The organism is Herpetosiphon sp. (assembly GCF_003512625.1).
GTDB lineage: Bacteria > Chloroflexota > Chloroflexia > Chloroflexales > Herpetosiphonaceae > Herpetosiphon > Herpetosiphon aurantiacus.
The window spans coordinates 115,343-161,652 of the sequence record NZ_DOPT01000094.1; the positions used below are offsets into that span (position 1 = coordinate 115,343).

Annotated in this window: 44 protein-coding genes, 1 tRNA gene, 1 pseudogene and 1 riboswitch (1 of these 47 cut by a window edge); of the genes and pseudogenes, 14 read left to right on the forward strand and 32 right to left on the reverse strand. The window is 50.5% G+C overall.

The window, feature by feature from the left end; genetic code table 11:
* From DEF47_RS20750 to galE, 19 genes are all read right to left on the reverse strand, one after another.
* Window positions 1-401, reverse strand: partial view of a hypothetical protein gene (locus DEF47_RS20750; RefSeq protein WP_012189337.1) — the 5' portion only. It extends 145 nt beyond the left edge of the window; 401 of the gene's 546 nt are visible here — the first part of the coding sequence; its start codon is at window positions 399-401; its stop codon lies off the left edge, out of view.
* Window positions 398-589, reverse strand: a complete 192-nt coding sequence (locus DEF47_RS20755; protein ID WP_012189336.1) for a hypothetical protein — start codon at window positions 587-589, stop codon at window positions 398-400. The genes DEF47_RS20750 and DEF47_RS20755 overlap by 4 nt, the downstream gene beginning before the upstream one ends.
* A gap of 9 nt (window positions 590-598) precedes the next feature.
* Entirely contained in the window at window positions 599-1,783 is a 1,185-nt protein-coding gene (locus DEF47_RS20760; protein WP_012189335.1) for an H-type lectin domain-containing protein, read from the reverse strand.
* 15 nt (window positions 1,784-1,798) lie between these two features.
* Window positions 1,799-2,272: a hypothetical protein gene (locus DEF47_RS20765; RefSeq protein WP_012189334.1), complete on the reverse strand. Its 474-nt coding sequence runs from the start codon at window positions 2,270-2,272 to the stop codon at window positions 1,799-1,801.
* Between the two features lie 12 nt (window positions 2,273-2,284).
* Window positions 2,285-4,366 (reverse strand): hypothetical protein, encoded by a 2,082-nt coding sequence (locus DEF47_RS20770; protein ID WP_012189333.1) that lies wholly within the window; start codon window positions 4,364-4,366, stop codon window positions 2,285-2,287.
* A 2-nt stretch (window positions 4,367-4,368) separates the two neighbouring features.
* Window positions 4,369-6,438, reverse strand: a complete 2,070-nt coding sequence (locus DEF47_RS20775) for a baseplate J/gp47 family protein (protein WP_012189332.1) — start codon at window positions 6,436-6,438, stop codon at window positions 4,369-4,371.
* 1 nt (window position 6,439) lies between these two features.
* Window positions 6,440-6,883, reverse strand: a complete 444-nt coding sequence (locus DEF47_RS20780) for a GPW/gp25 family protein (protein WP_012189331.1) — start codon at window positions 6,881-6,883, stop codon at window positions 6,440-6,442.
* Between the two features lie 12 nt (window positions 6,884-6,895).
* Window positions 6,896-7,291: a PAAR domain-containing protein gene (locus tag DEF47_RS20785; RefSeq protein ID WP_012189330.1), complete on the reverse strand. Its 396-nt coding sequence runs from the start codon at window positions 7,289-7,291 to the stop codon at window positions 6,896-6,898.
* A 9-nt stretch (window positions 7,292-7,300) separates the two neighbouring features.
* A complete protein-coding gene (locus tag DEF47_RS20790; protein ID WP_012189329.1) occupies window positions 7,301-7,969 on the reverse strand; it encodes a phage baseplate assembly protein V in 669 nt (222 codons plus the stop codon).
* On the reverse strand, window positions 7,969-8,937 hold the full coding sequence (locus DEF47_RS20795) for a contractile injection system protein, VgrG/Pvc8 family (RefSeq protein WP_012189328.1): 969 nt from the start codon (window positions 8,935-8,937) through the stop codon (window positions 7,969-7,971). Before DEF47_RS20795 ends, DEF47_RS20790 begins: the two co-directional genes overlap by 1 nt.
* A 4-nt stretch (window positions 8,938-8,941) precedes the next feature.
* A complete protein-coding gene (locus tag DEF47_RS20800) occupies window positions 8,942-12,592 on the reverse strand; it encodes a coiled-coil domain-containing protein (protein WP_012189327.1) in 3,651 nt (1,216 codons plus the stop codon).
* 18 nt (window positions 12,593-12,610) lie between these two features.
* Complete coding sequence (locus DEF47_RS20805) at window positions 12,611-13,186, reverse strand: hypothetical protein (RefSeq protein ID WP_012189326.1); 576 nt, start codon at window positions 13,184-13,186, stop codon at window positions 12,611-12,613.
* Between the two features lie 14 nt (window positions 13,187-13,200).
* Window positions 13,201-14,493, reverse strand: a complete 1,293-nt coding sequence (locus DEF47_RS20810; RefSeq protein WP_012189325.1) for a hypothetical protein — start codon at window positions 14,491-14,493, stop codon at window positions 13,201-13,203.
* On the reverse strand, window positions 14,486-14,626 hold the full coding sequence (locus tag DEF47_RS20815; protein WP_012189324.1) for a hypothetical protein: 141 nt from the start codon (window positions 14,624-14,626) through the stop codon (window positions 14,486-14,488). The genes DEF47_RS20810 and DEF47_RS20815 overlap by 8 nt, the downstream gene beginning before the upstream one ends.
* Before the next feature lie 5 nt (window positions 14,627-14,631).
* Window positions 14,632-14,970: a hypothetical protein gene (locus DEF47_RS20820; RefSeq protein ID WP_012189323.1), complete on the reverse strand. Its 339-nt coding sequence runs from the start codon at window positions 14,968-14,970 to the stop codon at window positions 14,632-14,634.
* 14 nt (window positions 14,971-14,984) lie between these two features.
* Window positions 14,985-15,494 carry a hypothetical protein gene (locus tag DEF47_RS20825; protein WP_012189322.1) on the reverse strand — a complete coding sequence of 170 codons (510 nt, stop codon included), beginning with the start codon at window positions 15,492-15,494 and terminating at the stop codon, window positions 14,985-14,987.
* A 10-nt stretch (window positions 15,495-15,504) separates the two neighbouring features.
* The gene (locus DEF47_RS20830; protein WP_012189321.1) at window positions 15,505-16,587 is read right to left on the reverse strand and encodes a phage tail sheath C-terminal domain-containing protein; all 1,083 of its coding nucleotides are present in this window, start codon (window positions 16,585-16,587) and stop codon (window positions 15,505-15,507) included.
* A 377-nt stretch (window positions 16,588-16,964) separates the two neighbouring features.
* Window positions 16,965-17,441, reverse strand: a complete 477-nt coding sequence (locus tag DEF47_RS20835; protein ID WP_012189320.1) for a PaaI family thioesterase — start codon at window positions 17,439-17,441, stop codon at window positions 16,965-16,967.
* 24 nt (window positions 17,442-17,465) lie between these two features.
* On the reverse strand, window positions 17,466-18,452 hold the full coding sequence (gene galE / locus DEF47_RS20840) for a UDP-glucose 4-epimerase GalE (RefSeq protein WP_012189319.1): 987 nt from the start codon (window positions 18,450-18,452) through the stop codon (window positions 17,466-17,468).
* Window positions 18,453-18,669: 217 nt separating this feature from the next.
* On the opposite strand from galE, the gene DEF47_RS20845 reads away from it, so the two are divergent.
* Both DEF47_RS20845 and DEF47_RS20850 read left to right on the forward strand, forming a co-directional pair.
* A complete protein-coding gene (locus DEF47_RS20845; RefSeq protein ID WP_012189318.1) occupies window positions 18,670-19,071 on the forward strand; it encodes a VOC family protein in 402 nt (133 codons plus the stop codon).
* Between the two features lie 295 nt (window positions 19,072-19,366).
* Window positions 19,367-20,386, forward strand: a complete 1,020-nt coding sequence (locus tag DEF47_RS20850; RefSeq protein WP_012189317.1) for a LacI family DNA-binding transcriptional regulator — start codon at window positions 19,367-19,369, stop codon at window positions 20,384-20,386.
* A gap of 68 nt (window positions 20,387-20,454) precedes the next feature.
* Here DEF47_RS20850 and DEF47_RS20855 read toward each other — a convergent pair whose 3' ends face one another.
* On the reverse strand, window positions 20,455-20,721 hold the full coding sequence (locus DEF47_RS20855; protein ID WP_012189316.1) for a hypothetical protein: 267 nt from the start codon (window positions 20,719-20,721) through the stop codon (window positions 20,455-20,457).
* Window positions 20,722-20,862: 141 nt separating this feature from the next.
* Between DEF47_RS20855 and DEF47_RS20860 the strand changes: the two genes are divergently transcribed.
* Together DEF47_RS20860 and DEF47_RS20865 are read left to right on the forward strand one after the other, a co-directional pair.
* Window positions 20,863-21,117 (forward strand): hypothetical protein, encoded by a 255-nt coding sequence (locus tag DEF47_RS20860; RefSeq protein WP_012189315.1) that lies wholly within the window; start codon window positions 20,863-20,865, stop codon window positions 21,115-21,117.
* A gap of 110 nt (window positions 21,118-21,227) precedes the next feature.
* Window positions 21,228-24,395 carry a DEAD/DEAH box helicase gene (locus tag DEF47_RS20865; protein ID WP_012189314.1) on the forward strand — a complete coding sequence of 1,056 codons (3,168 nt, stop codon included), beginning with the start codon at window positions 21,228-21,230 and terminating at the stop codon, window positions 24,393-24,395.
* A gap of 337 nt (window positions 24,396-24,732) precedes the next feature.
* Here DEF47_RS20865 and DEF47_RS20870 read toward each other — a convergent pair whose 3' ends face one another.
* Window positions 24,733-25,362: an NADPH-dependent F420 reductase gene (locus DEF47_RS20870; protein ID WP_012189313.1), complete on the reverse strand. Its 630-nt coding sequence runs from the start codon at window positions 25,360-25,362 to the stop codon at window positions 24,733-24,735.
* Between the two features lie 363 nt (window positions 25,363-25,725).
* Here DEF47_RS20870 and DEF47_RS20875 point away from each other — a divergent pair, with 363 nt between their 5' ends.
* Window positions 25,726-26,190, forward strand: coding sequence for a hypothetical protein (locus tag DEF47_RS20875; RefSeq protein WP_012189312.1), 465 nt, complete (start codon window positions 25,726-25,728; stop codon window positions 26,188-26,190).
* 48 nt (window positions 26,191-26,238) lie between these two features.
* Here the strand turns inward: DEF47_RS20875 and xylB are convergent, their stop codons facing one another.
* Together xylB and xylA are read right to left on the reverse strand one after the other, a co-directional pair.
* Window positions 26,239-27,738: a xylulokinase gene (gene xylB / locus DEF47_RS20880; protein WP_012189311.1), complete on the reverse strand. Its 1,500-nt coding sequence runs from the start codon at window positions 27,736-27,738 to the stop codon at window positions 26,239-26,241.
* A gap of 80 nt (window positions 27,739-27,818) precedes the next feature.
* Window positions 27,819-28,979: a xylose isomerase gene (gene xylA, locus DEF47_RS20885; RefSeq protein WP_012189310.1), complete on the reverse strand. Its 1,161-nt coding sequence runs from the start codon at window positions 28,977-28,979 to the stop codon at window positions 27,819-27,821.
* A gap of 396 nt (window positions 28,980-29,375) precedes the next feature.
* Here xylA and DEF47_RS20890 point away from each other — a divergent pair, with 396 nt between their 5' ends.
* The 3 genes from DEF47_RS20890 to DEF47_RS20900 are packed head-to-tail and all read left to right on the forward strand — an operon-like array spanning window position 29,376 to window position 33,252.
* Window positions 29,376-30,548 carry a glycosyltransferase family 4 protein gene (locus DEF47_RS20890; RefSeq protein WP_012189309.1) on the forward strand — a complete coding sequence of 391 codons (1,173 nt, stop codon included), beginning with the start codon at window positions 29,376-29,378 and terminating at the stop codon, window positions 30,546-30,548.
* Entirely contained in the window at window positions 30,545-31,831 is a 1,287-nt protein-coding gene (locus tag DEF47_RS20895; protein ID WP_012189308.1) for a glycosyltransferase family 4 protein, read from the forward strand. Before DEF47_RS20890 ends, DEF47_RS20895 begins: the two co-directional genes overlap by 4 nt.
* A gap of 29 nt (window positions 31,832-31,860) precedes the next feature.
* The gene (locus DEF47_RS20900) at window positions 31,861-33,252 is read left to right on the forward strand and encodes a TolB family protein (protein ID WP_012189307.1); all 1,392 of its coding nucleotides are present in this window, start codon (window positions 31,861-31,863) and stop codon (window positions 33,250-33,252) included.
* A gap of 155 nt (window positions 33,253-33,407) precedes the next feature.
* Here DEF47_RS20900 and DEF47_RS20905 read toward each other — a convergent pair whose 3' ends face one another.
* Both DEF47_RS20905 and DEF47_RS20910 read right to left on the reverse strand, forming a co-directional pair.
* Window positions 33,408-34,013 (reverse strand): glycerol-3-phosphate acyltransferase, encoded by a 606-nt coding sequence (locus DEF47_RS20905; protein WP_012189306.1) that lies wholly within the window; start codon window positions 34,011-34,013, stop codon window positions 33,408-33,410.
* Window positions 34,014-34,023: 10 nt separating this feature from the next.
* Complete coding sequence (locus tag DEF47_RS20910; protein WP_012189305.1) at window positions 34,024-34,911, reverse strand: diacylglycerol/lipid kinase family protein; 888 nt, start codon at window positions 34,909-34,911, stop codon at window positions 34,024-34,026.
* A 149-nt stretch (window positions 34,912-35,060) separates the two neighbouring features.
* Between DEF47_RS20910 and DEF47_RS20915 the strand changes: the two genes are divergently transcribed.
* Both DEF47_RS20915 and DEF47_RS20920 read left to right on the forward strand, forming a co-directional pair.
* Window positions 35,061-35,612, forward strand: a complete 552-nt coding sequence (locus DEF47_RS20915) for a sigma-70 family RNA polymerase sigma factor (RefSeq protein ID WP_287045325.1) — start codon at window positions 35,061-35,063, stop codon at window positions 35,610-35,612.
* Window positions 35,609-36,421 carry a hypothetical protein gene (locus tag DEF47_RS20920; protein ID WP_012189303.1) on the forward strand — a complete coding sequence of 271 codons (813 nt, stop codon included), beginning with the start codon at window positions 35,609-35,611 and terminating at the stop codon, window positions 36,419-36,421. The genes DEF47_RS20915 and DEF47_RS20920 overlap by 4 nt, the downstream gene beginning before the upstream one ends.
* Here the strand turns inward: DEF47_RS20920 and DEF47_RS20925 are convergent.
* The 7 genes and pseudogenes from DEF47_RS20925 to msrA all read right to left on the reverse strand — a co-directional run bounded on the left by DEF47_RS20925 (window position 36,418) and on the right by msrA (window position 41,424).
* A complete protein-coding gene (locus tag DEF47_RS20925) occupies window positions 36,418-37,239 on the reverse strand; it encodes a nucleotidyltransferase domain-containing protein (RefSeq protein WP_012189302.1) in 822 nt (273 codons plus the stop codon). The genes DEF47_RS20920 and DEF47_RS20925 overlap by 4 nt on opposite strands.
* A 120-nt stretch (window positions 37,240-37,359) precedes the next feature.
* Window positions 37,360-37,436: transfer RNA gene (locus DEF47_RS20930), tRNA-Arg, on the reverse strand.
* 72 nt (window positions 37,437-37,508) lie between these two features.
* Window positions 37,509-38,660, reverse strand: coding sequence for an SAVED domain-containing protein (locus DEF47_RS20935; RefSeq protein ID WP_012189301.1), 1,152 nt, complete (start codon window positions 38,658-38,660; stop codon window positions 37,509-37,511).
* Between the two features lie 8 nt (window positions 38,661-38,668).
* Window positions 38,669-39,088 carry a hypothetical protein gene (locus tag DEF47_RS25220; RefSeq protein ID WP_353845107.1) on the reverse strand — a complete coding sequence of 140 codons (420 nt, stop codon included), beginning with the start codon at window positions 39,086-39,088 and terminating at the stop codon, window positions 38,669-38,671.
* Window positions 39,068-40,066: pseudogene (locus tag DEF47_RS20940) on the reverse strand (hypothetical protein); the annotation flags it as partial. The gene DEF47_RS25220 and the pseudogene DEF47_RS20940, both read right to left, overlap by 21 nt.
* A gap of 79 nt (window positions 40,067-40,145) precedes the next feature.
* On the reverse strand, window positions 40,146-40,694 hold the full coding sequence (locus DEF47_RS20945) for a TetR/AcrR family transcriptional regulator (protein WP_012189299.1): 549 nt from the start codon (window positions 40,692-40,694) through the stop codon (window positions 40,146-40,148).
* Between the two features lie 187 nt (window positions 40,695-40,881).
* Complete coding sequence (gene msrA, locus DEF47_RS20950; protein ID WP_012189298.1) at window positions 40,882-41,424, reverse strand: peptide-methionine (S)-S-oxide reductase MsrA; 543 nt, start codon at window positions 41,422-41,424, stop codon at window positions 40,882-40,884.
* Window positions 41,425-41,628: 204 nt separating this feature from the next.
* A riboswitch (SAM riboswitch) is annotated at window positions 41,629-41,741 on the forward strand.
* A 67-nt stretch (window positions 41,742-41,808) separates the two neighbouring features.
* Here msrA and DEF47_RS20955 point away from each other — a divergent pair.
* The 4 genes from DEF47_RS20955 to DEF47_RS20970 all read left to right on the forward strand — a co-directional run bounded on the left by DEF47_RS20955 (window position 41,809) and on the right by DEF47_RS20970 (window position 46,154).
* Window positions 41,809-42,513, forward strand: a complete 705-nt coding sequence (locus tag DEF47_RS20955) for a phosphoadenylyl-sulfate reductase (RefSeq protein WP_012189297.1) — start codon at window positions 41,809-41,811, stop codon at window positions 42,511-42,513.
* Window positions 42,514-42,611: 98 nt separating this feature from the next.
* The gene (sat, locus tag DEF47_RS20960) at window positions 42,612-43,763 is read left to right on the forward strand and encodes a sulfate adenylyltransferase (RefSeq protein ID WP_012189296.1); all 1,152 of its coding nucleotides are present in this window, start codon (window positions 42,612-42,614) and stop codon (window positions 43,761-43,763) included.
* Window positions 43,764-43,941: 178 nt separating this feature from the next.
* A complete protein-coding gene (gene cysC / locus DEF47_RS20965) occupies window positions 43,942-44,496 on the forward strand; it encodes an adenylyl-sulfate kinase (protein WP_012189295.1) in 555 nt (184 codons plus the stop codon).
* Entirely contained in the window at window positions 44,493-46,154 is a 1,662-nt protein-coding gene (locus DEF47_RS20970; protein ID WP_012189294.1) for a nitrite/sulfite reductase, read from the forward strand. Before cysC ends, DEF47_RS20970 begins: the two co-directional genes overlap by 4 nt.
* Window positions 46,155-46,310: the final 156 nt, after the last annotated feature.

The following is a 46,310-nucleotide window of genomic DNA, read 5'->3' on the forward strand; positions in this document are numbered from 1 at the left end:
TGTGGCTCAGCTCCAAGCAGTTGAATTGAATAAATTTGATGCAGCGATTCGACTACGCTACTTCGATAGCGCACAGGATTTTGCTGATTATAATGGTGCAAAAGCTCAGTTTGGCTGAGCAATACCGCGCCAATGCTCAACGAGAGCCAACGTTCAGCCTGCGCTGGTTCTTTGGTATAAATCGCGATGGTGCAGCTCTGACTAAATTCACGCCAAGCCTGATCATCCTGCTGTTTCATGCCAAAACTGGTCGGCGTGCTATAAATCGCCACACTTGGCAATTTGGCTGGCGGATTGGTGGCTGGTATGCCAATCAGCACTTGAGCTTTGGCAGCGGGATCGTTATCGAACAAATGGTAGTGCAACAACGCCCCAACCGATTCGAGCAGTTGCTGAATCATGCCGCCTCGATTGCCAATTGGTCTGCCTCACGTGCCAATTCTTCCTCTAATACCTGAATCGCCCCACTAATCCGCAGTAAAGTAGCATTCAGATTTTCGCGCTTGGTTTCAAGCTCAGCCAGCATGGTTTGGCCAGCCTGAAATTCTTCCTTCAATGTCGCTAAACGTTGTTCAAGTTGTTGACGCATGATTAACTCCTAACGCCCAATCGCAATCCAAGAAACCCACGAACCATAGATAATGGTATCAGCCCATGTCTGAGCGACAATCGTACAACCTGTACGGGTCACCGATTCAGCAAAGCCATGAAAACGTAAGTTATTGCCACGCTCTGAATCAATCGCCACAATACTTACAATAACCGAAGGAGCTTCGGTAAATCCTGCATAACTAATGGCTCGACGAACTTGGCTTACTTGATTATTACCGCGAAAAGCGCCAATATCAACATAGCCACCTTGTACCCGTACCGCCGTGCTTTGGGTCGTACCATCACCAAAACGCAGACTACTAGCCACAAGTCCGGTCAAACCATCGCTATTAATATCACCATCTTTGAAATGGAAGCCATCACTACGGCCCTCAATCCGTCGCCAATAGCGATTGCCATGATGAAAGCGAATACTTGGATATACCTCGCCTAGCGCTGCCGCATATTCTTGAAACAATTCTAAGAAGACAAATTTACCATCTTCACGGGCGGCAGCCGAACGACGAACTTGCAAAATTGGCACATTGCGGGTTGCTGCGTCAAGTTGAACAGTTAAGCTGCCACTGACTTCAACCTGTTGATCAGACCGAACCTGCAAAACTGGTTTGATCACATTTGCGCCATCTCTGGTATGTCCAAGCGTTACCCCACTGAAACCACCAATCTCCACCCGATCAGACGTTTCTTGCCAACGTACCAGATGAAATTGATCAGCTGGGCCTTTGCGCAAATACAGGCTATTGCCATTCAGGTGCAGGTTGCCTTCAACTTGTAATTTATTCTGCGGGTTGGTCGTGCCAATCCCCACGTTGCCGCCACTTTCGGCATTCAACGTCAGGGGGTCGGTACCACGCGCGGCAATCGCTAGCGGTTGGTTGGGGTTCGAGCCAGTGGCCAAAATGCTTGCATAACCAATGCTCACGCCTTGGGTTTGGTTGCTATGGCGAAATTCAGCCAACGGAGCCTTCGGGCCATTGGTGGTCGCCGAAACTTTGAGCGAAGCTTGAGCTGCATCGGCTCCAGCAGTTACGTTGAGCGGCCCTTTAATCGTATCACCGCCAGCTCGGTTAACTTTCGCCTCATCCAAACGCGCAACTTCGCGGCTCATTTCGTTCCAGTCAGCGGCACGAATAAGCTGCCCACTTTGTTTATCTTGATGATTATAGGCCATTGCTGCTGACTCCCGCTAAAAGGTAATTTCCCAAATTAATGTCAATTTGAATTGCTCGGATTTGGTGATCGTGTCGAAAATCACGCGGTTGTACATCACGCCATCTTCGGTAAATAAGCCAGCTTCACGCAACTCGCCGTTACAATCGCGCTCGCCCAACTCACCAGTGAGCCGCAGCATAATTCGCGGCTTGTTGCTGCTATCGGTTACGTCAAGTTGTTCAATGCGGGCAATTTTGGTTGTGCCAATTGGCTGCACCAGAGCAGTATGGGACGGATTGAAGGCGGCTTTTGATCCACCAAGCTGAATCGTCGAAACCCGCTGAATCACGTCGCCTTGCTTTTCGTGATTGAACAACCGCGCTACCAGCGTGCGGCCAGCCACGGTAATATCGTTGTGGGCGCTAATTTGCTCGACCAACTCACCAGCGCTGGTGAATTGCTGAATCGTCAAGCGTCCGGCAATATGCAAATGCTCACTCCTGAACATACACTCATCCTTCTATGCAAATGTATTGAGGCTATCAAATCGGGTGTAATCAAATTGGCCTGCTAGCACTAAGCTATCGCTGACATCATGCTGCTCATTGCTACGTTGCTGACTCTCAAGGTCAAAGCTATCGCTCACGTCGTGTTGTTGATTGAGCAAACGGCCTTGCATTCGTAAATCAAGCCGATCAAGTTGGTCGTGATCTTCTTGGAAGACTTGTTTATAGGCGACCAAGGCTTGCACACCCGCCGCCTTCACGCGATTAACCAAATTCAGAATTTGCTGACGTGGGTGATCGCCACCTTCATCAAATTTATCGGTAAAACCCGCAATATGCCAAGGAATTGTGACTGTGAACACGCCATAGGTCAGGGCATACGACGAAACTTCGACCCGCACAATTGGCTCATCGGGCACAAAGAGGGTTTGATCAAAAGCTTGTTTATCAAAAGCTCCAGCTGGATAAACCTTGCCATCAGCCCCAATAATGTCGGCATTCAAGCGCCAACGGGCCACGCCAGGTTTTAATTGAGGAATCGTACCGATCAAGCCTTCGGGCGGCACGATCCCATTGCGCAGCACTTGCTTACCTTCCAAGGTCAAACGATCGCCAATTTGCAAACGCCCAGGAAAGCGCACCCGCTGGCCACTTTTGATATCGATCAGCTCAATATTGGTCAGCTCGCGAAACGGCCCATTCAGCATCGTAATCCAAATATGCGGTGTTTCAGGGCTACGATTGATGTTATCGACTTCAAATTCTTGGTAGAACTTGAGATTATCGGCAAAAAAGAGCGCTCGTTTGGGCAGAAATTCTTCAATATCAATCAGGGCTTTGGCTGCCGCCACCGCTGGATCATTGCCAACAATGCCTAAATTGGCCGCCACAATATCCAAAATGCCTTGGCGAGTCGAGGCTCCGCGCTTGAGTACGGCAATCAGGCCTTGCAAGCGCTCACGATAGGGGGCATGGCTTGGCTCAAGCGCATAATCCCAGGTCGTTTCCAAGGCATAACGATTCAAACGAATCAGATCATCAGCATAGGTGGTTTGCAATATGGGTAAATCTTCAGCCAAATCGGGAAAGCGCTCAGCATTGACTAAATGTGGGTCATCAAGCAATTGATTGAGCAACATCATTAAGGCTTGGCGCACCTCTTGCAGGCTCGAAATTCGCCGCACGCTCAAGCCCCAAGGCCGCAACCGCGCATCATAGCCCAACGCTGCATCAACAATCATTCGATTCAAACGTGCTACATCATCGCTCAAGGGGTTGGGGCTCGATTCACTTTGATCAAGCACATTCAGCAGTTGGCTGCGCCGATCAGGATTCGGCTCCTGTTCATAGATTGGCCGCAAGAACTCACGATACAAGCTATAAATCAGGCTCCAAGCATGGGCGGGCAAGCTCAAATTGCTCAGCACAGCATAATGGCGCGTAAAAAATTGGGTATCAGCCAAAATCGCTTGATTCAAGGCTCGGGCAACTGCCAAGGCCAATTCGCGGCTAATGCTGCTGGCCCCGTTATAGCGTTGAATCTGCTGATATTCCTGTGGGCTGCGTTCGGCAATTTGTTGGGCAATGATCGCGCTGATCGGCGTGCGCTGCACCAATAATTCTAAAACTAAGCCCGCCTGAACCTCAGACCCCAAAACATAGGCATAGTCCACGGTATAGCGCCGCAGTAATTTCCAGGTCGTTGGATCAATCAGTTGATCGAGATAGGCTGGGAGTGGGCTTTGTTCAGTCAGAATTATTTGGCTCAAACGGTAGGCATCAAATGAACGCTGGGTAAAACGGGGGTTCATTTTGATCAGCTGCGATGTACCACCCAAAGCCTCAAGGTAGAGCGCAAAAATCTTATCGAGATCGCCGCGCTGCTCGATTGGCGCAATATAGCCCTGTGAACCTTGGTTGGTCGCCGTCTCGACATGATGCGAACGCAGCACATGGTATAGATCAAGCTCAGCTCGTTCAAGCCTGCGCCCAAACATCTCGGCGAACAGCAACAGCAACTCACCCGCCTCGGCTGGGGCATAAAAATGAGCCAAGCGTTGCAATAGGGCGATCGTTTTGCCAGTTAATCGTTGCATAATTAAGCCTGTATCACAAAGCGCAGCGCCGGATCGCTGGCACTATCGCTGGCAAGAAAAACCTTCTCGAAGCTGGCGATTTTGACGACTTTGCCGTTATTGCGCTCAGCCAGCACACCAACTGGATTGGTCGAGACATTGTAGAGCTGGCAGTGTTTAGGGTTGAAAGCAACTTGCAATACTTGAAGCTGGGCTTTGGCAAGCGCTTCGATTTGGGCTAGCTCTAAATCCTGCTCTGGAGCCAAATCATCGAGATAGGCCATAATTGCCCGTCGCACTTCATAGCAAATTTGGCGGCGTTGGCTATCGCTGGTCGTGGGCGCAACCGTCAACTCAAGTTTGCCAGTTAATTCGACGCGCTCGCTATAGATCAGCAGGTTAGCCAACACAGGCCGTTCAATAATACTGACCTGAATCGCACTATCTTCGGGGCGTTCGTTGCTTTGAAAGGGCTTTGCCAACATGCGCAAGCTAAAATCTTTGCGATGATAGAGCCGAATTTTCTTCTCGATTTCGCTAGCTTGGATGGCTGAGCCAAGCGTCAAACCAGCAATATATTCTTGAATTGCGCCTTCGATTTTGCGACGTTTCTCGTCGCGCTCCAAGCCTGGCTCAACTAATTTAATAAAGATTAAAATTGGCAAATCCTTTGGCTCAGCCGCTACTCGAATGCTAGCAGCGTTGAAAAGCTCGGAAATGGCGCTTTCCAAACGCTTATCTTGGGGCGTGTGTTTGGTGCGTTGCAATAAAATTGGCTGGGGATTGCTAATCGTCAATTTAGTTTGGTTGATCACCAATTCTTCCCACAAGGCGGCACTGGTTGCTAGTTCGCCGCTGCGTCCAGCCAACATCGCCTGCACTTGAAGCTCAATCATCGCTTGGTTGGGAGCAAAACTTGCAGGATTGGTTGCCAAAAAGCGTTGATTATCTAGCGTGCGCAATTCACATGGCAACTCGATCAATAAGGTTTGGCTCAAATTAGTGCTACGAGTCAACTGCACAAGGCCTTGGGCTTTGCTTTCGGCCTCACGATAAAGCTGCAATTCCAAATTAATCAGATCGTTTACGCCTTTGACTTGCAAAATTTCGCTGGTAATTTGCGAGAAAAGCAAGGGCTGGCCCATACCCAAACGGCCAAAGTAGGCCTCAACTGCTTCGCGCACTTGGGTTTCAAGCAGGCCTTTTTCAGCATTCGCAATCTGCTCGTTCGCTGCAATATGAATCACTGCATCAACATTAATCGGTGCTGCTGGCTTAAGCACCACATAAATCCCGGCGGCCCGCACCTCATCCAAACGTTGACGCAATTGGCGCTCGTTATGCTCGTTCATGCCATCAACAAAGACTTCGATCGAGCCTGGGCGGCCTTCAGGATTATTATGAAAATCTTCGTGAATCCGCACTTCGCGGACTTCGGGCAAACTCAACAAGGCATTTTCAATCGATAAACTTGAGGCGCGGCCTGAAGCCAGCAAGGTTTGTTTGGCACGCTCACGCAATTCTTGATCGGTTTCGCGCTCACGCCCACGAAAGCCAATTGCTTTAGGATTGGTCACCGATTTGATGCCAGGCAATGGGCGGGGCATCACGATCACCGTTTGCTCAGCGGTAGTCATGTGTTTGCCGCGCTCTTCGGCCCGTACATGCACCTCAACCGTGGCTGTACCTGGGGCAATTCGCCCCTCTTCAGTTGTGATATAGGCCTTTTTGGAGGGCGTTTGTTTGGGATCTTCCTTGGTGGTAATCAGCGTGCCAATTGGAATCAAGGTTTCTTCGCTGGTGCTATCGCGTTGAAAGGTAACACTACCTGTTGCAAAATCTGGCTCGTTGCGCTTGATGCCTAAAATCGCCACCACCCGATCAAGTTGTGCCCCCTCAGCGGTATCGATAAAGCCAGCCTGATAAACCAGATCCATCTGCTCATACAGCACGGCTAGCTCATAGGCAAACGATTCAAACAGCGAACGAACTACGCTGCCTTCTTCAAAATCGGAGAGCCGTGGCAAGCGCTGGCGCGAATCGGCAACCATGCTGGCATAAATATCATTAAATTGTTTTTTATGAATCGTCACGCTAGCCCTCCAAGGCTACTGCTATATTCACCACCAACGGCTCCGATTGATCGATTGGCCGCACCACGACCTGCAATTCGAGGGTTGAGCGTTGATCCGAGCGCGGCATAATTGGCGCGATTGTGACCGAAACAACCTCACTAATGCGGCGTTCGAAGCCCAAACTTTCGCGCACATAAAACTCAGCCCGCAGATGAGTGCGGCGGCTTTGTGGCTCGCCAACCAGCAAATACAAGCGTGAGCCATAATCGGGATGCCCAAGCAAGCTCAATTCGCCTTGGCGGGTCAAGAGCCGATTAACAATTGCCTGCGCCAAATTAGCCCGACCGCTAACCAAGGCCAAATCGCTGCGCTCAGCCATCAAATCAACTGCAATTCGATCAGACGATTGCATACCAAGGCTGCGCCAGGTTAGTTGTAAATCAGTTTCAAGAGATTCGGCCATTGCACACCTCGCTTAATCGCCAATCATGACAGTTCCAACCGCCACCACCACACCTTTAACCTTGGCTTCGTCGCAGGTCGTCGCTTGATCGCCTGCGCGAATCGCTGACTTGCCATTGATTTTGACGGTTTGGCTGCCACCTTCCAAGGTTGCTTGATTGTTCGGTGAATTGATAAAACTCAGGTTGGGCGGCGTTGGGATGTGGGCTGGCGTATTCATTGCCTTCGAGCCAGCCACCGCCGCAGGCTGCCCGCCAATCTTGACATCGCTGCTTAGTTGATCGTTGATCATGCCGACAAATGGATGCGGCACTTGAACTGGTGGCGGCGGCGGCCCACCTGGCGGTTGCACAGTATGCATACAACTTCCAGTCACTTGATCGCCTTTTTTGGCAGCTGGCTTGCCCATACCATCTCCTTAGTTCAAATCGATCGTGCTACCTTTGATCTTAATCGCGCCGCTAGCCTGTAGATCCAAGGTTGAATCGGATTTAAGTTCAATTGCATTGGCTTGGACGGTTAGTTTGCCAGTTTCAGCAATTAAACTGAGATCTTTGTTGGAGCTAAGGCTAATTTTCTCACCCGCAAGATCAATCACCAAGCTAAATTTCTCGTTGCTGATGGCGATTTTCTCATCTTCAAGCGTAATCGTGTTCTCGCCATTTTTGCTGGTCAAGATAATTTTGCCTTCGCTATCCAGCAGCAAACTGCCACCTTCGGCGATGCTATGTTGCAGCAAAAACTCCTTGGGATTATTGGCCGGCGGACGATCTTCATCGTTATAGACCCGCCCCATAATGATTGGCGCATTAATATCGCCGCCAATAAACGAGAGCACCACCAAATCGCCAACATTGGGAATACAGGCTAAACCAAGGTAGGGCGTGGCAACTGGCACTTTGCGTAATTCAAACGGGCTGCCATCGGGCAAACTATAATTGCGTAATTGCACCGAGCATTGATAATTATCGTTATCGCCCTCGTCGGCATGGGAAAAAACTGCCGTTACAACCCCCAACTCGCTGGTATGGATACGCTGAGTGCTGCGTTCGGCAACCCGCTGAATAATCTGCAATAGCTCTTCCATTAACGCTGCTCCCAGCTAATTTCGCTGACAAAGCCTTGATAGCGATTGAGTTTATGGCTGACGCTCAGAATTTTGGCGCTCAGATTATGGCTAGCATCAGGCATTTGCTGAAACTGAATCGCATCGCCCAAAGCCAGCTCGGCCATCCCCAGCACTTGGGCTTTGCCAGCCAGGGTAGCGGCGTAGGCTTGAAAACGATGCTCGGCAATTTGACGCGCTTGATCTTGGCTCCGCGCAGTAGCATCGCTAATCCGCCAAACATTGCCTGAGCTTTTTCCAGCGCTGCCTTTGACCACTTTCTTGGTTAGCCATGAACTGGCCTCGTCACTTTGGCCTTGGCCAGCTGGACTAGTGCCATGAATTTCGAGGCCATCGATGCTTGCTTGAACTGGGCTGGCTGAAAATTGCAAAAGCTGCTGGGCATACTGTGCTTGATGGGTGGTTTTAGCGGCGTAGGCTTTGAAATGCACAGCATCTTCAACATCGCTATACCAATCGACTCCACAGCGTTGCGCCAAAGCGTGGAGATGTTGCCACAGGCTTTGATTGACTGAACATAAATAGCTGCTGAAGGTCAAGCCATCGTCAACTGTGCCAAGCTTGAGTTTGGCTCGACCAAGCAAATCTTTGGCGATTGCTCCGCCTGAACGCTGCTCGTAGAGCGCGTTGAGATGCATCTTGGTCAGCAATTGAGCGCTACTATAAGCCTCGACCGTGATCGTGTGCAGATTAGCTTGGCAGCTTGCAACGCAGCCCGTAAAGACTCGTTGCAAGCTGTCAGCATCGCCTAAATCAACGCTCACAGGATCGCCAAGTTTGGCATTCAGGCCGCTTTTGCTCGCAAAAACCAGGCTACAGCGGTTGATTGGCGAGCGCAACGAGCCATAACTCGCACAACTCACCAACCAATCGGCTTGATCGGCGCTAAAACTGCTAGAACCAATTGTGATCCGATACTTCACCAACACAGCGCTACCCTGCTAAACGCTCATCAAGCGTGTTCAACAATTGACCATAGGCATCGCTCAAACGATCAAGGCCTTTTTCCAAATCGCCATCAAGCCCAGCCAATTTGATATCGATGACGTTGAATAAGCCTTCGATATCAAAGGTTTTATGCAATAGTTGCTTGATTTTATTGAATTCATCGTCCAAGGGGCGACGAATCAATTGATCAGGCAGGCCTTTGATTTTATCGATGATGATTTTGTAGATCACATCAAGCCGCTTGACGGTTTCTTCGGGATAGAGATGGGCAATTTCTTCGACAATAAATGGATGCAGCGATTGCAAACTCATGCCCAGATCGCTGGGATACGAGGCTTCAAACAACACCCGATTGAGCCGAATCAGGCGATTTTGGTTGGTTGGGGTGCGCGAAAGCTCATACCATGCCCGCCCAAGTTGGCCCTTCAAAGCCAAGTAGCGGTAGAGTTGTTGCATTTCGCTGGCGCTACGGGTTTCGGCTGGCTTGGCTTCGATCAGGCCAATCGCGCTGCTCAATTGCTGCGTCACCAGATCAACTGTGGCTTGGGTGCTAATCGTCGCATCGCGCAGGGTATCGTTGATCGCCTGCAATACGTTGGTGGCATTGACTTCGCTCAAACTACCAGCCGCTTGGTTTTGCAATAATTCCAAGGCTGCGGCGGTAAGTTTGGTTTGTACCAAAGCCGCCAAGCGATCGCCGCTGGGATTCCGAATGCGCAATGCCAGCGTCATTAAACCTTGGCCTGCAAAATCGCTGGCACTAACCGAGTTGAGTAGCCACATTGGGCTAAATGCTTCAACACTGCGCTTAACCGTTTCATAGGTGGTTTTGATCACGCTAATCAGCGAGGTGCGAATCGTTTCAATCAAGGCCAGAATATCGGTAATCACCTGTTTGATACTGAGACCTAGCGTATCCAACACATTCGCTACTGCTGCATCGATCTGAGCTGGCAGCTTGGTAACTGTGGTTAAAATCTTTTGGATCGCAGTAATCGCATCTTTGAAAGGTTGCAACTGAACTTTGACATCAGTGACGAATTTGCGCACTGGGTCGCCAAATTGGCGCTTGAACATGGCCGCAACCACATTTTGCAACACACTTTCGTTGAGCGCGATAATCCGGCTTTCTTCGGCTTTGATCACTGGCTTGTAAACCCCAATACAGCTATTCAAGGCTGTTTTGGTCGAGCCAGTCACTTGGCCAAGCGTCGTGCTCAAGGCAGTCAACGGCGCTAAATCCAAATCGCGCAGCATCAAGCCTGTGCCTGTTGAAAGATCGTAGGTTTGCATCAAGGTACGGCGACGAACTTGCAAACCTTCAATTTCAGCGGCAGCAGCGGCAATCGTTTGACTCAAGGTCGTTGCGGCAGCATCCAAATTGGTCGAGGTTACCCCAAGCTCAAGTTGAAAAGCCTCACGGGTTTTGGCTATTTCATCGGCGACACTTGGGAAGGTCAAGGTTGCAGCATTCGCCCGCAACGACACTTCGATTGAATCCATCGCCGCTGAAACTTCATCGAGATAATCGCCGCCCAGCACTTTTTTGAGCATTGTCCAAAATTCAGCATCAGCCAAATCTTGCAAGCCGGTTTTGGCGAGCAGTTTCTCCAGCGATACCGCCGATTTTATCGTGCTGAGCAACGAATCAATTTCGTAATCGCGAATATTGGTTAATTCTTTGGAGGCTGCATTGATCGCTTTGTTGATCAGTTGGTTGAGTGACTCAGGCGAAAGCGTCTCGACCAAGCTATACAATTGATCATACAAGCGCTGCAGTTCATTCAAAATAATCTCAGGATCAAGTTTGGCGACCAGTTTAGCCAGCTCGGCATTAGCATCCTTGAGCGGAGCCAACAATTCCGAAGGCTTGAACTCTTCCAAGGTTTTGATCACCAGTTGATAGGGCGCTGAGTTGAGAATCGCATCGGTGGCGATTGTGCCAGGATTAAACTCATCGATCATGCGCTCAATCACTAATACCTGATTTTTGAGCAAATTGACCAACTCTTGCAAAGGTTCGCGAATTTGGCGGAACGCATCGAGCAATTCAGGCTTGACGATCTCATCAACTTTAACGGCTTCGATCACTTTTGCGCCAACTTTGAGCGCAGTTTTTTGCGGCGTGCCCATACTAGCAACATCAATCGCCCGTACATTGCCCTCTAATTTGGTGGTTTGCTCGATCACCAAATCAAAGACTGGCTTGAGCGAGGCATCGCCGATTTTGGTTTTGAAATCTTCGATGCCTTGACGAGCTTTGTTTAGGGCATCTTGCACATCAGGTCGATTGAGCACTTCGCTGATTTTGCCCAGCAATTGGCGAATTTGCTGCTCCAAGGTGTTGAAGGTTTGGGTCAATTTGGCATCAACGTTATCTTGCACATTTTTGACCGCAGCATCGAGTTTGAGTTTCAATTCCTCGATGCGTACAAAAAATTGTTCGATCACGCTGCTGATGCGGTTACAGCCATCTTTAATTTGGCGCACCACTGGCCCAACATCAACCTGGCTGAGAAAGGCTTCGATCTCAGCGGTAACATTGGTAATTTGGGTTTGCAGGCCATTCAACACACCGCTGACGCTTTGAATGTTGGTTTCAATTGCGGTTGAAACATTGCGGGCAGCCTCTTCGGCCTTTTTCGCGGCGGCCTCAAGATATTTGACAATATCGTTGGCCATATCGGTTAATTCTTTAATTGGGCTGGTGATTGCGCCCAAAACCTGACCAGTTCGCGCCGTGAGTTGGTCGAAATAGGCTTGCAAAAACACATCGTCGGCAGCGCCAAAATCGAGCACTTGAGTCAAGGCCTGTTGCAATTGCGCCACATCTTTGGCCAGCATGCGTTGCAACGTTTTGTCGGATTGCTGAATCTGGCTCAAGCCCGAAAGCAAGGTGCTGCGCCCCAACTTTTGAAAAGCATCGATATCTTGGCTTTTTTCGAGCGCATCGAGCGCTTGTTGATACGATTTAAGGTAGCCACTGCTGAGCAAGCTGTTGGTTGCGGTCAGGCTATGCAAGGGCAAATTATGCCGTAGCGTGCGCAGTTGCACCACGTAAATTTCAGCCAAGGCCTCGGTGGTCAGCTCAGTCATTTTGGCCGGATCAGTCAAGGTATTCTTGAATGATTCGACAATTTTCAAGAGCATGCCCAAAATTCGCATGGGCGTTGAAGCACCAGCATCGGCCAATTTGCGCAACGGTGCGGTAAAGCTATCGACATCTAGCCAAGGCAGATCGGGTGTAGTAGTTGGCGTATCAACCTGCACCGGAATCACTGCATTGGTGATTTTGCCCATTGTGCCGTTGACATCGAAGGTTGGCGCAGGCAAGTTAATCGGCAGCGGCTTGCTGGTCACATCGCCAATCAAGGCATTGCGATTAACCCCGCCAAGTTGATCAAGCGGGGCATTGATGCGGCCAGTAAAGCCTTCTTTGGTCAAGCCTTGGGGCATGACTGGTAAACTGACGGCAGGGCTAGTGCCATCAGGCGTGGCCGCCGCCAGATCATCTTTAATTGCTCCAGCGTTGATCTCGCGCATGCCATCGGCACCAACGGCGCTGGGGGTAAATTTCCCATCGAGCAGGCTGGTTAATTGGCCTTTGCCCGGTAATTCATTCAACAACGATTGCATACATCTCCCCGTAACACACTAGCCCAACAGGCTGCGCAGCGCTCCCAGCGAATCGCTCAGACTGCTGGCGGCTTCACGCACCGGATCTAGCGCGGTTTTCAATGGTTCAACTGGATTGGTGATTTCTGGCAGCGAGCCAAATGCTAAGGCATCGGGCAGGCTGGCAAGTGTGGTCAATTGGACAGCTTGGGTTTTGATGCTGGCGTTCACTTGGGCCGCCGCGACCTTACTTTTACTTGACGCTGCATATTCGACAATCTGCAACCGATAGCTATATTGATCAGGCTCGTAGGCTTGTTGGGTCACTTGAAATTGATCAAGCGTGACTTTGGCAACATAGCCTTGGCCAACAATATCGGCGATAAACTCGACTGGCTCTTGTTTCAGATAAATGCCGCGCAATTGCTCCAACATGGTTTGGGCTTCGGCTCCATAACAGATGCCTTCAATTTGCAAACAAACCGAGTGTCGTCCAAGCTGTTGGCTCACATCACCAGCCATACCTGGCACATGGTGATAGACCGCCGCCCGTTGTTCGAGCGTTTGGATGCGATGCACCCGTTGTAAGGCAATCCCTGCTAGCTCAAGCGCCATGGCTCCGCTCCTGATTAATCGCTATAAAAACGCAAATATTCGCGTTGCAAGGCTTGGGTCAAGGCTGCCAAAACGTCGTCCACCAGTTGCTCACGCTGAATTTCAGTAGCTTGATTGGGAGTTTGCGAAGCAACCGCTTGCTGGATCGCTTCAATCGGCGGTGGTTGGTCGCTTGGCGTTTGGGTCGGATTGGCAATTGTCAGCTGGTTTGGTGGCGAGGCTGGAGTAGCTGGCAATTCCAAGGCTGGCTTAGTTGGATGAATGTTTGGCGCTGGAATGTTGTAGTGGGTTGCGCTGGCCGCTGCTTGGTTGCCAAGCGCTGGCGTAATCCATGTCCTCTGAGCGTTGGCGATTTCAGCCAGATTAAAGTTTCTAAGCGTCGCCTCAGGTTGGTCAGCAGCCTGATTTGGGCTATTTGGTTGATTGAAGCTTTGAGTTGTTGCCGCCTGCTGCCAAGCTGAGGCCGTACTGTTACTTGTAGCTTGCCCACCTGATTGGCTTGGCAACGACGGCTGAACTGGCTCGACGCTTTGGTTAGCTACAGCTTGTGGCAGCGCTTGACTAGGCAAAGCTGGCTCAAACGCCTGAGGTTGAGCAACCTCAGCCAACCAGGCCGTTTCAGCGTGGTCCGCGCCCTGCCACAACTGGGCAAAATCGGCTAGCCCTTTGATTGGGCTGGTTTGGATTGGCAATGTTTGGTTGGTGATCGGCGCAAGCGCTGGGCTTGATGGTTGGGTGGCTGCTTGCTGTACTACTAGGTTTGGCGCAACATCCAAGTTGGTACTGCTAGGTACAACCTCAGGCAAACCACGATCGAGTTGGTTGGTTGCAGCGTGATCGGCCAGCCCTGCTTGCAACGGCACAACTTTGCGCAATGGCGCGGCAGCCAACACCTGCCGAGTGCCATGCAGCTCAGGCCGAACCACAACTTTTGTGGCTTGGGTTTGGCTGGACATGGCTGAAACTGGCGGCTGAAACAGATCGGATGACGGCCTAGCAGGCATATTATTTTCAACCAACGCAGGTTGCCAAGCAGCCAGATTGGTTGGTTCAGGCTCAGCAACCTGGGTCTGGTTGCGCGGTTGACCAACAATTAATTGCGGAACCAGACCGCTGCTCAAACCATCAGCCCAAGCACTGAGTTGTTGCAATTGGGCCGCCAAGGCCAGCTCAGTTTGCCAATCGTCAGCCAAAATGCTGGCAGGTTGCTCGCTTGGCAACCAGCTCGTTAAGCCATCCAGCCAAGCGCTAAAATCGGCCTGAATCGCCGTGCCAAGAGTTATTAAGCTTGATTCGGGCTTATTCACTGCCAACATCCTCGGCTAATAATTGCAAATACAGCGTAATTTGAGCCATAGTCAAGGCCTGCACTTCCTGCGGTGTCCAGCCAAAGGCCTTAGCAAGCCGATAGCTAGCCTGCAATAATGGTGCTTGCTGCAACTCAATTAATGGCTTTTTTTTTCAGTCATACCGCTAATTTCGCGAATATGCGCGATCAAAAAATCGACCATGCCCAAGTGCATGCGCTTGACTTGCTCCAAACTCAGGCTTGGCTCAACCAAGGCCTCTTTGATCAGCAGCAGCGGAATCAGGCTGGAATCCTGTTTGGCGGCTCGCATAATCAATTGAAATGTGCCAATCGTGATTGGTTGGAGTTGCACCACCAATTCACGAGCGGTTGCAGTGGCCTGACCAGGCTGAACAATTTCGGCTGGAATCGTCACGGCATAGCGTGCTTGAGCGCCAGCAAGCAATTCATCGGCGGTTAGGTGGTTGTCGCTCATGCAAGCTCATTCCTCTAGGCGCTGGTTTCGGCGCTGCTCATACGCAAGGCTTTGAAGGTCACCGTTTCCATCACGAAATCGTCTTCGGGCAAGCGAAAACTCCATGTATCAAACTTGACCCCAAAGATCGTGAGCGTGCTGCTATTGTCGGGCGAAGCCGGATTGACCAAATTGATCACGATATTAAAGGATGGTTGGGCAATGGCTCCGGTTGGCGGGGGACTTTTCGAGCCATCGCCAAGCAACAAGCGAATCAGTGCCCCATTGATATGCGCCCGTTCAGCAGTGCCCGCAATAGTGATATTGCCCGGACGCAGCTCAGTGGCAAAACGCCGACCAATCTCGTGGTAAGGCCGAATATCGTTTTGCACCACAATTTGCACATTTTGCAACCGCCCGACCACGCTTGAGAGCGCATATTCGCCAATCAAGGCATCGGCCAAACCACCTTCGGCAGTGCTGCTATCATCAACCGCCAGCACCAACGACGCATCTGAGCCACGAAAAACATTGACATTTGGCATGAGTTTGCTCCTAACCCAAATACATCGTTACTAAGATGAAATCGATACTGAAGGTTGGTTGCAACGTGAGCGACACTTGCACTTCGCCAGCAATTTGCTGAGCGCGAGTGGCTGAAACATCCAACGAATAGCCAACCAAGGCCTCATCTTCGACCATACGGGTCAAAAAGGCATCAAGCGTCGCTTTCATTGCGCCGCGTACTCGGTCGTTATTCAGTTTGCCGATGTAGGGATTACAAGCTGAGCGCACGCCATAAATTGCATAATCAACGATACGGCGGGTGGTAATTTGATGCCAAGCCGAGTTGGTGGCGGTGGTAATGCCTTTGACCACCCGCCAGCCTTCGCGTTTTTCGACCACGAGCACCCGTTTTTGCACCAATTGTTCAAGTTGCGAGGCGCTAAAGTTGGTGGTCAAACCTTCAATTGCCACAGTTTTGTTGGTTGGGCTGGATTGCACTGGTAAGGCGGCGATCAAGCCAGCCACCGCAGCGGCCAAATAACTACCAGGCAAGGAAACTTGACTGACGGTTTGGGTCGCTGGATCGCTGACTGAGCTTTTGATCCCAGGTGCGACGAAAATTAAGCGATCGCTGGCATAGCTATGACCAGAGATTTTAGCGATATCATCGCCAAGCGCACTACCGATCAAGCCGATGCGTTCGCGTTTGATGCCTGCGGTGGTGGTGAGGTGCGCGATTAAAGCATTGGCCATGCCCACATTTGAGCTATCTTGACCAGCCAATAACACCAAATTAACGATTTCATTTTCCAATTCAGCGAGGGCAGTTTTATAATTATCAACTGTTACGCCTTCGCTGCGCACTGCATAGACCGTTTTGCCGCCGTTGTTATAAATCTGTTCCAAGGCCCGAATGAGGGTTAACTCGTTTTTTGTGCCGCCTTGCCAAGCATCGCTGACTCCGAAAATCGCCTTCGCTTCGCTGAAACTGCCCAAAATTTGCACTTGATTGATTGGACCACTTGCTGCCGTGCCAACAATGCCAATATAGCCCGAGGCGATGCGCCCTGCGCTAATCAGCCCCTCATCACGCACCGTGATGTAGGTGCCTGGCAAAATCACTTCAGCCATAATACCTCCCTAAACAATACGCACACCAAAGAAGCATTTACAGCATTACGTTGCCATAAACGAATTTGAACTCTTTTGAGCGATCGGGTGGAAAGTAGGAGTAGGTTGTGGAATTGCTGCTACTATAGCATAGGCCAAAAGTCAGCGTCAACGGATTTTTCGGGTGATTTTGGCTTTAACAATTCCAATTGCTCACACACATTGCACAAAGAGCATGCAAATCATGGCTTCTGACAGATGCAGGGTTTAGTCAAAACACGAATGAGGGTAGTAGAACGCGGGTTGAGTATTTGATCCACGAAGAGCACGAAGGACACGAAGGACACGATATCCAAATCTCAGCTTCGTGCTCTTCGTGTCCTTCGTGGATCAACCTATTAAGACCGCATCCATTCGCTGGGAACGCGCACGGCCAAGACCGTACCAGTTGCACACAGCTGATCGGCGGCGTTAAGCGTGCAGGTTACCAAGGTTTTGCGCTCGTTTTGCACCTCGAAGCGGGCACGCAACTCCAAGCTTGGGCCAAGCGGTGTTGGTTTGTGGTAGGCAATTTCAAGCTTACCAGTCACATACCAAATTGGAGTGGGGCTGCTTAGCGCAACCCCAGCCTGTTGAGCCGCCAAGGCCATGGCGCTAATAATCGCGTGGCAATCGATTAATGCGCCGATGATGCCGCCATTAACCACATGGGTTGGCGAGGCACAATGCCATGGCTGTGGTTGCCAATGACAAATCGCCTCAGCCCCATCCCAATAGCTTTTGATTTGCAAGCCATGAGGATTATCCTTGCCACAGCCCCAACAATGATTGCCCTGCAATTGATCTTGAAAGGCTGGTTGCGTCGTTGAAACCATCAATGCTGCTCCTTGAAGCAAATTTTATTTGCTATAGCCGTGAGGATGTTGTTGATGCCAAGCCCAAGCACTTTCGATGATACTCTCAATTGTGGCATAGCGTGGCTCCCAGCCCAACTCGCGGCGAATCGTTTCCGATGAAGCAACCAAGGTCGCCGGATCGCCAGCGCGGCGCGGCGCAACCACCGCTGGAATCGCATGGCCAGTCACATTGCGCACTGCTTGGATAACTTCTTTGACGCTGAAACCACCACCATTGCCTAAATTGTAGCGACGGCTGGCTCCGCCATTGAGCAAGGCTTGCAAGGTCAGAATATGCGCCGAGGCCAAATCGCTCACATGCACATAGTCGCGCACACACGAGCCATCGGGGGTTGGATAATCGTCGCCGAAGATCGCAATCGATTCGCGCTGGCCCAAGGCAACTTGCAAAACCAACGGAATCAAGTGGGTTTCAGGGTCGTGATGTTCGCCAATCGTCGGCGTACAACCACAGGCATTGAAATAGCGCAGCGCACCATAGCGAATGCCATGCACGCGTTCATACCAATAGAGCGCCCGCTCCATCCACGATTTCATCTCACCATAAGGCGAGCCTGGCACAATTCGCTCGTTTTCGTCGATTGGCATTTTAGCGGGGTCGTCGAAGAGGTTGGCGGTTGATGAGAGAATAAAAGCCTTCACGCCATGTTCAGCGGCAACCGTCAGCAAATTAATCCCCGCCACCACGCTATCGCGCAGATAATATTCAGGGTGCTGCATCGACTCGCCAACCAAGGTATGCGAAGCAAAATTTAAAATCCCATCGAAAGGGCCATGAGCTTCAAAAGCACTGCGAATTTCAGCAATATTATTCAGATCGCCCAAGACAAAGGTCGCAGCGGCGGGAACCGCTTGGCGATGGCCTTGGCGCAAATTATCAAAGATTACAACGTCGTAGCCAGCATCTAGCAATGCGGCACTGGTTACGCTGCCAATATAGCCAGCGCCACCGGAGACCAAAATACGCATACAAACTCCTTTTTACACGGCAAGATCGTCGTGTAGCATCGAATTCGCTGGCTATTGTAGCCGAATCAGCTTAATTGTGGGTGAGAAGTCTGATCACGTGAGAACACAAAAGCCAACATCGCGAAACACCGATCCATAACAATCATATCGTTTAAAAATACTTTATAAATCAGCAAATATGTTCTATACTAGACACGTTCGTATTAAGGAGGATTGAATGAATCAAGCAACACAATGGACAGACGGGGCCATCAGCGCAATCACCCTATTTGTGCCTGATAGCACGATGCAGCAAACCAGCCAGTTTTATCAACAGGTTTTTGGCTTGCCAATGGTATTTAGCGACGAGCATTCGATGGTTTTTCAATTTGGCTCAACGTTAATCAACCTACTCACTGAGAGCGCGGCGGTTGAATTGTTAGCCCCGATGGCCGTACCCAAAAACGATTCACGAGCGTTGTATACGATCACGGTTGCCAATACCGATCAAATATATGCTGAACTCCGTAGCCGTGGGGTAGAATTCCTGAATGGGCCGATCGATCGGGCATGGGGTGTGCGCACCGCCAGTTTTGCCGACCCCGCTGGCCACCTCTGGGAAATTGCTCAGCAGTTGTAAGCAACAAAAGCAACCAGTTATGCTTCTGAGCAACTGGTTGCTTTATGATTAAGCCCTCGCGTTCCAATCAACCTTGGCAGCAATCATACGCCAAGAATGATAAACCATCACGCACCAATCAGCTGGTATAATTCCACTATTAACTAAGTTGTCAGGGTTGCGGTGGGTGCAATCAGCACGCTGGTTATTGGTCATCCCTCAGGCCAATTAATTGACATTTAGCACCAACCTGTTATCATGATATCGTTTCCGGTATCGTTTCCAGAGATTTTCCTTTAAATATTGAGGTATTGCTGTGCGTTCAAAACAATCGACAGTCACGATTCACGATGTAGCCAAAGCGGCAGGCGTTTCGGTAAGCACAGCCTCGCGAGTGCTTAATAATAAAGATGATGTATCGCCTGAAACCTATAAAAAAGTTCGGCAGGTGATCGACGACTTGAATTACACTGCTAGCTTGGCCGCCAAAAGTATGCGCAGCCGTACTACCAACGTCATTGGCTTATTGGTTCCTGAATTGATCGAAGTCTATTATCATGAAGTGATCAAAGGTGTTGGTGCAGCAATTGAAAATTCGGGCTACGATTTATTGATTTATACCAGCGGCAGCCCGACCCGCAACAAACGAGCCTCGTGGGAGCGTGAGCATGTGGCCTTATTGAGCAGTGGCTTAACCGATGGCTGTATTATCGTCTCGCCCTCAGCCCCAACCTTCCAAGAAAACGCCAAAATCGTGGTGATCGACCCGCATGGAGCAGGAGCCGAAGTGCCTTCCGTCGTGGCCACCAACCATGAAGGGGCCATTCAAGCCGTCGATTATTTGGTGAGCCTTGGCCATCGCCGAATTGGCTTTGTGCAAGGCCATCCCTCGGCGTGGAGTGCGCTGCAACGCTTCGAAGGCTACAAAGATGGTTTGGCAAAGGCCGGCATTAGCTTCGAAGCAGCCTTGGTGTGTGAAGGTGATTTTACCTCGGCCTGCGGCAAAAACGCTACCTATCGCCTGATGAACCAGCCCAATCCACCAACCGCAATCTTTGCCGCCAACGATCGCACAGCGATTGGCGTGCTTGAAGCAGCCAAGGAACTCAGCCTCAATGTGCCGCAAGATCTCTCGGTGATTGGCTTCGATAATATTCCTGAAACCATGCAAACCACGCCCCGTCTAACCACGATCGATCAATCGATTCGTGAAATGGGATCATTGGGAGTCCAGCTATTAATTGATATGTTACAAAATCGTGAATCAAGCCAATTATTGCACACCGTGCCAACCCGCTTGGTCATTCGCGATTCCTGTTGGATGCTTAAACAATAACAAGCGAGGCCGAATAGGCTTCGATCTCGCTTAAATGCGCTGCGATACAAACCTCCGCTTTACAGCATCTAGGCCAAATTTAGCCCACGACGGCGCAGTTGTTCGACCACCGCTGCTAGCAATTTCAGCGGTTGCAGCCCGCCAACAAACAATATTTCATCATCAAATAACGCTAGCGGGTAAGGCCATGCTTCCTCAGCAAAGTAGGTAATTCGCTCGGCATGCTGGTGCAGCACTACAGGATCATCGAGATCATAATAGATCACCTGAACTTGATCACCGACCAAGCGAGCTAATGAGAGTGCCACCGTATTTGCGACCTTCAACGAAGGCATGCGCGGGCCTCAGCCATAGCCACAGGTGGCATCACTTGAGCGCCCAAAAATTTCTAGCCGATACTTCATTCCGGTATGTTACACTCCTACAACAGAGCTTAAAGCATAGCATAAACCGATAATTAGCGCTTGGAGTGTAGTATGGAAGATCGTTCAGTCGAGTTGAGTGCCGCTGATTTAATTGATGAACTTTTTCATGTGCTGCGTGATGTTGCCACCGCATCACAGGGAATGCATTACGTCCTTTATTGTTCTTTGAATACCAATCCACTATCGCCGGATCAAGAGGCGATATTCAGCTTACTCAACTCGTATGACCGGAAATTAGCAGCCTATGCCGCATTCGTTGATCAATGGCGAAGGGCGCAAATAGCGGCTAAGAATAAGCTTGATTAAGCACCTTTTCCGTGAGAACAAAGCATCAAAATCAATCAGCAAGCACTACCATCAGCTCAATATGCTATGATTATCGGCAACCATTAGGTGGTATTGGTGGAGAATTCAGAATGTTGGCCGCCGATTTACTGAATATTTCAGCGCTCCGAGCTGAGGCCGGCCAGCGAGTAGTACAAGCGGGCGAGGCGTATTATCGAGCAGGTCAGGTTGAAATGCTTGACCTTGATCACGATCAGGCACTCTTTGCTGTCCATGGTAGCCAAGAAAACCCGTACACCGTCACAATTATCAGTGATCAACATTGGTTAATTTCTGATTGCACATGCCCTTATGCAGCCAAAGGCGTGATTTGTAAGCATGTCGTTGCAGCCGCGCTCTACCTCTATGATCAGCTTGTAGCGCATCCACCTAGTATTTGGCGCTCGATTTTTGCCAATATTCAACCGCCTACCCGCCGCCGTCAAAACAGCATGCTGTTGATATTTAGCTTGATAGAGCGCGGGGCTAGTTGGACACTCGTACCCTATACGTTCGCTGAGCGTGTGATTCCACAGCCAGTGATGCATGATCCTGTTGCGCTACACAAGCACTTAAATACCTCAGCTATGCTCAAACATGCCAAAATTCCCCATACCCAACTTCAGCCTCAGCAATTTCCCCATAGCCCAGAAGCAGCGTTAACCTTGGCAAACATGATCGTAGCTTTTTCGCAAAACTATTTCTATGGCATAACCCTTCAGTTGCCAATAATACTCAACGCCTTAGTTCAACTTTTGCCCGATGCCGCTATCTTTTGCGGCGATGATCTGCACCCATTTCAACGAACACTGCAAGTAGCCGTAAATCGTGGGCAAATTCAACTCCATGGCACTGCCACAACCGATGGAATGACGCTCACGCCAATGCTGCGCTTCGGCGAAACAAGCACCAACCTCGATACAGACGAGGTGAGGATTCTACTCTTTAATGCTGAATGGGCTATCTATCGCGATTGGCTCGTGCGCTATGATGATCCTGGTAATATACTTAGCTTATTTCGCCGCCATAACCATCTCAATATTCCGGCGGCTGACCACACTGAATTTATCGAGCAGTATCTCGTGCCGCTAGCGGAGCACACCGCACTTAGTGGCGATCTACCGCACCAAGAATTGGTTGTGGCAGATCCTCAGCCACGCTTGTATTTGAGCGACCATGAATCGACCTTGCGAGCTGAGTTACGTTTTGGCTATGCTGACCATGAATTGGTCTATGACCTCCAGTTGCCAGCAGAAACCATCCGCTATAGTCACGAGCATGCGACAATTCTGCGCATCCAGCGGCAACCAAGCATCGAGGAGCAATGCTGGGGTGAGTTGATGCGTCATGGGCTTAAACGTGGACAGCAACCAAGCGTTGCAACTTTGCGCAGTGGAACAACGAGCGCTACATTTTTGCTCAACCATGTGCCCAAACTAGCGGCCATGAATTTCACAATTTATGGAGAGGAATCATTGCTTGGTGCGCGAGTTAACCGTCACACGCCCAGCATCACCTTGCGGGTTTCATCGGGAATCGATTGGTTTGACCTTGAGGCCGTTGTCCGTTTTGGCGAAACCGAGCTTGAGCTGGCTGAGCTACGGCGGGCAATTCGCAAGCGTAAACGCTATGTAAAGTTGGCTGATGGAACACTTGGGGCAATTCCTGAGCTATGGCTAGAGCGCTATCGTCATCTCTTTACGCTTGGTGAAATGCATGCAGAAACGCTACGGTTTGCTCCGACACAAATTACCTTGTTGGATGGACTGCTACATAACACTGATCAGGTTGATCCGACCTTCAAACAGCGCCTCCAAGGCCTAAAAACTATCAATGGAATCGCACCACAGCCACTTCCCTCAGGCTTCGCTGGAGTGTTGCGTTCTTATCAAAAAGCGGGCTACGATTGGCTTCACTTCCTCTATAAGTATGGATTTGGCGGGTGCTTGGCCGATGATATGGGCACTGGCAAAACAATTCAGACACTCGCCTTTCTCCAGTCGTTGAAAGCTCGTGGTCAAGCGTCTGCTAGCAGTCTAATCGTCATGCCACGCTCATTAATCTTCAACTGGCAACGTGAAATCGCCCGCTGGACTCCCGATTTGCAAGTGCTGGTTCATACCGATCAAGGCCGACCTGACACCGTCGCAGCCTTTAGCGATTACGATCTCGTGCTTACAACCTATGGAACGCTGTTGCGCGATATCGATCTATTTGCTACCTATCAGTTTCACTGTCTTGTGCTCGATGAGGCCCAAGCGATTAAAAACCCATCCTCGCAAACTGCGCGAGCCGCCCGCGCCCTGCATGCCGACCATCGCCTTACGTTAACAGGTACGCCCGTTGAAAACTCAATCTTAGAGTTATGGTCACAGTTTGCCTTTCTCAACCCAAGCATGCTTGGCAGCCTTGAGCATTTTCGTAGCGAATTTGCCACCCCAATCGAGCGCGACGGCGATCAGCAAACGGCGCAGTTGCTCCGCCGAATGGTCAATCCCTTTATCCTGCGGCGCACCAAAGACCAAGTTGCCCCTGAATTGCCGCCCCGCAATGAACGGCTCATGTATTGTGATATGGAGCCAGCTCAACAAAAGCTCTATCAGCGTTATCGCGACCAATATCGCGCCATGTTGCTATCATTGATCGATGATCAAGGGATCAATGATAGTCGGATTAAAGTTCTGGAGGGTTTACTCCGACTCCGCCAGATTTGCAACCACCCACAACTAGTTGAAGCAACATTTCGAGGGCACTCCGCCAAATTTGATCAGTTACTGGAAACCCTTGAGGTTCTTCATGCCGAAGGTCACAAAGCCCTGATTTTCTCGCAATTCGTTCAGATGTTGACGCTGCTGTGGAAAGAACTTGATCGACGAAACCTGAGCTATGCCTATCTTGATGGTAAAACAAACAATCGAGCTGCGGTCGTGGATCGTTTCCAAACCGACCCACAAATTCATTTCTTCCTGATCAGCCTTAAAGCTGGCGGAGTTGGCCTGAATCTCACCGCAGCCGACTATGTAATTCACATCGACCCATGGTGGAACCCTGCCGTCGAACAGCAAGCAACGGATCGCACCCATCGGATCGGTCAAGATAAGCCTGTTTTTATCTATAAATTAATCGTGCGCAATAGTGTTGAAGAAAAGATTTTGCAACTGCAAGAACGGAAACGCGCCTTGGCAAACAATATCATTACCAGCGAACAAGGAATCGTCAAATCACTGACCCGCGAAGATGTGGTAGATCTCTTCTCCTAAATCACATACAGGTCTCAATCAGCATTCTTAGATCATTGGTCTATGAGTTCATTCGTTCCATAACTAAAGAATCCTTACAAGGGATTAAAACCGCCGTCGATACCATGTCACCAGCTCCTCTTCGGGTTCCATAACTAAAGAATCCTTACAAGGGATTAAAACGGGGTTATCAACGTAGTTGGGGTTGCTGAAGGGTTGGTTCCATAGATAAAGAATCTCTACAGCGGGCTTTCGCACGATGGCGGTGGTAGTGGAATGTGACTAGCGCTAGTATGGTTGTCCATCCTCTGGCTTTTGGTTCTCAACAAACCTAGTTATGAGGATGGACAAACCCTAATTAGGCTGTTTGAGCTAAAATCGCCTGTGCTTCAGCCACAGTCAATACTCGCCCATGGCCAGCTAATGGCCCGATTCCGGTCGAGAATAAACGCCCGCCATCGATCAAATTACCTAAATCCATGGCGGTTGCCCCCAATGCTTCAATCAATCCAATCACAACGCGCTTAGCCGCTTGATCGTTGCCCGCCACAAATAAGGCTTTGGGGGTTGGCGGCTCACTCAAATGGGCCAAATCAGCAAATGGCTGATGATTGAAGGCTTTAACGAAACGAGCTTGCGGCAATAATTCAGCCACAATTTCACTTGAGCCACGTCCATCTAAATCGTAAAAATCGCTTGGATTCGGTCCAAAACGGTTATTGATTACGTCAATAACAATCCCATTGTAATCAGCCAATGGCTCTAAGGCAGTGGGAATATGCTGCCAACGCACGACCAAGATGATCAGTTCGGTCTGTTGCAACGCGGCTGGTTCAACCGCCATAACCTGCGGGCCAAGTTGCTCAACCAGCATTTGCAGCGAGGCTGGGCCACGCGAGTTGGCTAGCAATACTTGATGCCCACGCTCAACCAACAATTCGCAAAACATTTGGCCAACCCGCCCAGCCCCTAAAACACCAATTAACATTGTTGCCTCCAGCCAAACACAATTACTGCAACAACTATAGCGTGGCCTGTAACACAATCGATCACCACATAGATGGAGTATGAGCCTGTCCATTGGCACAGGTTTGGTTTCAATAAGGAGTGGTCAGGGGGCTAGGGGACTAGGGATCAGAAGGCCATGCAGCGCAATACCTACAACCAAATCGCTCATTCCGCTAACCAAATATGCAACTTCGTGCGCTTCGTGGTTAAAACACGTTATTCGTATTCTTTACTGAAACTATTGTCCCAAAAAATATAGAGCTTAAAATCAACACTAACTGGGATTAATCTACCAATTCAAACATGCTATATTGAGCCATTCAACGATTTGAGGAGAAATTTAATGAGTAACCAACCCAATTACCAATCGCCAACGCCACCCAATAATCAACCAAATTATGCTCAGCCATACGACCCAAATCTCTATCAAGGCCAATATCCACCACAAACACTTTATGGCCAAAATCCCTATCAAGCTCAATATCAGCCGATCAATTATCCTTATCAGGTGCCCAATTCGATCCAAGCTAATGCAAAAATAGATCGACAGCGCTCCAATATTGCATTCGTTGTATGCATCGTGACGTTTATACTTGGAGGGGTTTTCTACAGTCGTAATCCACAGAACAGCGATGCAATCTTGTCTGGTTTTTTTTGGCTCTTTAGTAGCATTGCATGGGTCACTGCATGGTGTTTTTCAACCAAAAGCAAGGGCTATTCTGTATGGCTCGGTCTATTATCACTATTAGGATTATTAGGGATGTTGATATTAATGGTTATTCCAAATCGTAACAAGCTAAAATATTAAACCGTTGCGCTGCCTGAGTTTCAAGCAGCGCACTCATTTTCGTTAAATTTAGGCCTCTGCCGCAGCCAAGGCTGGATACAGTGGTTGCAAGGCGGGATAAATCGCGCGATAGGTTGCATACAACTCGGCATAGCGGGCTTGATCAGCACTCGGCTCAGTGGGATCACTCAAGCGCACGGTTGCCGCAACCGCTTGATCGACATCGCGATACCAGCCAGCCCCAACCGCTGCCAGCAATGCTGCGCCATAGGCCGCACCCTCGGTCGTACTCACGCCAACCAATGGCGCTCCTAGCACATCAGCCAAAATTTGCCGCCACAAGCGGTTGCGTGTGCCACCACCCGAAGCCCGAATCGCGCCAATGGTACCGATTCCAGCTTGGCTCATTAGTTCAAGGCTATCACGTAAACCAAAGGCCACGCCTTCGAGCACCGAGCGCGTAAGATGGGCCTGCGTATGCCGCACGGTTAGGCCAATAAAGCCACCGCGAGCTAAGGGATCAGGGTGCGGCGTGCGTTCGCCAGTCAGATAAGGCGCAAAAAATAAGCCAGCACTGCCAACTGCCACAGCTTCGGCAGGCTCCAGCAATTGGTCATAGCTCAGTTGTGGGGCGAAGGTATCGTGATACCAGCGCAAGCTGCCCGCCGCACTCAACATCACGCCCATCAAATGCCAACGCCCAGGCACAGCATGGCAAAAAGCATGCAAGCGGCCTTGTGGCTCGATAATTGGGCTAGCCGTCGCCCCAAAAACCACGCCCGATGTACCAAGGCTCAGGGCAATGCTACCAGCCGCAACCACACCTGTGCCAACCGCATTGGCCGCTTGATCACCGCCACCGCCAACCACTGGAATGCCCGCTACCAAGCCCAAAGCCGCTGCGGCCTCAGCATGCAATTGGCCTGTGATGGCTGGGCCTTCAAATAATTGCGGTAGCCATGCCAGATCGATCTCAAGGGCTTGAGCTACTTCCGCCGACCATTGACGACTGCGTACATCCAGCAAGAGCGTGCCAGCACTATCAGAGACATCGCTGGCAAATTCGCCAGTCAGACAATAGCGCACATAATCTTTGGGCAGCAGAATATGGGCAATTTGGGCATAAATTTCTGGCTCGTGCTGTTGAACCCACAAAATTTTCGGCGCAGTAAAGCCGGTTAATGCCCGATTACCCGTTAATTCGATCAGGCGTTGTTCACCTAGTCGCGCGGTAATTTGCTCGCACTGTTCAGCAGTCCGCTGATCGTTCCAAAGCAAGGCTGGACGCAACACCTCGCCCGCTTGATCAAGCAAAACTAAGCCATGCATCTGGCCAGCCAAGCCAATTGCCATAATCTCGTTGGCGGCCACACCTGCTTTTGCCAACACTTCTTGGGTACTTTCGCGGCAAGCCTGCCACCATAAATGCGGCGATTGCTCGCTCCATAATGGATGTGGCGTAGCATAATCGTAGCTCGCCTGGCCAATCGCCACCACCGTTCCTTGCTGATCGATCAACAGTGCCTTGGTTGCCGTCGTCGAAATATCATAACCAAGTACATATGCCATGATGGTGCTCCAATAAAATAAACCACGAAGAAACCAACCGAGGCAACTTCGTGGCCTTCGTGTTCTTCGTGGTTAAAAGCTTAACGAACACCCATCAATAATTCAAATGTCAATTGATCAAGCTTTTCGTAGCCCAAACCGCGTGCACCCAGCCCCGTCCGATCAAATTCATGCGCCTTGAGCGCGGCAACTCGTTCTGGCGAATAGCTACCAGCCAACGCCGCCACTGCTGGCTCAACTGTTTTCAATTCGGCCAACAAACCTTGAATTTCAGCATCAGCGTTGAAGCGGCGGGCTTTTTCGGCCAAAATCAGATAGCTGCGAATACAGCCACGGGCAAAATCTTTGACCCCTTGCAAATCTTCTGAGCGGTAGGCATGGGCATCGAAGTGGCGTGGGCCATCATAGCCAACATCTTCGAGCAACTTGACCAAGAAGAAATTTTGCTTGTAGTTATGCGCTGCAAAGCGGAAATCTTGATCATAGCGACCACTGGCTTGATCGTTGAGGTCGATGTGGAAAAGTTTGCCAGCATCAAGCGCTTGGGCCACAGCATGGGCAAAATTTAAGCCCGCCATGGTTTCGTGGGCTACTTCAGGGTTAACCCCAACCATTGCTGAATGATCGAGGGTTTCGATAAAGCCCAACATGGCTCCGGTGGTGGGCAAAAAGATGTCGCCGCGTGGTTCGTTGGGCTTCGCTTCCAAGGCAAAGCGATAGTTATAGCCTTGGGCCAAGCTATATTCACACAAAAAGTTGAGCGCCTCGCGAAACCACTTCAAGCCTTCAAGCGGATTTTTGGCGGCATCGCTTTCGCTGCCTTCGCGACCACCCCAAAATACATAGGTCGTGGCCCCAAATTCGGCTCCCAAATCCATCGCGGCCATGGTTTTTTGCAGCGCATAGGCGCGTACTGCTGGATCATTGCTGGTAAACGCGCCATCTTTAAAAGCTGGATGACTGAATAAGTTGGTAGTTGCCATTGGCACAACGAGACCGGTTTCAGCTAAAGCGCCACGAAAGGCCTTGATAATTGAGTCGCGTTCGCTGGGAGTTGCATCAATTGGAATTAAATCGTTATCGTGGAAGTTTACGCCCCAAGCGCCAACTTCTGCCAGTAAATGGACAATCTCAGGAGGACTCAGCGGCTTACGAACTGGCTCGCCAAAGGGATCACGGCCAACATTGCCGACCGTCCAAAGGCCAAACGTAAATTTGTGGGCAGGCTGTGCGTCGTACATAAATGGTACCTCCTTGTACTATGGAGTTGATCGTTCACTGATCAGATTTTCTGTAAGCGCTTGCAGAAAATTTACCAATATTTTCACATTTTTGGCGCTGATTTAGCCCAAAACGCTGGATTGAGGTTGTAATTCTGAGCAAAAATTGTGTAAACGCTTACAAAGCATAATCTAGATCAAGCAGTCTGGTTTGTCAAGTAAAACGACCAGAGTTCCCTCACCCCTAGCCCTCTCCCACTGCGGCGGGCGAGGGGAGTTCCAATGCTCATGATGGGATGGCTCCCCCACGCCTGCTGGGCATGCCAATCGGTAGTGAATCCTAGGTCGCTTTTGCTGCTTTTGGCTTGGCGTTTGCGGCTATAATAAAGGTTGAACGACAACCTGTAGGGATTGCATGTGAAAGTCTTATACATCGCCAGCGGCATCCGCGTGCCTGGTGCATTTGGTGGCGCAATTCATACAACCGAAGTTGCCCAAGGCTTGGCTCAACTGGGCGTGGAAATGCATGTGATAACACGACCAGCCCAAGGCCAACGCCGCAAGCCATGGCAACTGCCCAAGCGCCAAACCGGAGCAATTACTTGGTACGAAGCTGATTTGCCAAAGCCTTTGAGTTTGCTTGGCTATTCAGCAATTGCACGGTTGGTACGCGAATTGCGGCCCGATGCGGTAATGGAACGCTACTATAATTTTGCTGGAGCAGGCATCTTGGCTGCGGCTCGCCAAGGCATTCCGACGTTGTTAGAAGTCAATGCCTTGATCGTTGATCCGCCCCAAGTACGCAAGCGCCAACTAGATGATAGCTTGGCGTGGCTATTGCCTGGCAAGCATGGCCCGATGCGGCGCTGGGCCGCTTGGCAATGCCGGCATAGCACCAAAATTGTCACGCCCTTGCACACAACCGTGCCACCCGAAATTGAATGCAGTCGAATCGTCGAATTACCTTGGGGCGCGAATGTTCAGGCATTTAGCCCACAAACTCAAGCACCAATCCAACCAGTGTTTGTCTTTCTTGGTTCGTTTCGCCATTGGCATGGGGTGACCGATTTTATTCGCGCAGCGATTCGTTTGATTCAGCAAGGCAGCCCGGCCCGATTTTTATTAATTGGTAGTGGCCCAGAACAAGCTGAAGCTCAACGGTTGGCAGCACCGTATGCCGAACGTTTTGAATGGGCAGGGGCAGTAGCTCACGAACGCGTACCAGCCTTGTTAGCGCAGGCTAGCGTTGGGGTTGCACCGTTCAATCCAGCTCGTCACCCAGCTTTACAAGCGGCAGGCTTCTTTTGGTCGCCACTGAAAATTTACGAATACATGGCGGCTGGCTTGCCCGTAGTAACAGCTAATATTCCGCCGCTCGATACAATTATTCGGCCACAGCAAGAAGGTGGGTTATTTGAAGCTGGCAATATCAACGACCTTGCTCGCGTCATGCAGGCAGTTGCCAACGACCCGCAACGCCAACAATGGGGCTTGAATGCTCGCCAACGCGTGGTCGAGTATTATTCGTGGGAGCGCCATTGCCAAGCCTTATATCAATTATTGCAAACCATGATTAAGGAGCAGCCATGAAACCGCTGCATGTGCTGTTACCAACCGACGTATTTCCACCACGCACCGGTGGCGCAGGCTGGAGTAGTCATGCCTTGGCGTTGGCGTTGCTCGAACGCGGCCATCAGGTGACGGCATTGGTTCCCAAGGCTGGAGTGCGTGGGCTGCATCGGCGGGTTGAAGCAGGTGTTCCGGTGGTTGAGGTCGGCTATCAACCTGCTCGTTTGCCGTTTGTGGCCAATTGGTCGCGCTTTGAACTGTTCTGGCCCCAATTTGCCCAAGCAATTGTCAAGACGATCGGCAAGCAGCGCGAACACGTAATCATTCATGGACAGCACGTCCAAGGGATTGGTGCAGCCGTCTTGGCGGGGCAACAGCTGAACATTCCGGTTGTGGCAACCGTGCGTGATCATTGGCCAAATCATTATTTTGGCACAAATTTACATGGCGATCAATTCCCGCTTGAAGATTTTGATTGGGCGGCGGCGGCCACCGATTTGGTTGCCCGCCGCAAACCATTACTTGGGATACTTTCGCTCTTGGCCTTACCCTATGTCCAAGCGCATATGCAACGGCGACGACAATTGTTACAAGCCTGTGATGCGGTTATTTCGCTGAGTAGCTATATCACCCAACGGCTTAGCAGCGTAGTTGCACCCGCCAAATTATGGCCAATTCCCAACATGGTCAATGTAGCAGCGATAAGCAAAGTGCTAGCAACGCCTGCGCAAACGACCATTAATCAGCCATATATCTTGTTTACTGGCAAATTGGCTCGCAACAAAGGAGCCTATTTACTACCCGAAATTATGGCTAGTTTTCGGGCAGCTGGTGGTGAGGCAACCCTCGTCATCGCTGGCGGCAAGAATTCAGAGCTGGTTGCAGCAATTCAAGCTCAAGGCATTGAGGTGCTAGCCCTCGATTGGGTTGAGCACGATGAGGTTTTGCGCTTGATGGCGGGGGCCAAGCTCTTAATTTTCCCCTCAACGTGGGGCGAACCACTCAGTCGGGTTTTGCTTGAAGCTTGTGCTGTGGGCATGCCGATTGTGGCAATGGCAACGGGCGGCACACCGGATCTAATTCAGCATGGCCTGAATGGCTATCTGGCTCGCTCAGCCAAGCAACTAGGTGTATTGGCGGCAGAATTGCTGCACAACCCGCAACGAGCCGAGCAATTGGGCCAAGTTGCCTATCAAACCGCCCAAACCCGTTTAGCTAGCACAGTGGTTGCTGAGCAAGTGGAACAACTCTATTGGACACTACTTACCCAACAACCACAGCGTGCGCTGACTGGGTATGATTAAGTTACTGTGTAGGATAGGAGAAAAGGCGTATGCGTCGATTGGTTTCTTGGTTGCTGCTGTCAGGCATGCTCGTAGGATGTAGTGCAACACCAGCAACAGTTGATATCACCGTTACACCAAATTTACGTCAACAAACTGCAACGGCTTTTGCTTTAGTAAACCAAGGGCTGCAACGCCGCACTGCTACCCCAACCGCAACCACTGAGCCAGGTGCATCAACGCCAACCAGCGCAGGCAATCGTGAGCCAACGCCAACGGTGAATCTTGGCCCAATTACGGTTACGCCTTTGCCAAGCCCAACACCCTTGGAAAGCCCAACGCCAACCGAGACTCCCTTGCCAACTGAAACGCCAACGCCGGAACCAACCGCCACACCCGCCCCACCAAGTGCGAGTAGTGGATTAATCTTCTTTGAGCGAGCAGGCGCATTGTGGAGCTACAATGTTAAAGCCAAAACCGAGCAATTGATTGCTGAACAGGGCGAATTGGCGCGAGTTTCACCAAATGGCACCAAAATCGCCTATTTGGATAATCGTACCTTGTTTGTGGCTGATCGCGATGGTGAAAATCGCCAAGCCTTGACCCAAAATGTCAACGAAGCACCACGTTGGTCTCCTGATAGCACGGCCTTGGCGGTGGTCAGTGGCAGCCCTGATAATCGCTATCCTTTGGCATGTGCCAACGATAGCCAATTGATCGTGGTCGATTTGAATAGCAACAGCAGTACGACGCTGGCCCAAGGCTGCCAACCAGCATGGTCGCCTGATGGCAAGCGCTTGGCCTATGTTTCACCAACCATTGGCGATATCAACGAAGGCTTTAATACGGTTGGCCTGATTGGTCGCCAAGGTCAAAACGGCTGGACTCCGGTTAGTGCTCCGGTGCAAAACGCCGCCTTCCCTGATCCACGGCGCATTTTCTATGCACCGTTCTGGAACCGCGATGGCAGTGCCTTATATAGCTTTGGCTTTATTGGCTATCGCGTGCTGATCGATTTCAGTACGATTGAGCAAATTGATCCAATTAATGGTGGTACAAAGCCAATTGGCTTGGCCTTGGATGTACAAAGTGCTAGCGTGCGACCAACCTTGCGTGGCGATGGCGCTGCCTACATCTCATTGGGGGCTAAGGGTAGCCCAATGTTAAATCTCGTGCGCACTGGCAATCAACCACAAATTGTTAATTATGTTGATATTCCGATTGAAGTTTCGGCGCTGGTTGACCCTGGCACGGAGTTTGTTTCGCAGGCTACTTGGGCACCTGCAGGCGAGATTCTGGCACTCGTGGTTTGCGCTAATGATGGTTTCGCTTGTACGCCTGGCGGAAGTGGCACCATTCAGCTCTACGACCCTAAAACCCAACTGAGCACCCCACTGATTCAAAATGTCGATGCTGAAGGCAGTATCGATTGGGGACGCTAAGCATGAGGGTCTAAGGGGCTAGTTGTCAGAGATCAGCAATAAAATAACCAGATTAACCACGAAGCAGCCGAAGCCCACAATGTTGACTGGCAAGAGGCTATCGGGGGATTAAGCACATAGATCGCTCCGATAGCCTTCAGCTCATAGCCAATAGCCTACTCTTTAAATGGATAATCCTGCCAGAGCTTGCTCAAAATGATGATTGCACAAGCAGCAATGCTCAGCCAAACAAAATGCACATAGCCAAGCAGGTAGGTAGCAAGCGGCGCGGCCCCAATCATCACCAGCGCCGCCCAACTGCTCCGCTTCAAGCCAAGCGCAAAAAACGCCCCCACGGCTAATAATGGGAGCGCCAAGATTGGCGTAAGCATGCTAATTACGCCCAAACCTGTTGCTAAACCCTGACCGCCAACACTTAAAAGCCAGTGTCGCCAATGTTGCCAAGGCGTTTTCAAACTACGCAAGAGCAAATAGGGCGAGTAGCAATGGCCCAAAACTGCCATAACCCCAACCAAGCCAACTGGCCATTGTTCTGCCAACATGGAATCGGCTACGAGCATGGGAATGATCGCCTTGAGTGCATCGAGCACCAACACTAACACACCCGCCCAAGCGCCCGCTACCCGCAACGAGTTGCGTGCCCCCACATTGCCCGAGCCAGTTGAACGCACATCTTGGCCACTTAACAGCCGCACCACAGGCACGGCGAAGGGAATTCCACCAATTAAATATCCCAATAAGCTCAATAATCCAATCAGCATGACAAACCCTCTAGACCCGAATCGTTAATGCGGCTGGCTGAATTGTGATTGTAATCTCGTGCAAGCTCGCACTAAAAACCTCACCATCAACATGCACTGGCACGCCACGTTCACTATACAGCTTAAAGGTACGGGTTTTAAGCATTGTCACACTTGGCAGGTTGGTATGGCTTCCTTGGCGTACACGGCTCGAATCGCGGACCATCGACCAGCGCGATTGTTCGCCAGTCAGGCAAACATCAAGCATCCCATCGTCAATCTGCGATTCAGGCGTAATCCAAAAGCCACCACCATGATAACCACCATTCCCAACCGTTGCCATATTAATCCGTTTTTGCAGCGTCAGATCATCAGTTTCAATCAGCAAATCGCGGGCTTGATAGTGCAAAATAGATTTGAGCACGGCAATCATATAAACCAAACCACCTTTGATCCGTTTGAGTTTTTGAGCCTCAATCGCCACATTTGCATCCAACCCAATCCCAACCCCATTGATAAACCAATGCTGATTGATTATGCCAAGGTCGATTTGGCGTAGCCGATTGGCCGCGATCGCACGAATGGCTTCGACCGTGTTATTGGTTGGCAATTTGAGCATTTTGACAAAATCGTTGCCAGTGCCAAGCGGAATAAAACTCAACGGCATAGACGAGCCAGCCATGCCATTGACGATTTCATTAATCGTGCCATCACCACCTGCCACAATAATCCCATCCCAATTGCCTTCAGCGACACATTGTTGGGCCAAATGGGTGGCATGCCCAACCTGGGTCGTTTGCAATAAGGTCGCCTCAAGCCCAAAATGCTCAAGCATCGCCAGAATGTGGGGAGCTTGTCGAGCTGCTCGTTGGCGATTGGAATGGGGATTCAAAATGACTGCTAGGCGCAGTTTGGTCATGGCAATGCTCCTCGTACTTGCTGGGTGCTAAGCGCATTATAGCAGGCGAGTTTTGAATATGGGCAAGCAACCTTCCGAAAAGACCTTAACAAACCTGTAATACTTTGGCGAATGAGGTGTAGTTTAAGTGTGTCAGATACGTGAGGCAAATGATGATTAGGATTCAACAACCAACACTTGATTCACCTACCAACCAGATTGATTTTGCAGAACTCTATACCCAGCAGTATGCGTCAATCTATCGCTACATTGCCTATCGCGTGCGCGACCCTGCCAGCACCGACGATTTAGTTGCCCATACCTTTGAGCGAGCCATGACCCGCATTGAAACCTATCGGGCCGAGCGTGGCAGCCCTGGAGCATGGATTTTTGGCATTGCCCGCCATTGTGTTGACAGTTATTTTCAGCGGCAACGGCGACAACGCTGGCTCTCATTGGATTTTATTCGTGAGCACGTTGCTGATAATACCGACCCGATTGCCGACACCTTACGCAGCGAAACCAATCAACAGCTGTATCAGGCACTCAAGAAACTCAAAGCCCATGAGCGCGATGTAATTGCCCTGAAATTCGGGGCTGGCTTAAACAATCGCCAAATTGCCGAAATTACTGGTCATAGCGAAAGTAATGTAGGAGTGATGCTCTATCGCAGCCTCCAACGCCTTCGTCAATGGCTGCCAAATAGAGGATACGAACAATGATCGAGCAGCAAATCCAGCAATTTAATGCTGATGTTGACCACTTACTTGAGACTGGTCAACTACCATCGTCCGCCGATCCGGATCATCAAGCCTTATTACATCTGGCTCAACAGTTGGCACAATTGCGTTTGCAACCAAGCAGCATCCAACAGGCAGCTACTGCCCAACGGCTTCAACAGCCCAGCATTCGCAAACAGTATTCTGGAGGTTTTATGTTGAAATCAAAAATGCGTATGGCCTTAGCCGTCGTTATGGCCTTAGTTATCGCAACGATCGCAGTGCCACCATTGCGCAGCTATGCCAACCAAATTTTGCGCCAAATTGGCTGGTTGAGTGTCACCAATGAGCCAACCAAAGCTGAACAATTGCTCACCGCAACCGAGGTACCACCAATCCCAGATCAACCAACCGCTACGCCACCGGTGCTCAGCGATGCCAGCCCGTTCAATCTAACCTATTTGCCCGCAGGCTATGTTGCCAAACCAAGCTACAGCGGTCGTTACTATGCCAACGACAGCACGCCCGACTCGATCTATATCTCAGTGCGCAGCATTGAAGAAGGCAGCAGCCTCGGGGTTGGGGCAGCCAGCACCACGCCTATCACAGTGCGTAATACCCAAGGCTTGTATATCGAGCAAGCACCGTTATACATCAAAGCCAAAGAAGGCAAGATGTATCAAGAAGATCTTGAAACAGTCGCGGTTAACTTGGTGCTCTGGGAAGAAAATGGTCAAATCATCATCATTGAAAGCTATGTACTCGATCAAACAACCCTCATCCAAATTGCCGAAGGCTTAGAAGTTAACTAATCCAACAAAGCCGCCGTAGCCTGAATCAATGCTTCAAGCACTTGCAACGCTTGATCGATTGATTCAGGTTGCGGCTGAAGCAGGCTGAATAGTTGGGTAACTCGTTGTTCAAAGTTGGCTGGCACATGGCGAAACCCACTTGCCAGTGCCACCGCGCCTTTTTCGTTCATCCAATAGTGCTGATTGAGCGCAAAGATCGTTTGGGTCAATACCATCACTGCGCGAAAGCAACACCCTGTGATGTAGGCCAAATCACCACGGCGTAGCGCCTTGCGTGCATTCGCCAAGGCAAAATCAGCCTCCCAAAAACGCCCTAAAAATGCCTGCTGCAAAGCTGGCGGATAGCTTGCAAGCTGTTGTTTGAGGCTAGCCACGCTTGCCTGCGGATCGTACAAGGGCTGGCACAGCGCAACTTCGGCTGCATAGATCGATGAAACAAAGCCATGCGGGTGGCCTGGCTGATAATCAATTGTCACTTCGCCAGCCAAACACGCAGCGACTACGTGTTCAACCTTGTTCAAATCGCGATACAGCCAATCGACTGGCATGGCATGAATCGTCAGCCAACCACCACCGTTGATCCACGGCCCCCAACCACCAAGTTCAGTTACTAGCTGCTGGCGTTGCAAATCATCGAGGGCTTGGGCATGATGTTGTAAGGCAGCAATATCCAAATCGCGGCGATAATACATCCCAATATCAATATCCGAACCCGTATGATGATTGCCACGTGCCCGCGAACCACCAAGCACCAAAGCCTCAACGCCAGCGACCGTGCGCAAACGTTCTACGACCATATTGATAATGTCTGAGGGCATAAACGACCTACTTTTTACGCTGTTAGATCACAAAAGTCGGATCAAAAAGCAATCAACCCATCGATTGGCAGGCTAGCCAACGGATGGGCTGATAAAACAAGTCCAGTGTTATGGGGAAAGTGGCACGGACGGCGGGACTCGAACCCACGACCGTCGGTTTAGAAGACCGATGCTCTATCCAACTGAGCTACGCCCGCTAGTAATTGAAGGGTCATGCGGTGTGCATGACCCCTAGAGTATAGCATATTCTGTGAGCTTGGTGGGCAAGGTTAAGCCTTAATCAACCATGATGGTTTGTAATCGTCATAGCCCTTCAATTCATAGCATTGAATCGGTGGACATGCATTCAGTTTCCGGCCAAAGCATAGCGCCAACGCTGCCGGAATTGCCGCAAAGCAATGCACAACATCCGCTTGCGATGCTAGCAGCTCACTCCGAAACAGCTGAGCTACCGCACTGGCTCGCTTGCTATGCTCAATGCCTTCGCGGGTATAAAGCGTGCGTTGTTTCACACGATCGGTCAAATGCTGCGCAAGATAACGCTCAATCGGCAATTGGACTTTTGCTGCTGGCTGGGTAATCGCCCATTCCATGCTCACATCAGGTCCATGATTGAGTTCAGTTGCCTTCGGCGTAATGCCATGAGCCGTAGCTTGATCGTTACAATCCCACCAAGTTAGGACATTATTGAAGCTATTAGCTACCCACATTTGGGCTGGCCCAGCAACTCGCTCATTAATCACCGCACCAATCAACATTGCAGCTGTTAAATGCACCTGCGGCAGAATCAGCAAACGCTTCACCGCTTGCTCAACAATCACATTCTTAACATCAAGCATTGCTTGCTGAATTGCGGGCCAAGCCGCAGGATTGATCGTATAATCTTTCGTCCAATCGCTCCAATCAAGTGCAAGATGTGTTCCTGCAGCAGGTGCAGGGTTTTGGGAAACTGCCAGTAGGCTCAACCACGAAGGATTAGTTTGACGGATAAAGCGCCGAAATATGCTTTTGAGTAATTGTTGGGCGATACCGATTGGGTTATGTTGGTCGAGCTGCCAGCTTTGTTGTAGTTGCTCAAATGGGAGGTGCTTAAAGGTTTCTGATTCATAGACTTCGGCGATTTCGACCCCATCACAAATAAGCCACCATGGGATTTCGCGGTGTTGTTGAAGGTATTGAATAGCAACGCCAAGCGGTTGATTAACCATGACCTTCAACGAATCAATATAGAGTATCACCCCTTGACTTGCAGCGATTGACTCACGAATCTCACTCGGCGCTTGGCTAGGATCGCGCTCGGTCAATAGCCCACGAATCCGGCATTCACGCGCCAGATCAGCACGGGCAAGTTTGCTACTTGGCGCAAGCCATACACTCAGCGGGCGACTTTCAGGATGATAGATCGGCTCGAATTCGTTCACAAAACCTCCTACTTCAGTTTGCGCACCATGGGCGACCAAACACGATAGCCATTGGCAATAATGCTGGCCTGCACTGTGGCAGCATTAATCTGGGCAGTATTGATAATAACGCGGCGCTCGTTGGTGCTGACCGTTGCACGAAAGCTAATCACCGCACTCTGCGAATTGGGAATTGTGCCGCTCCACTGAACACTATTGTTGCTAATGGCTGGGGCCGCCAAATTGCTTGGGTTAATCGTGGCGCTCGCCGGAACAATTGTTAGGCCATCAGGCAGTTGATCATTCATGGTTTGTGGGCTGCCTGTGCCAACCACTGTAATCGCATAGCGCAATTGTTGGCCTTGATCAACGCCCCCAAATTCGGCCAATTTGCTTGGTTGCGGGGCAGCACTAGCGATAACCGCTGCCGAATCAGGGTTGAGTTGCAAGCTCGAGCTATCCATAGCTTCAAAATGATCACCGCGAATTTGGTCGAAACTACTCACCAAATTATCGTCATCCCAATTGGGATTCGGTGCGCCAGAAATATACCAATCTGAACCATTATCGGCCACAATGATGCCATAGCGCTGCATTGCCCGCAAAATAACTTGCATCTCGCTGGAAAACCCCGAAATATCAAACGATGCCTTGAGCCGAAAGCGCATACCCATTGGTGGCACATTTTGGTCGGTAATTGATGACGCAAAATGCCGCGCTGGCCAGACATAGGCCCGTTGTGAACGCTGAATCGTAAAGCGAATTGCATGGTTGATCTCGCCTGCTTGCACCTCTTCGTAGCGCACTAAGCCAGGCAAGATTGGCAAACCTGCTGCATCAGCGGAAGTCCAGGTATCAGGTCGTAAGCTATTCGAGCGTAAATCAAAGATTGCTCCGTTACTGGCATTCCAAGTTGTATCGTTAATTTTGGTGGCATTGTACAGCTCATACAGCTTACATTCACCTTCACGCACCACCAACACATGATGGTCGCTACCATGCTCACGTGGCGCATTCGGTGGCACTGGGTATTGGCCTGAGCCAGTGGTGGGGTCACTCTCATGCGGATAATCGACAAAATTAACGGTCACAGTTGGTTGGTTAGCGGGCACAACCACATAGGGAATCCCAATATCACCACCATTCCATTGGGCCGCGCCAAAATCAGGGTGCAAGGTTTCGCTGCCGCCAATGCTGGCAATATATTGGCTCGAACGAGGGTGGACAGGCAAGGTGTCGATTGGGGTATTCCAAATGTTATCAAGTGGAAAAACCGGGCATTGACCAATGGTAGGTGAGTTTTGCGGGCTGGGAGGAAAATTGGCTGGATTATGAGGAGTACTTTTGGCAATTGGGGCGCTAGGCCATTGCGAGCTACACGCGGCCATCAACAAGACAACAATAGCAAAAACGATCATACGACGCATCAAGGCCTCCTTTGGTTTGCTGCGGATAATCAGGGAGCGCTATTGGCAGTCTACCACAGCCTTTTTGCCTTGTCGCTAGTTAAGTACTTGGCTCGCTCATTGGCCGAATCAGCAGTTTATTGACAAATTCGGCCATTTCATCGGGCGTATATTGGGTGCCACGTTCAAACCACCAACGCATCAACGACATCATGCTCGCCACAAAATGATAAGAAACTAGATCGGTCGGCAAACCACGCCCAGCAAACGAGCGCTCACCCTCAGAAATACCAAATTCGATCATGGGGCCAAGCAATTGTTCGGCAATCGGGCTGCGTAACAACACCCGCAAAACATCACGATATTGGCTGGCAAAGCGAAAGGCATTCAAGGTATTTTGTTCAGCGGCGACCGTCGAATCGGGTGGAATCAAAAACTGTTGACCTTCGATCAACATTTCACCCACAACTGCATATAATAGCGCCTCTTTATCAGGATAATGACGATAAAAGGTCTTATTGCCAACATTAGCGCGTTGGATGATTGCTCGCACGGTCACCGCTTCGTAGCCTTGCTCAATAATTAATTCTATAAAGGCTTGACGCAACGCCTTCAAGGTGCGCTGAATTCGGATGTCTTCTTGCTGCATGGCACATTCTCGTTAACTGAAATGGTTGGCTTTGCCCCTCGTTCACTCAGCAGGAGTGGGGTGGGTCAGCGTTCAAGGGTAGGCCAACCATGTAAATCAAACTACTATCTAGCTATATAACACACAATGTGTCATAATTATAGCTAGTATACCATAACTCGACTGTGCCAATCCAATCGGGGTTGGGTTAAGATTTTCGCTGCTTGCTAAATTCTTTGCGAAACTTCTGGACTTTGGGCGAGACGACCGCCATACAATAGGGTTGGAAGGGATTGTGGGCAAAATATTCTTGGTGATAATCTTCGGCTTCATAGTAATTGTTAATTGGTGTTACTTCGGTCACAATTGGGTCGGGCCACTGACCGCTGGCATTTAATGCCGCAATCGTTTGCTCAGCCACGGCTTTTTGCTCAGCATCGTGATAAAAGATCGCCGAGCGATATTGTGGCCCAACATCGTAGCCTTGCCGATTCAGCGTGGTTGGATCGTGGATGGTGAAAAAGACATCCAAAATTTGGCTGAAATTGATCACGCTGGGATCATAGGTTAAGCGCACAACTTCGGCATGCCCAGTTTTTTTGCCGCAAATTTCTTCGTAGGTTGGGTTGGCAACATGGCCACCAGCATAGCCCGATTCAACCCTGATGATTCCTTGTAGATCATCAAAAACCGCTTCTAAGCACCAAAAACAGCCACCACCGAGGGTCGCCAAAGCATATTGTTGAGTCATTTAGTTAACTATCCTTGATTGCTATCGTTGCTAGCTAGAGAGCTAGGCAAATTAAAATTGACCATTAGAATGGGCTAAATCGCCCGTTGAACTCATCCGTTATTAAGTATACTCCAAATCTTGACTAAATTACGATAGAATAATTCTTGACTTTGTTTATCAAGTATGTTATATTCCTCACAGCTTAAAAAACTAAACCCGTTGCACTCATCCAGAGGGGCGGAGGGATCGGCCCGACGAAGCCCCAGCAACCATCCTTAACCTGATCAGTTAAGTTTAAGGTGCTAATTCCGACAGTGATGTCTGACAGATGAGCAGTAGCCCGTGACAGTCATGCCACGATCTCTACTCCTCGTCTGCCCAATATACAGATGAGGTTTTTTTATGGTCATGCACGCAACCCTGCCAAGCCGCGAGGCTCTGACAGCACTCGATACTCAATTAACGAGCCAAACTCCTCAAGCAATTGTGCGTTGGGCGATCGATCACTATTTTCCCAATCTAGCCCTGACGTGTTCGTTTGGCGGTTCATCTGGCATGGTGTTGCTCGATATTGCGCTCAAACTTGAGCCAAATTTGCCAGTGCTGGTGCTCGACACAGGCTTGCTGTTCAGCGAAACCTACGCCTTGGTTGAGCAAATTGAAAAGCATTATGGTATTACAGTGCAATATTCACGCCCACGCCAAACTGTGGCTGAACAAGCCGCTACCCACGGCCCCGAACTTTGGGGCACGAACCCCGATTTGTGCTGCAAACTACGCAAGGTTGAGCCGCTCAAAGATGTGCTGGCTCCCTACGATGCTTGGTTAACCGCGCTGCGTCGCGACCAAAGCAGCACGCGGGCAAATACTCCAGTGGTTTCTTGGAATGAAAAACATCAACTGGTTAAAATTTGCCCCTTAGCCTTGTGGACTGAGCGCGATATTTGGCGCTACATCCATGCCAATGGTGTGCCCTATAACCCATTGCTCGATCAAGGCTACACCAGCCTCGGATGTCACACTTGTACAAGCCACCCGGTGAACGGTGACCCACGCAGCGGACGCTGGGCTGGCTTTAACAAAACCGAGTGTGGACTCCATATCTAAAATTCCATTTGTTCGTTATGTTATGTGTAATCAATGTTGATTAGCATAAAGGTGCCACTTTATGCTAGCTGCTATTCTATGTTCGAGGGTGTGCTTCAATGGCTGTTTCATCATTAATCTTGCCTCACGGCGGTACGTTGGTCAATCGGATTCCTAGCGGCCTTTTACGCGAAAATTTGTTGCAATCGGCCCAAGATTTGCCACGAATTGTGCTCGACGAGCCGCATCGCGCCGATCTCTTGATGATTGGGATTGGTTCGTATAGCCCCTTAACTGGTTTCTTGAATCGCCACGATTATAAGGCGGTCGTCGAAACGATGCACCTCAAAAATGGCTTGCCCTGGTCGATTCCGATTACCTTGCCAATTACCGAAGATCAAGCCTACGATTTGGTGCTCGATCAGCCGGTTGCATTAACTGATGAACAAGGCACGATTTTGGCGGTGCTCGAAGTTGAAGATATTTTCCCAGTTGATGTTGAACACGAAGCACAACACGTGTATCGCACAACCGATGGCGCTCACCCAGGCGTGGCCCGGTTGTATGCTGCGCCACGCTGGCGAGTTGGCGGGGCGATTTGGTTGTTGCAAGTTGAGCAAGGGGCATTCCCACACTTGCCACGCACCCCTCAAGAAGTACGTCAATCGATCAGCGATGCTGGCTGGCGCACGGTCGTAGGCTTTCAAACCCGCAACCCAGTTCACCGCGCTCACGAATATATTCAAAAATGCGCCTTGGAAGTCGTCGATGGCTTGTTGTTGCACCCATTAGTTGGCACAACCAAAAGCGATGATGTGCCAGCGCCAGCTCGCGTGCGTTCCTACGAGCGCTTGCTGCGTGAATACTACCCCGCCAACCGCGTATTGCTGGGCGTTTTCCCTGCGCCAATGCGCTATGCTGGCCCACGCGAAGCGATTTTCCATGCCTTGAATCGCAAAAACTATGGCTGCACCCACTTCATTGTTGGCCGCGACCACGCTGGGGTTGGCAGTTACTATGGCACTTATGATGCCCAATATATTTTCAACGAATTTGATCCAACAGCTTTGGGCATTACGCCGTTGTTCTTTGAACATACCTTCTACTGCCAACGTTGTGGCGCGATGGCCTCGGCCAAAACCTGCCCACACTCCCACGAACACCACGTTATTTTGAGTGGCACTGCCGTGCGGGCGCTCTTGTCACGCGGCGAATTACCACCACCTGAGTTCAGCCGCCGCGAGGTTATCGAAGAGTTGATCGCTGCGTGAATTGAGTTAAAAGAACATAGGACATAGAACATCCCTCACCCCCTAGCCCCCTCTCCCACCCAGCAGGCGAGGGGGAACCGCTCCGACAGCACTCCCTTCTCCCGCCGCAGTGGGAGAGGGATTGGGGGTGAGGGAAACCAAAGTATTAGCAATCACCCTTCCCAATAAAGGATTTTCTATGAGTCAGGGATATATTATCTGGTTTACTGGTTTATCAGGCGCAGGCAAATCGACGATAGCGGCGGCTTTGGCTGAAGTGCTGCGCGAACGCGAGCAACGGGTCGAGGTGCTTGATGGCGATGTGGTACGCACCCATTTGAGCAAAGGTTTGGGCTTCTCGAAGGAAGATCGCGATACCAACGTGCGGCGCATCGGCTGGGTTTGTGATTTGGTTTCGCGCCATGGCGGAGTGGCAATTGCCGCCGCTATCTCGCCCTATCGCCAAACCCGCGAGGAAATTCGCGGCAGCACCGCTCGTTTTGTCGAAGTCTATATCGATTGCCCATTGGAAGTTTGTATCGACCGCGATGTCAAGGGCTTGTATGCCAAAGCCTTAGCTGGCGAGATTCCTCATTTCACTGGGGTTTCCGACCCATATGAACCACCAACCAATCCTGAGGTGGTGATTCCAAGCCACGCTGAATCGCTCGATGCTAGCGTTGCCCGCATTGTCAACACATTGGAAGAACTCGGCTATCTACCGACGGTTGCCGCCGTCGAGGAGGGCGCATGACTGCTACAACCCCAAAACTAAACCCTGTCGAACTGCAAAAGCTGGAAAAAGATGGCTTAGCGGTGCTTGAAGATATTTATCGCTACGCCCAAAGTGGCGATATCAATGAAGTTACCGAAAGTGATATGAACCGTTTCAAATGGTATGGTTTGTATCACGATAAGCCCAAAGATGGCTTTTTCATGTTGCGGGTGCGCTTGCCTGGCGGGATTATGACTGCCGATCAAGCTGATGCAATTGTGCACTTGGCTGAAACCGTCGCCCCTGGTCGGGTTGAAATTACCACTCGCCAAACCTTCCAGTTGCATACAATTGCGCTGCGCGATATTCCAACCGTATTTGAAACTTTGGAAAGCGTTGGGCTTTCGTCGATTGAGGCTTGTGGTGATGTGCCACGCAACGTTGTGAGTAGCCCAGTTGCTGGGATTGCCGCCGACGAATGGATCGATCCACGGCCATTCTTCAAGGCACTCGATGAGCACTTTGCCTATAACACCGATTACTCAAACTTGCCCCGCAAGTATAAAGTTTCGGTCGCTGGCGGCGGGCTTGACGCGACCCAAGCACCAATCAATGATCTTTCGTTCACTCCTGGCCGCAAGGAAATTGATGGCGAGATTGTGCTGGGCTACAACGTTTGGGTTGGGGGCGGGCTTTCGCACGAGCCACATCTAGCTCAAAACATTGATGTGTTTGTGCCAGCCGATCTCGATGCAGTGGTTGAAATTGCTCGTGCCATCACCTTGGTCTATCGCGATTTTGGCTACCGCGAAAAGCGTAACCATGCCCGGCTAAAATATCTGATCGCCGATTGGGGTGCAGAGCGTTTCCGCGAAGAAGTTGTGAACTACCTTGGCCATCCCTTGGAACGAGCGGCAACCGATGTGCCACCAGCAGTTTACAGTGGCGATGTCGTTGGAGTATTTCGCCAAAAGCAGCCAAATCTCTACTGGGTTGGCTTGCTTGTACCAACTGGACGCATTACGCCAGCCCAAATTCGCGAAGCAGCTCGCTTATCACGTGAATATGGCCAAAGCGAAATTCGCCTAACCCACAGCCAAAACTTGCTGTTGCCCTACATTCCTGAAGCGCGGTTAGATGCCTTACTGGCTGAGCCGTTGTTGCAAGAATTGCAGCCAAATGGCCCACGTATCCAACGCACAGTCGTTGCTTGTACTGGGTTGCCCTACTGCAACTTTGCTACAATCGAAACCAAAGAAGCTGCTTGGCAATTGGCTGGAGCATTGGATCAAAAAGTTGAGCTTGATGTGCCGTTGCGCATCCATCTTTCGGCTTGCCCACACTCGTGTAGCCAACATAGCATCGCCGATATTGGATTACAGGGCGGCGTGATTCGCAACCCTGATGGCAGCAAAAATAAGCTACCAGCCACCGATATTCTGCTCGGCGGAGCTTTGGGCGACGATGCAACAATTGGCCGACGGGTGGCAACCAAAGTGCCATGGTCAGAATTGGCCGATCGTTTGGGCAACTTGGTCACCACCTACCAAGCCCAACGTACCAGCCCTGAAGATCAGTTCCGCCATTGGGCCAAGCGCCAAACCGACGACCAACTGCGGGTTTATCTTGGCTTTGGCGAGCCAGAAACCGAAGAAGGCGTGTGGACGGAAGAAGGCTCGTGGAATAAAAGTCGCTAGCAGATTCCCTCACCCCCAACCCCTCTCCCACTGCGGCGGGAGAGGGGAGTTTACAAGCGTAGGTCGCTACCCTTTTACCAATGATCTGGTAGTTCATCGGTGGATGCATAAATATCCCTGATTGAACTTGAGAGGGTGCAGGGGGATTAAAGCCCC

Excerpts from the sequence above, each read along its gene's own strand:
- DEF47_RS20755 (WP_012189336.1), bottom strand. The coding sequence starts at position 589 with ATGCGTCAACAACTTGAACAACGTTTAGCGACATTGAAGGAAGAATTT.
- DEF47_RS20760 (WP_012189335.1), bottom strand. The coding sequence starts at position 1,783 with ATGGCCTATAATCATCAAGATAAACAAAGTGGGCAGCTTATTCGTGCC.
- DEF47_RS20765 (WP_012189334.1), bottom strand. The coding sequence starts at position 2,272 with ATGTTCAGGAGTGAGCATTTGCATATTGCCGGACGCTTGACGATTCAG.
- DEF47_RS20770 (WP_012189333.1), bottom strand. The coding sequence starts at position 4,366 with ATGCAACGATTAACTGGCAAAACGATCGCCCTATTGCAACGCTTGGCT.
- DEF47_RS20780 (WP_012189331.1), bottom strand. The coding sequence starts at position 6,883 with ATGGCCGAATCTCTTGAAACTGATTTACAACTAACCTGGCGCAGCCTT.
- DEF47_RS20785 (WP_012189330.1), bottom strand. The coding sequence starts at position 7,291 with ATGGGCAAGCCAGCTGCCAAAAAAGGCGATCAAGTGACTGGAAGTTGT.
- DEF47_RS20790 (WP_012189329.1), bottom strand. The coding sequence starts at position 7,969 with ATGGAAGAGCTATTGCAGATTATTCAGCGGGTTGCCGAACGCAGCACT.
- DEF47_RS20800 (WP_012189327.1), bottom strand. The coding sequence starts at position 12,592 with ATGCAATCGTTGTTGAATGAATTACCGGGCAAAGGCCAATTAACCAGC.
- DEF47_RS20805 (WP_012189326.1), bottom strand. The coding sequence starts at position 13,186 with ATGGCGCTTGAGCTAGCAGGGATTGCCTTACAACGGGTGCATCGCATC.
- DEF47_RS20820 (WP_012189323.1), bottom strand. The coding sequence starts at position 14,970 with ATGAGCGACAACCACCTAACCGCCGATGAATTGCTTGCTGGCGCTCAA.
- DEF47_RS20825 (WP_012189322.1), bottom strand. The coding sequence starts at position 15,494 with ATGCCAAATGTCAATGTTTTTCGTGGCTCAGATGCGTCGTTGGTGCTG.
- DEF47_RS20830 (WP_012189321.1), bottom strand. The coding sequence starts at position 16,587 with ATGGCTGAAGTGATTTTGCCAGGCACCTACATCACGGTGCGTGATGAG.
- DEF47_RS20835 (WP_012189320.1), bottom strand. The coding sequence starts at position 17,441 with ATGGTTTCAACGACGCAACCAGCCTTTCAAGATCAATTGCAGGGCAAT.
- galE (WP_012189319.1), bottom strand. The coding sequence starts at position 18,452 with ATGCGTATTTTGGTCTCCGGTGGCGCTGGCTATATTGGCAGCGTAACC.
- DEF47_RS20845 (WP_012189318.1), top strand. The coding sequence starts at position 18,670 with ATGAATCAAGCAACACAATGGACAGACGGGGCCATCAGCGCAATCACC.
- DEF47_RS20855 (WP_012189316.1), bottom strand. The coding sequence starts at position 20,721 with ATGCCTTCGTTGAAGGTCGCAAATACGGTGGCACTCTCATTAGCTCGC.
- DEF47_RS20860 (WP_012189315.1), top strand. The coding sequence starts at position 20,863 with ATGGAAGATCGTTCAGTCGAGTTGAGTGCCGCTGATTTAATTGATGAA.
- DEF47_RS20865 (WP_012189314.1), top strand. The coding sequence starts at position 21,228 with ATGTTGGCCGCCGATTTACTGAATATTTCAGCGCTCCGAGCTGAGGCC.
- DEF47_RS20870 (WP_012189313.1), bottom strand. The coding sequence starts at position 25,362 with ATGTTAATTGGTGTTTTAGGGGCTGGGCGGGTTGGCCAAATGTTTTGC.
- DEF47_RS20875 (WP_012189312.1), top strand. The coding sequence starts at position 25,726 with ATGAGTAACCAACCCAATTACCAATCGCCAACGCCACCCAATAATCAA.
- xylB (WP_012189311.1), bottom strand. The coding sequence starts at position 27,738 with ATGGCATATGTACTTGGTTATGATATTTCGACGACGGCAACCAAGGCA.
- xylA (WP_012189310.1), bottom strand. The coding sequence starts at position 28,979 with ATGTACGACGCACAGCCTGCCCACAAATTTACGTTTGGCCTTTGGACG.
- DEF47_RS20895 (WP_012189308.1), top strand. The coding sequence starts at position 30,545 with ATGAAACCGCTGCATGTGCTGTTACCAACCGACGTATTTCCACCACGC.
- DEF47_RS20900 (WP_012189307.1), top strand. The coding sequence starts at position 31,861 with ATGCGTCGATTGGTTTCTTGGTTGCTGCTGTCAGGCATGCTCGTAGGA.
- DEF47_RS20905 (WP_012189306.1), bottom strand. The coding sequence starts at position 34,013 with ATGCTGATTGGATTATTGAGCTTATTGGGATATTTAATTGGTGGAATT.
- DEF47_RS20910 (WP_012189305.1), bottom strand. The coding sequence starts at position 34,911 with ATGACCAAACTGCGCCTAGCAGTCATTTTGAATCCCCATTCCAATCGC.
- DEF47_RS20915 (WP_287045325.1), top strand. The coding sequence starts at position 35,061 with ATGATGATTAGGATTCAACAACCAACACTTGATTCACCTACCAACCAG.
- DEF47_RS20920 (WP_012189303.1), top strand. The coding sequence starts at position 35,609 with ATGATCGAGCAGCAAATCCAGCAATTTAATGCTGATGTTGACCACTTA.
- DEF47_RS20925 (WP_012189302.1), bottom strand. The coding sequence starts at position 37,239 with ATGCCCTCAGACATTATCAATATGGTCGTAGAACGTTTGCGCACGGTC.
- DEF47_RS20945 (WP_012189299.1), bottom strand. The coding sequence starts at position 40,694 with ATGCAGCAAGAAGACATCCGAATTCAGCGCACCTTGAAGGCGTTGCGT.
- msrA (WP_012189298.1), bottom strand. The coding sequence starts at position 41,424 with ATGACTCAACAATATGCTTTGGCGACCCTCGGTGGTGGCTGTTTTTGG.
- DEF47_RS20955 (WP_012189297.1), top strand. The coding sequence starts at position 41,809 with ATGGTCATGCACGCAACCCTGCCAAGCCGCGAGGCTCTGACAGCACTC.
- sat (WP_012189296.1), top strand. The coding sequence starts at position 42,612 with ATGGCTGTTTCATCATTAATCTTGCCTCACGGCGGTACGTTGGTCAAT.
- cysC (WP_012189295.1), top strand. The coding sequence starts at position 43,942 with ATGAGTCAGGGATATATTATCTGGTTTACTGGTTTATCAGGCGCAGGC.
- DEF47_RS20970 (WP_012189294.1), top strand. The coding sequence starts at position 44,493 with ATGACTGCTACAACCCCAAAACTAAACCCTGTCGAACTGCAAAAGCTG.